The 57671-nt window shown below is 43.4% G+C and carries 49 protein-coding genes (1 of these 49 running past the window's edge); 24 read left to right on the top strand and 25 right to left on the bottom strand.

Annotated elements, in window-relative coordinates; translation table 11 throughout:
* From tatC to JFC08_RS05365, 5 genes are all read right to left on the bottom strand, one after another.
* A protein-coding gene (tatC, locus tag JFC08_RS05385) for a twin-arginine translocase subunit TatC (protein WP_198330002.1) crosses the window boundary here: on the bottom strand, positions 1-189 show its 5' portion. 696 nt of this gene lie to the left of the window's left edge; the window shows 189 of its 885 coding nt (coding positions 1-189); its start codon is at positions 187-189; its stop codon lies off the left edge, out of view.
* Complete coding sequence (tatB, locus tag JFC08_RS05380; protein WP_198330001.1) at positions 189-884, bottom strand: Sec-independent protein translocase protein TatB; 696 nt, start codon at positions 882-884, stop codon at positions 189-191. The genes tatC and tatB overlap by 1 nt, the downstream gene beginning before the upstream one ends.
* A gap of 41 nt (positions 885-925) precedes the next feature.
* Positions 926-1168 carry a Sec-independent protein translocase subunit TatA gene (gene tatA, locus JFC08_RS05375; RefSeq protein WP_045445916.1) on the bottom strand — a complete coding sequence of 81 codons (243 nt, stop codon included), beginning with the start codon at positions 1166-1168 and terminating at the stop codon, positions 926-928.
* A 188-nt stretch (positions 1169-1356) separates the two neighbouring features.
* Complete coding sequence (gene hisI, locus JFC08_RS05370; protein WP_198330000.1) at positions 1357-2217, bottom strand: phosphoribosyl-AMP cyclohydrolase; 861 nt, start codon at positions 2215-2217, stop codon at positions 1357-1359.
* A 113-nt stretch (positions 2218-2330) separates the two neighbouring features.
* Positions 2331-2774, bottom strand: a complete 444-nt coding sequence (locus JFC08_RS05365) for an acyl-CoA thioesterase family protein (RefSeq protein WP_198329999.1) — start codon at positions 2772-2774, stop codon at positions 2331-2333.
* A gap of 598 nt (positions 2775-3372) precedes the next feature.
* Between JFC08_RS05365 and rpmI the strand changes: the two genes are divergently transcribed.
* The 5 genes from rpmI (at position 3373) to JFC08_RS05340 (ending at position 8517) form a co-directional block, all read left to right on the top strand.
* Entirely contained in the window at positions 3373-3570 is a 198-nt protein-coding gene (gene rpmI / locus JFC08_RS05360) for a 50S ribosomal protein L35 (protein ID WP_010197866.1), read from the top strand.
* A 150-nt stretch (positions 3571-3720) separates the two neighbouring features.
* On the top strand, positions 3721-4077 hold the full coding sequence (gene rplT, locus JFC08_RS05355) for a 50S ribosomal protein L20 (protein ID WP_198329998.1): 357 nt from the start codon (positions 3721-3723) through the stop codon (positions 4075-4077).
* 352 nt (positions 4078-4429) lie between these two features.
* Positions 4430-5485 (top strand): phenylalanine--tRNA ligase subunit alpha, encoded by a 1056-nt coding sequence (pheS, locus tag JFC08_RS05350; RefSeq protein WP_083475755.1) that lies wholly within the window; start codon positions 4430-4432, stop codon positions 5483-5485.
* 71 nt (positions 5486-5556) lie between these two features.
* Entirely contained in the window at positions 5557-7971 is a 2415-nt protein-coding gene (gene pheT / locus JFC08_RS05345) for a phenylalanine--tRNA ligase subunit beta (protein ID WP_198329997.1), read from the top strand.
* Between the two features lie 246 nt (positions 7972-8217).
* The gene (locus JFC08_RS05340; protein ID WP_045445928.1) at positions 8218-8517 is read left to right on the top strand and encodes an integration host factor subunit alpha; all 300 of its coding nucleotides are present in this window, start codon (positions 8218-8220) and stop codon (positions 8515-8517) included.
* 233 nt (positions 8518-8750) lie between these two features.
* Here JFC08_RS05340 and JFC08_RS05335 read toward each other — a convergent pair whose 3' ends face one another.
* The gene (locus tag JFC08_RS05335; protein WP_198329996.1) at positions 8751-9107 is read right to left on the bottom strand and encodes a hypothetical protein; all 357 of its coding nucleotides are present in this window, start codon (positions 9105-9107) and stop codon (positions 8751-8753) included.
* Positions 9108-9628: 521 nt separating this feature from the next.
* Here JFC08_RS05335 and ypfJ point away from each other — a divergent pair.
* Entirely contained in the window at positions 9629-10519 is an 891-nt protein-coding gene (gene ypfJ, locus JFC08_RS05330) for a KPN_02809 family neutral zinc metallopeptidase (protein WP_198329995.1), read from the top strand.
* Positions 10520-10706: 187 nt separating this feature from the next.
* Here ypfJ and JFC08_RS05325 read toward each other — a convergent pair whose 3' ends face one another.
* The 3 genes from JFC08_RS05325 to trxA all read right to left on the bottom strand — a co-directional run bounded on the left by JFC08_RS05325 (position 10707) and on the right by trxA (position 13648).
* Positions 10707-10946: a hypothetical protein gene (locus JFC08_RS05325; protein ID WP_055125335.1), complete on the bottom strand. Its 240-nt coding sequence runs from the start codon at positions 10944-10946 to the stop codon at positions 10707-10709.
* 580 nt (positions 10947-11526) lie between these two features.
* Positions 11527-12795 (bottom strand): transcription termination factor Rho, encoded by a 1269-nt coding sequence (rho, locus tag JFC08_RS05320; RefSeq protein WP_055125334.1) that lies wholly within the window; start codon positions 12793-12795, stop codon positions 11527-11529.
* A gap of 526 nt (positions 12796-13321) precedes the next feature.
* Positions 13322-13648, bottom strand: coding sequence for a thioredoxin (gene trxA, locus JFC08_RS05315; RefSeq protein ID WP_055125333.1), 327 nt, complete (start codon positions 13646-13648; stop codon positions 13322-13324).
* 369 nt (positions 13649-14017) lie between these two features.
* Here trxA and JFC08_RS05310 point away from each other — a divergent pair, with 369 nt between their 5' ends.
* Together JFC08_RS05310 and JFC08_RS05305 are read left to right on the top strand one after the other, a co-directional pair.
* A complete protein-coding gene (locus tag JFC08_RS05310; protein ID WP_198329994.1) occupies positions 14018-14731 on the top strand; it encodes an RluA family pseudouridine synthase in 714 nt (237 codons plus the stop codon).
* A 53-nt stretch (positions 14732-14784) separates the two neighbouring features.
* Positions 14785-16410, top strand: coding sequence for a flavin-containing monooxygenase (locus tag JFC08_RS05305; protein WP_198329993.1), 1626 nt, complete (start codon positions 14785-14787; stop codon positions 16408-16410).
* 47 nt (positions 16411-16457) lie between these two features.
* Here the strand turns inward: JFC08_RS05305 and JFC08_RS05300 are convergent, their stop codons facing one another.
* The 3 genes from JFC08_RS05300 to JFC08_RS05290 form a co-directional block, all read right to left on the bottom strand.
* Positions 16458-17399 (bottom strand): D-2-hydroxyacid dehydrogenase, encoded by a 942-nt coding sequence (locus JFC08_RS05300; protein ID WP_198329992.1) that lies wholly within the window; start codon positions 17397-17399, stop codon positions 16458-16460.
* A 186-nt stretch (positions 17400-17585) separates the two neighbouring features.
* Positions 17586-18542, bottom strand: coding sequence for a response regulator (locus JFC08_RS05295; RefSeq protein ID WP_045445938.1), 957 nt, complete (start codon positions 18540-18542; stop codon positions 17586-17588).
* Positions 18543-18621: 79 nt separating this feature from the next.
* Positions 18622-20934, bottom strand: coding sequence for a sensor histidine kinase (locus JFC08_RS05290; RefSeq protein ID WP_198329991.1), 2313 nt, complete (start codon positions 20932-20934; stop codon positions 18622-18624).
* A 656-nt stretch (positions 20935-21590) separates the two neighbouring features.
* Between JFC08_RS05290 and rapA the strand changes: the two genes are divergently transcribed.
* Together rapA and JFC08_RS05280 are read left to right on the top strand one after the other, a co-directional pair.
* The gene (gene rapA, locus JFC08_RS05285; protein WP_198329990.1) at positions 21591-24479 is read left to right on the top strand and encodes an RNA polymerase-associated protein RapA; all 2889 of its coding nucleotides are present in this window, start codon (positions 21591-21593) and stop codon (positions 24477-24479) included.
* 496 nt (positions 24480-24975) lie between these two features.
* Positions 24976-25878 carry an acyl-CoA thioesterase gene (locus JFC08_RS05280; protein WP_045452453.1) on the top strand — a complete coding sequence of 301 codons (903 nt, stop codon included), beginning with the start codon at positions 24976-24978 and terminating at the stop codon, positions 25876-25878.
* Positions 25879-25940: 62 nt separating this feature from the next.
* Here JFC08_RS05280 and mutY read toward each other — a convergent pair whose 3' ends face one another.
* Positions 25941-27173 carry an A/G-specific adenine glycosylase gene (mutY, locus tag JFC08_RS05275; RefSeq protein WP_198329989.1) on the bottom strand — a complete coding sequence of 411 codons (1233 nt, stop codon included), beginning with the start codon at positions 27171-27173 and terminating at the stop codon, positions 25941-25943.
* 188 nt (positions 27174-27361) lie between these two features.
* Here mutY and JFC08_RS05270 point away from each other — a divergent pair, with 188 nt between their 5' ends.
* Both JFC08_RS05270 and JFC08_RS05265 read left to right on the top strand, forming a co-directional pair.
* On the top strand, positions 27362-28486 hold the full coding sequence (locus tag JFC08_RS05270; RefSeq protein WP_198329988.1) for a hypothetical protein: 1125 nt from the start codon (positions 27362-27364) through the stop codon (positions 28484-28486).
* Positions 28487-28492: 6 nt separating this feature from the next.
* Entirely contained in the window at positions 28493-28888 is a 396-nt protein-coding gene (locus tag JFC08_RS05265; protein ID WP_198329987.1) for a hypothetical protein, read from the top strand.
* A 21-nt stretch (positions 28889-28909) separates the two neighbouring features.
* Here JFC08_RS05265 and ylqF read toward each other — a convergent pair whose 3' ends face one another.
* From ylqF to JFC08_RS05240, 5 genes are all read right to left on the bottom strand, one after another.
* Positions 28910-29866, bottom strand: a complete 957-nt coding sequence (gene ylqF / locus JFC08_RS05260; protein ID WP_045452455.1) for a ribosome biogenesis GTPase YlqF — start codon at positions 29864-29866, stop codon at positions 28910-28912.
* A gap of 136 nt (positions 29867-30002) precedes the next feature.
* Positions 30003-33041, bottom strand: coding sequence for a DUF2339 domain-containing protein (locus JFC08_RS05255; protein ID WP_198329986.1), 3039 nt, complete (start codon positions 33039-33041; stop codon positions 30003-30005).
* A gap of 155 nt (positions 33042-33196) precedes the next feature.
* Positions 33197-33667 (bottom strand): hypothetical protein, encoded by a 471-nt coding sequence (locus JFC08_RS05250; RefSeq protein WP_198329985.1) that lies wholly within the window; start codon positions 33665-33667, stop codon positions 33197-33199.
* A gap of 135 nt (positions 33668-33802) precedes the next feature.
* On the bottom strand, positions 33803-34594 hold the full coding sequence (locus JFC08_RS05245; RefSeq protein ID WP_198329984.1) for an SDR family NAD(P)-dependent oxidoreductase: 792 nt from the start codon (positions 34592-34594) through the stop codon (positions 33803-33805).
* Positions 34595-34868: 274 nt separating this feature from the next.
* Complete coding sequence (locus JFC08_RS05240) at positions 34869-35609, bottom strand: dienelactone hydrolase family protein (protein ID WP_198329983.1); 741 nt, start codon at positions 35607-35609, stop codon at positions 34869-34871.
* Positions 35610-35924: 315 nt separating this feature from the next.
* Here JFC08_RS05240 and JFC08_RS05235 point away from each other — a divergent pair, with 315 nt between their 5' ends.
* Positions 35925-36398, top strand: a complete 474-nt coding sequence (locus JFC08_RS05235; protein WP_227678987.1) for a YcgN family cysteine cluster protein — start codon at positions 35925-35927, stop codon at positions 36396-36398.
* 70 nt (positions 36399-36468) lie between these two features.
* Here JFC08_RS05235 and JFC08_RS05230 read toward each other — a convergent pair whose 3' ends face one another.
* The gene (locus JFC08_RS05230) at positions 36469-37830 is read right to left on the bottom strand and encodes an Lnb N-terminal periplasmic domain-containing protein (RefSeq protein WP_198329981.1); all 1362 of its coding nucleotides are present in this window, start codon (positions 37828-37830) and stop codon (positions 36469-36471) included.
* Between the two features lie 262 nt (positions 37831-38092).
* Between JFC08_RS05230 and JFC08_RS05225 the strand changes: the two genes are divergently transcribed.
* The 5 genes from JFC08_RS05225 to JFC08_RS05205 all read left to right on the top strand — a co-directional run bounded on the left by JFC08_RS05225 (position 38093) and on the right by JFC08_RS05205 (position 45548).
* Positions 38093-38992 (top strand): CBS domain-containing protein, encoded by a 900-nt coding sequence (locus tag JFC08_RS05225; RefSeq protein WP_045445952.1) that lies wholly within the window; start codon positions 38093-38095, stop codon positions 38990-38992.
* Positions 38993-39236: 244 nt separating this feature from the next.
* Positions 39237-40820 carry an apolipoprotein N-acyltransferase gene (gene lnt / locus JFC08_RS05220; RefSeq protein ID WP_198329980.1) on the top strand — a complete coding sequence of 528 codons (1584 nt, stop codon included), beginning with the start codon at positions 39237-39239 and terminating at the stop codon, positions 40818-40820.
* A gap of 180 nt (positions 40821-41000) precedes the next feature.
* Entirely contained in the window at positions 41001-41438 is a 438-nt protein-coding gene (locus JFC08_RS05215) for a hypothetical protein (protein WP_060491940.1), read from the top strand.
* A 333-nt stretch (positions 41439-41771) separates the two neighbouring features.
* Positions 41772-43334: a peptide MFS transporter gene (locus JFC08_RS05210; RefSeq protein WP_198329979.1), complete on the top strand. Its 1563-nt coding sequence runs from the start codon at positions 41772-41774 to the stop codon at positions 43332-43334.
* 396 nt (positions 43335-43730) lie between these two features.
* The gene (locus JFC08_RS05205) at positions 43731-45548 is read left to right on the top strand and encodes an aminopeptidase P family protein (RefSeq protein WP_198329978.1); all 1818 of its coding nucleotides are present in this window, start codon (positions 43731-43733) and stop codon (positions 45546-45548) included.
* A gap of 123 nt (positions 45549-45671) precedes the next feature.
* Here the strand turns inward: JFC08_RS05205 and JFC08_RS05200 are convergent, their stop codons facing one another.
* The 3 genes from JFC08_RS05200 to JFC08_RS05190 form a co-directional block, all read right to left on the bottom strand.
* On the bottom strand, positions 45672-46544 hold the full coding sequence (locus JFC08_RS05200) for a cell envelope integrity TolA family protein (protein WP_198329977.1): 873 nt from the start codon (positions 46542-46544) through the stop codon (positions 45672-45674).
* Between the two features lie 115 nt (positions 46545-46659).
* Positions 46660-48039 carry a beta-ketoacyl-ACP synthase II gene (fabF, locus tag JFC08_RS05195; RefSeq protein ID WP_198329976.1) on the bottom strand — a complete coding sequence of 460 codons (1380 nt, stop codon included), beginning with the start codon at positions 48037-48039 and terminating at the stop codon, positions 46660-46662.
* A 96-nt stretch (positions 48040-48135) separates the two neighbouring features.
* Complete coding sequence (locus tag JFC08_RS05190; protein ID WP_198329975.1) at positions 48136-49488, bottom strand: anhydro-N-acetylmuramic acid kinase; 1353 nt, start codon at positions 49486-49488, stop codon at positions 48136-48138.
* Between the two features lie 230 nt (positions 49489-49718).
* Here JFC08_RS05190 and tyrS point away from each other — a divergent pair, with 230 nt between their 5' ends.
* The 4 genes from tyrS to JFC08_RS05170 all read left to right on the top strand — a co-directional run bounded on the left by tyrS (position 49719) and on the right by JFC08_RS05170 (position 52940).
* The gene (gene tyrS, locus JFC08_RS05185) at positions 49719-50930 is read left to right on the top strand and encodes a tyrosine--tRNA ligase (protein WP_198329974.1); all 1212 of its coding nucleotides are present in this window, start codon (positions 49719-49721) and stop codon (positions 50928-50930) included.
* Between the two features lie 94 nt (positions 50931-51024).
* Complete coding sequence (locus JFC08_RS05180; protein WP_198329973.1) at positions 51025-52152, top strand: ImmA/IrrE family metallo-endopeptidase; 1128 nt, start codon at positions 51025-51027, stop codon at positions 52150-52152.
* Complete coding sequence (locus tag JFC08_RS05175) at positions 52152-52697, top strand: DUF4411 family protein (protein ID WP_198329972.1); 546 nt, start codon at positions 52152-52154, stop codon at positions 52695-52697. The genes JFC08_RS05180 and JFC08_RS05175 overlap by 1 nt, the downstream gene beginning before the upstream one ends.
* Before the next feature lie 15 nt (positions 52698-52712).
* Positions 52713-52940 (top strand): DUF1653 domain-containing protein, encoded by a 228-nt coding sequence (locus JFC08_RS05170; RefSeq protein ID WP_198329971.1) that lies wholly within the window; start codon positions 52713-52715, stop codon positions 52938-52940.
* A 77-nt stretch (positions 52941-53017) separates the two neighbouring features.
* On the opposite strand, the gene JFC08_RS05165 is transcribed toward JFC08_RS05170, so the two are convergent.
* A complete protein-coding gene (locus tag JFC08_RS05165) occupies positions 53018-53974 on the bottom strand; it encodes an alpha/beta fold hydrolase (protein ID WP_198329970.1) in 957 nt (318 codons plus the stop codon).
* Positions 53975-54209: 235 nt separating this feature from the next.
* Between JFC08_RS05165 and JFC08_RS05160 the strand changes: the two genes are divergently transcribed.
* Entirely contained in the window at positions 54210-54866 is a 657-nt protein-coding gene (locus tag JFC08_RS05160; RefSeq protein WP_198329969.1) for a hypothetical protein, read from the top strand.
* 24 nt (positions 54867-54890) lie between these two features.
* Here the strand turns inward: JFC08_RS05160 and JFC08_RS05155 are convergent, their stop codons facing one another.
* Entirely contained in the window at positions 54891-55643 is a 753-nt protein-coding gene (locus JFC08_RS05155) for an SDR family NAD(P)-dependent oxidoreductase (RefSeq protein ID WP_198329968.1), read from the bottom strand.
* 81 nt (positions 55644-55724) lie between these two features.
* Positions 55725-56372, bottom strand: a complete 648-nt coding sequence (upp, locus tag JFC08_RS05150) for a uracil phosphoribosyltransferase (RefSeq protein ID WP_045445969.1) — start codon at positions 56370-56372, stop codon at positions 55725-55727.
* 403 nt (positions 56373-56775) lie between these two features.
* Here upp and JFC08_RS05145 point away from each other — a divergent pair, with 403 nt between their 5' ends.
* A complete protein-coding gene (locus JFC08_RS05145; protein WP_420825208.1) occupies positions 56776-57342 on the top strand; it encodes a DNA glycosylase in 567 nt (188 codons plus the stop codon).
* Positions 57343-57671: the final 329 nt, after the last annotated feature.

The raw sequence follows: 57671 nt of genomic DNA, 5'->3' as shown, positions 1-57671 counted from the left end.
TATCTTTATGAGATGTCTACGCAGCTCAATCAAATGCTCAGTAATCGGCATATCGCCAAGTGAACTTAAGATATCGCCAGAGTCCTCAGTATTGCTATCGACATTACCATCAATGGTAGCTGTTGAGGTCTCGATATCTGAATCCGCGACTTTTTCTTGACGGCTTTTTTTACGTTTAAATAAGCCCACTAATGACTCTCCTGCTCATGAACAGAAGCCTGTTTAGGTAAAGGACTGTCTATATGGCTGTTTAGTAAGATATCGGCTTTATAATTTGGTAAGTAGGGCGGTTGCGGCAAACGACGCGCTTTATCATAAGCACCAAGACGAAACCACATATTTTCCCACGGTCTAGTTGTGATGGTTTGAGACACTGGATTGGCGTTATCACTACAGTCAGTTTTTAGACTATCATTATCGCCTTGTGCCGATGACTGCTCAGGGCTTTCTGGTTTCTCAGCCTGTCTATTACTGTCATAGGCGTAGTCAAACGCTTTTGGCTGCACTGGTCGATTATCATCATTCTCACTACTGGCTTGACTACTTTGTCTAGGCGTATTGTCATCGCCTGAATCACGCGATGCTTTTAAATGCTGGTTTTGCGAGGATTCAAACTCTTGCATACTGCCGCGCATCTCCGCCATCTCACGCCTCATATCTGCTTCAGTCTGGCGAATTTTGGCAAGCTCTTTTTGCATAAGCTGGCGGGTCTCTGCCAAATCAAGTTCAGCTTCGATTTCAGATTGCAGGGTGGATACCGTGCGGCGAATTTTGGCATACCACTGCCCAGCGGTACGCGCTGCCTGTGGCAGTTTTTCTGGGCCCAAGACGATTAGGGCGATAACACCAAAGAGGAGTAGTTCAGAAAAGCCGATATCAAACATAATGTTCCAATGTCACTGTCTAAAAGGTCACTGTCTAGAGGCTATACATTATGCGTGTCATCAACCTTGGTGGTTGTTGGGCGCTCTTCAGTGTGTGCATTGCCATCATGATCGAGCACCACATGCTTTTTAGCATGCTCAGTATTTTCGTCTTTGACCGCTTCTTTGAAACCTTTGACTGCGCCGCCCAAATCTTTGCCAGCATTTCTAAGCTTTGAGGTGCCAAATACGACCACCACTACCACCAATAAAATCAGCCAATGCGTAATAGAAAAACTACCCATAAAGGTATCCTTGTGTCTTGATTTTCAGTCTTTGTATGCCTACTTTGGGTGTATCGAAGATTGTTATACTCAATAAACAGCCTCGGCATACAATGCGAAGTAAAACAGAGCTATATTATAACCTGCACTTGTGACAAAAAGGTGAAATCAACAATAATCAAACAGGGCAGTCGCTAAGCTTATAGAAACTATCGCGCCGCCTTTTCATCGATACCTGATAGACCAAAACGTCGACCTAGCTCGTTTAATACCGCATCCGACTCAATATCGAACCACGCCAGTCCTACTAATGTATGAAACCAGACATCGGCCACCTCATAGATGAGCTCATGACGAGCGTCATCATATTGCGCTTTATTGCTATTTTCGTCGCAATTGGCAAAATCTTTGGCGGCAATGATACTTTCAGTACTCTCTTCGCCAACTTTCTCTAGGATTTTATTTAAACCCTTTGCGTATAAGCTTGCCACGTACGAGCTATCAGCATCTGCTTGTTTACGCTCTGCCAATACACCGTCAAGCTGCTGCAAAATAGAGCGATTAGTAGTGTCGTTGTCATGGTGACTGTGACTGTGATTGGCATCTGAAGGGATTACATCGTTAGCCTGCGTCTCGTTAGTTTTAGGAATGGATTTTGCTGCATCGCTTGAATGATAAATATCAGCAGGGTCTTTTAATACCTTATCGACGGTTTGCCATTCAGGCGTTTGGCCCGACAAATCTAAACGCTGATAGAAACAAGACTCGCGACCAGTATGGCAAGCGATACCGCCAGCCTGAGTGACACTAAGTACAATCACGTCTGCATCACAGTCCAAGCGAATATCATGTACGGTCTGAGTATGACCCGATGACTCGCCCTTATGCCACAATTTGGCACGTGAGCGCGAAAAATAAACCGCTGTCTGCGTTTGCGCGGTTAACTGTAGTGCTTCGGCATTCATCCAAGCCATCATCAAAATACGCCCAGACTTATGATCTTGAGCAATTGCAGGAATCAAACCATCATCATTAAATTTTATGGCAGCCAGCCAAGCAGGTAAAGTCATAATATATCTGTCTTCTTGTTTATATAGAAATCAAAGGGGAATAAATGAATCGTAACGGATTCTATTTATGGTCTGAATAAAAAAGCAGTTGGCGTTAGGGCATGTCCTCAATATCAAATCCTGTAGAGATGTGGGTACAGCGCTTCTTTCATAATTTTATCAAGCGCAATGGATTTATTGAGGCGAAAGTCATAATTGACAAAATGCTGCCGCGCCTTGGCTACTGTTTCTCCAGTATGCATACGGGTAATTTTTATCACTATAGTGCCACCATTATCGTATAACGGTTCAACGCCTACTTCAAATAATAGCTCTTCACGCGCCCGTATGCGACTGACAATAATTAGTTGTAACTCATCGATAATTAAACCGTGATAATCTGCATCGATCTCTTTAATACCTTTAGAGTAAAAAAATCTCTGCCGCGCCTCACATAGCAATGCCGTCAATGATTCGAGCGTCAGGTACTGAGCCATATCAAGCTCAATATGACGCACACGCATCACTGTTTCAAAGACAAATATGTCGTTATCAAAGTCTAATTCTTGTTTTGACACGTTATCTCCTAGATTGATTGCAGGCTATGAGTGCTGCTAATCATGGTGTAGGTTGGTAGCGTCATCATCGTACGATAGGCGCTCGATAAGTGTTATAAATAACTTTGTATTATTAGCGCTCAGCTTATACTAAGGTTCAGTCTCTACTTAAGCACAGCTTAAGCTGACATTCAATCTATTTGGCGGTAAATCCGCAGTTTTATGAGTGTTTTGACTAAAATCTTTATAAATGGGCTCATACTCATTATCCATTGTCATGCCTACTAGGGCGTGTCCTCATTTTAAAAATGATGATAAGAATGATATAAATTGCCGTCAAAAAGGGAAAATAGCGCAAATAATATCGAGATATTGATAAGCTATTTGACGTAGCTTGGCAAAATCTAACCGTTTTTAGTCCATTTATTTGCTTTCGTTCAGATTGAGGACACGCCCTAGGCGAGGCGTAAAAGTTTCCTTGGCAAAACAGTGCATTATCTGCTAAAATACCGCCTCCCACCTCGAGGCAAATAGAGGTTTAGTGGGTGTTTTTACAGCCACTATTCGTTATTAACTATTTGACGACCAGGTTCTATCAAAGACAAAGAGGCAAATCATCATGAAAGTTAAGATGAAAACCAGAAGCGGTGCAGCTAAACGCTTCAAAAAAACAGCGAACGGCTTCAAGCGTAAGCAAGCAAACAAAAGCCATATCTTGACCAAGAAATCAGCTAAGCGTATTCGCCAGTTGCGCGGTCTAAAGATGGTGGACAAGTCTGACGAAGCAGCAGTTCGTCGCATGTGCCCATACATCTAGTAGGCTATCGTCATTTATCTTTAATGAAGCGTTGTTTAATTTATAGCGACTGAATTAAAAATATCTGACTTTGCAATCTGATAGCGATGTCTACTATTCGATGACATCGTGATTCGTTTAATAATGATTAAAGAAATCTTGGAGTAATTTATGGCCCGTGTAAAACGTGGTGTACAGGCGAATCGTCGTCACAAAAAAATCCTAAAACGCGCAAAAGGCTACTACGGTGCCCGTTCACGTGTTTACCGCGTAGCGGTACAAGCAGTGACCAAAGCTGGTCAATATGCTTATCGTGACCGTCGCAACAAAAAACGTACCTTCCGTCGTCTTTGGATTGCACGTATCAATGCTGGTGCACGCTTAAACGGCTTAAGCTACAGCCGCTTTATCAATGGCATGAAATTGGCTAACATCACTGTCGATCGTCGCGTACTTGCTGACATCGCTATGCATGATGCAGCGACTTTCGCAGCGTTGGTCGAAAAAGCAAAAGCGGCATTAGCATAAATATTAACCTTCCTTTAGGGTTGCTGCTTGTTTAGTCAGAATTTACAAGTAGTTATCTATATGGACAGGGATAATATTGATTAATAGTATGATATTAATAAAAGCTACCGCTGGTCGGTGGCTTTTTTTATATCACATTATCTTAATACTTCATGTCACAGCCTTGTTTTAGCACCAACGCTAAATATGCTTTGTTGAGATAGCTTTTATTATCGTCTAAATATTCAAGCCATTCATATCACTGGTATTATTTTTGAATGACTGGGTAAATGGTTTGCAATATTTGGTCAAATCCCTACAATTACCAATCACTATTATTAATAGTCCGTTTAAATCAGGAAGAATGCATCTTATGACTACCCCTGCTGCTACCACCGATTTGTCGGCGCTACCGACCTTGTCCACAGAGCTAAGCGAGTTGAATGAAGCTCAGCTAAATGAGTTGGCCAGTGCCGCTGTAGCCTTGGTTCTACAAGTAACCGATGTGCGTGCGTTGCAAGATTTGCGTGTGCAATTGACCGGTAAAAAGAGCCCATTAACTGGCTGGTCAAAGCAGATGGGTAAACTCAGCAGCGACGATAAAAAAACCTACGGCGGCTGGTTACACCAAGTTCGTAGCCGTATTCAAGATGCGTTGACAGAGCAGCAGCAGCAGCTAGAAGTGGCTGCACTAAATGCCAAGCTTGCAAGCGAAAGTATTGATATTACCTTGCCTGCTCGCGGTGGGCAAAAAGGTCATTTGCATCCTGTGACCATGATTACCCAGCGTATGCAGCAGTATTTTATACAAGCAGGTTTCAACGTTGCTACTGGTCCTGAAGTCGAAAGCGACTATTATAACTTTGAGGCGCTTAATATTCCGTCGCATCATCCAGCACGCGCGATGCACGATACCTTCTATTTTGATGCGCATTATCTACTGCGTACGCATACCAGCCCCGTGCAGATTCGCACCATGGAAAAGAATGAACCGCCTATTCGTATTATTTGCCCAGGTCGCGTTTATCGCAATGACTCGGATCAAACGCATTCGCCGATGTTCCATCAGCTAGAAGGTTTAATGGTCACTGAGTCGAGCACTTTTGCCGAGCTAAAAGGCTTGATTAGTGAGTTCTTGGAAGCATTCTTTGCCAAAGAGCTGACCGTCCGTTTCCGTCCATCATTTTTCCCCTTTACCGAGCCGTCAGCTGAAGTGGATATCCTCGATGACAATGGTAAATGGCTTGAGGTTATGGGCTGCGGTATGGTACACCCACAAGTACTGACCAACTGCGGTATTGATGCCGAAAAATATACTGGCTTTGCTTTTGGAATGGGGATTGAGCGCTTCGCGATGTTATATTACGGCATCGATGATTTGCGTTTATTTTTCCAAAATGACGTACGCTTTTTAAAGCAGTTTGGCTAGATTTTATTATTTAATAATACCTCTACCTTTACTCCAAAACCTTTATTATAAAATTCTGATCTGAGATATTTATGAAAATTAGCGAACAGTGGCTACGTCAATGGGTAAACCCCAACAATACTAGTGAGCAATTGGCCGAACAACTCACGATGGCAGGACTTGAGATTGATGATCGCTATGCGGTTGCCCGTGCCTTCAGTGGTGTGGTCGTCGGTGAAGTCATCAGCGTCGAGCAGCATCCAGATGCCGATAAACTGCGCGTTACGCAGGTTAATATTGGTGCAGCTGAACCGTTACAAATCGTCTGCGGCGCACCCAATGTCACCGTTGGTATGAAAGCACCCGTTGCGACCGTTGGTGCCATTTTGCCTTCTGATAATGGTGCAGGTTTTGAAATTAGAAACGGTAACCTACGCGGTGTCGACTCTAACGGTATGCTTTGCGGCGCGTCTGAAATTGATTTAACCGATAGCATCGATGGTCTGCTTGAATTGCCAGCTGATGCACCGATTGGTATGGATATTCGTGAGTATTTAGGTTTAGACAATCAGATATTAGATATCTCTATCACCCCAAATCGCGGTGACTGTTTTAGTGTACGCGGTATTGCACGCGAAATATCAGTTATCAATGATTTGCCAATGCAGCTGCCTGATATTCCTGCCAACGTAGCAGCTACTGAAAACGCTGCTGGTACTGCTACGCCAGCGGTAACGGTTAGTGCAATTGAAGCGTGCCCGCGCTATTTACTACAGTCAATCAGCAATATTGATCGTAGCATCGACACCCCAAAGTGGATGCAAGATGCGCTGGTTCAGTCAGGACTACGCTCGCACAACTTTTTGGTTGATGTGACCAACTATGTATTGATGGAGTTGGGTCAACCGCTACATGCTTTTGATGCCGATACTATCGAGGGCGATATCGTGGTGCGTTTGGCACAGCCTGAAGAAACGATTGTCTTATTAAATGAGCAAACCATTATTCTAACGGGTGATGAATTAGTCATTGCTGATGATAAAGGCGCACTTGCGCTCGCGGGTATCATGGGCGGTCAACGCAGTAGTGTTACTGATAGCACCACCAATATCGTCTTAGAAAGTGCTTTCTTTAACCAGCTTGCTATTGCTGCACGTGCACGCCGTTTTGGTCTGCATACTGATGCCTCACAACGCTTTGAGCGTGGGGTAGACTTTGAGTTACCAGAGCTAGCATTGGCACGCGCTGTTGATTTGATTAGTAGCGTTACTGGTGGGCAAGCCGGACAAATAGTAAAAGCAGAAAGCAGTGAGCATTTACCAGCTCGCGCACCGATTACTTTACCAATTGCTAAAGTTCGTGATGTCATCGGTATTGAGATTGAGCCAGCAGTCATGGTTCGTATCTTAACCCAATTGGGCTTTGAGGTAGCGCAGCAAGCCGATAGCCTGATTTGCACGCCGCCATCGTATCGCTTTGACATGAGTATCAAAGAAGACCTCATCGAAGAAATTGCGCGTATCTATGGCTATGACAATATTCCAAGCGTGTTGCCGCATTTGCAAGTCAGCATGGATTATGACGATACCGCAGACTTGACTCACGAGATGAAGCTGGCACTAGTCGATAATGGCTATATGGAAGCCATTAGCTTTAGCTTTAGTGACGCAAAAATAGAAGCCTTGCTCGATGATAAAGCCCTAGGAGAAGTGTTGGCACTGGCCAATCCTATCTCTAGTGACTTAGCCGTGATGCGCCGTACTTTGTTATCAAGCTTATTGCCTTGCGTGCAGTACAATCTCAATCGTCAGCAGCCACGCGTTCGTTTCTTTGAAACAGGGCTTAGCTTTGTTGGTCAAAGTATTAGTGAGTTGGTACAAACGCCAAGTATTGCGTTAGTAGCAGTTGGCGATGTCTGGGACGAGCAAGCGTATCAAAACCGTGCGTTAGACTTTTATGATCTTAAGCATGATATTGAGCAGTTATTACCTGCACAAATGGATAGCGCCCGTATTCGCTATGAGCGCAGTGAGCTTGCTTTCTTGCATCCGGGTCAAAGCGCTAAGCTCTATATTGATGATGAATATGTCGGTTGGTTGGGTCAGTTGCATCCTAACACGGCTAAGCAGTTAGATTTGCCAGCTACGTGGGTTGCTCAATTATCACTTGCGCCATTACTGACCCTTGCTCGTGAGCAACATACCATCACCACCCCAAGCAAATTTCCACAAGTACGCCGTGATATTGCCATTTTAGTAGACAGTGAGATCAGTTTACAGACATTAGAGTCGACGATACGCGCGGCAGCTGGTGAACTATTGGCTGATCTGTGGTTGTTTGATGTGTATCAAGGCGACAACGTGCCAGCTGGTCAGCGCTCATTGGCTTTTGCGCTAATATGGAAAGACAATGCACAAACGCTATCTGATGACGCCATTAAAACCGCGACTGACAAAGTGGTACAAGCACTAACTGAGCAACATGCTGCAAAGTTGCGTGACAGCTAACATATAGCTCTTATCATAGATATGCTCTGTAGCCTCACTCTTAAAGAGGCTATAGGGCATTGCTATTTATAAGAATTATGATTTTATAAAATTTTTTTCATAAAAATAGTTAAGTGGTTATTAATAAAGGATTTTAAAGCAGTCTTTGTTAAAAAGAGGTTAGAAAACCTTTATAATAGCTAGCATTAACCCTCATACCGCTAAACCATGATATTCGACATCACGACATAGCATAGGAGTCGTACTGTGAGCACCTTAACCAAATCTGACATGATTGAGCATTTGATGAGTCATCTTGACCTAACACGCCAAGAAGGCCGCTGTTTGGTAGAGAATTTCTTTGATGAATTGTCAGAGAGTTTAATTGATGGCAAAGAGGTCAAGCTTTCAGGCTTTGGCAACTTCGAGCTTAAAGATAAAAATAGCCGTCCAGGTCGCAACCCTAAGACAGGAGAGCCAGTCGCCGTATCAGCACGCCGTGTGGTGACTTTCAAGACAGGGCAAAAATTCCGTCAACAAGTTGATGAGCGTCTATTTGACGAGTAGCAGTAACTGTCAATCGTATAAAACTGAACATATAAATATATCATGACTTCATGATGGTTGTTAAAGTTACGCTTTATTATTAATGTGAGATGGTTGATCTACACTTGAAAGCGCCATTAAATATCATATTTAGCTATGAATAACCATGAACGATTGCAAATGACACGCATAAAAAAAGAGAGCTTAGGCTCTCTTTTTTTTACTACAGTATTTCTATCATATAAACGATAAAATTACTGAGCTGGTTCTTCAATAACTACAACTTCGTCAGCTGCGTCTACAGCTGGAGTTTCGCTAGCTACGTCAACGCTAGTAGTAGTACCGTCTACAGGTACTTCAGCATCGATTTCGTCAGTAGCAGTAGCAACTTGAGCATCAGTGATGTCAGCTTCAGCTTCAGCAACAGCAGCGTCAGCATCAGCAGTTACTTCGCCTTCAGCAGCAGCTTCGTTTAGCTCTTTTGATGCATCCTGCACTTCTTCTTGTGCGTCAGATAAATCTTCAGCAGCGTTTTCTTTGTTGCTGTCACAGGCAGTAAGGCCCATAGTTGCAGTCATGATACCAGCTAGAGCAAGTAATTTTAAGTTCATAAGGTTTTCTCCGGGAAAATGAAATGATCAGTAGCAGCAAAAAAGGTTGAAAGCTGAGATTTCTCAGAATTCAACTAGTCTTAGTTACAGCTACTCAGCTTTCACGCATTCTATAGGATTTCTATATAAATAGAAATAGGCTGTACAATTAAGTAACAATAAAATTGTAAATAGTGTTTTACATCACTTATTCGTTATAATTTTTAATACAACGAGCCAAATTAATAGACGTATAATCAATGACATCAACCTATTCTGATGACCTTTTCGATGTCTTGATTTCTACTAGACTTTATAAGCATCTATTGTATCTATTAGGGGTTTAATAGTCATTAAATGTCTTGATTAGTGCAATATCAAGAGCCTAGTAAAGTAGCATTCGTCAAAAGTACTTTGAGATTACTTACTTGTTAGAAATCGGATTTGGTCAAAAAAATAAAGAATTGAGTCAAAATTACACTATATAAAAAATCATCAATACGAGTAGCAATATATATATCGTATATTTGAGGAATGAAACAATGAAATGGCAAGGTAGACGCGGCAGTTCCAATGTGCGCACCAGTAGTGGTGGCGGCAAAATGATAGGCGGTGGTATCGGTGGAATTATTATTGCTGGCATTTTATGGCTGGTATTTGGGGTAAACCCAATGACCGCTTTACAGACGGGTCAAGTAGTAGCAGGCGGTGGCAATAGCAGTGCCGCTACCGAACCTGCGACAAGTAACGATCGAGATACGCAGTTTGTCAAAGTAGTCTTGGCTGATACTGAAGAAGTTTGGCATCAAATATTTAAAGAAGCAGGCAGCACCTATCAGGAGCCATCATTGACTCTCTTCAATGGTCAAGTTAGCTCAGCCTGCGGCAGTGCTAGCTCCGCGACGGGCCCATTTTATTGCCCAGGCGATCAGACTGTCTATCTAGACAAATCTTTCTTTGTAGAAATGCGCCAAAATCTCGGTATCACGGGTGATAAGCAAGGCTCTGGCGACCAAGATAATCAAGGTAAAGCGGGTGATTTTGCACAAGCTTATGTTATTGCACATGAAGTTGGTCATCACGTACAGACTTTATTAGGTATCAGTCAGCAAGTTAATGAAGCCAGCCGTCAAGTCACTCGTGCACAAGCCAATAAGCTATCAGTACTACAAGAACTGCAGGCTGATTGTTTTGCTGGGGTTTGGGCACAACGTAACCAAGAGCGTGTACAGTTTTTGGAGGCAGGTGATATCGATGAGGCCATCAATGCCGCTGGTCAAATCGGTGATGATCGTTTAGCGCGCGCTAGCGGTGGAGCAGTCGTACCTGATAATTTCACTCATGGCACCAGTCAGCAGCGTGTTCAGTGGTTCACTCGTGGTTTGGAAAGTGGCAACGTGCAGTCTTGTGATACTTTTAGCGGGGCATTATAGTCAGTATCGCTATGATATTTTAGCGTAGTAACTATCGCCTAAAAAAGGCGATCCAACAAAAAGCCTGCAATATCGATTGCAGGCTTTTTGTATTTTAGAGCGTCTTAGACATATTCAATAGATTTAAAATACACACAGTTGAAATGCTTAAAAACGGCCTTGATAGCACCAAATAATCATTTAGCGATTATCTGCTGTTATTAAGAATGTAAGCACCAGCGCCACCTACTGCAGCACCACCAAGTGCGCCACGAGCGATGTCTTTGCTATCGCCGCCACTTCTAATAAGTGCACCAGCAGCAGCGCCGGCAGCAGCACCTTTAGCGGTATTGCTCAAGCCACTATTGTATCCATTAGTTGCACAGCCACCCATGATAAGGGCAGAGCTAGTAAGGGCAGTCATTGCGATAGTTTTAGCAAATTTCATAGTATCACCGGTTAGGTTATCAAGTTAGTTTATCAAAATCAAAATACGATATTTTTATTACCACTAATTTTAATACCGATAGTAAGCTGTATTAAAATATTTGGGCAAGTATCTTAGAATAATCTATTGTGCTACCGCAAGACATACAAAGGTCTGCATTAGTAAGGATTACATCAAGGATGTTAAATATCTCGAAAATTATACTGCTATTAACACGTGATAGCAGAGTATATCTATACTGGCTCCTATACTAACCCATATAATAATTTCTAGGCGTAGTAAAAGCGCTAAGCTTTGCAAATAGCCTGTAAAGGATGTTTCTCCACTGTATCGTTGGTAGGGGTTTTGCTTAGGGTTATTGTATTTGTATTGATAGTAAGCTAACTGTTTTTGAAAATAGTACTTTTGGCGTTTAATAGTGAGGTATTAAGGTCTGTTCTCATTTTTATTGCCATTTTTGAATTCAGGACATGCCTGAATATATATAAAATGAATACAAAACAAAAAGACCGCACGAGTGCGGTCTTTTCTACTTAAGTGGCTTATCTATTGAGTATGGCAAAGCAGCACGGATCTATCATTAGTTCTGTGATTTGCGTTTCATCTGCTCAAAGAATTCATCATTGGTTTTCGCTTCTTTTAAGCGATCCAACAAGAACTCAGTGGCTTGTACACCATCCATCGGCTGTAATAGCTTGCGTAAAATCCAAACCTTGCGCAGTTTATCTTCATCAAGCAGACGCTCTTCACGGCGTGTACCAGATTTTTTGATATTAATCGCAGGGAAGACACGTTTTTCAGCCAAATCACGCTCAAGCGTAATCTCTTGGTTACCAGTACCTTTGAATTCTTCAAAGATAACGCTGTCCATTTTACTACCCGTATCGATAAGGGCACTGGCAATAATGGTCAAACTGCCACCTTCTTCAACATTACGAGCAGCACCGAAGAAGCGTTTTGGGCGTTCTAACGCATTGGCATCCAAACCACCCGTCAATACTTTACCTGACGATGGTATGACCGTGTTATAAGCACGCGCCAAACGAGTAATCGAATCCAGTAAAATAACCACGTCTTGTTTGTGCTCGACCAAACGTTTGGCTTTTTCGATAACCATTTCAGCGACTTGTACATGACGCTGTGGCGGCTCATCAAAGGTAGAGGCAACCACTTCACCGCGTACCGTACGTACCATTTCGGTGACTTCTTCTGGACGCTCATCAATCAATAGGACAATTAAGTAGCATTCAGGGTTATTACGAGTAATCGACTGAGCGATGGTCTGTAGCAGCATCGTTTTACCCGCTTTTGGCGGTGCGACGATGATAGAACGCTGACCTTTACCAATCGGCGCGATTAGATCGATAATACGACCCGTAAGATCTTCAGTAGTGCCGTTACCAAGCTCGAGTTTTAAATGCTCAGTTGGGAATAGAGGTGTCAGGTTTTCGAAGATAAGCTTATGACGTGAGCGATCTGGGGTATCAAAGTTGATTTCGCCAACTTTTAATAACGCAAAATAACGTTCAGAATCTTTTGGTGGACGAATCGTACCAGCGATACTATCACCCGTCTTGAGACTAAAGCGGCGAATTTGGCTAGGGCTGACATAAATGTCATCAGGACCGGCTAAGTATGAGCCTTCTGATGAGCGTAAAAAGCCAAAACCATCCGGAAGAACCTCAAGTACGCCGTCACCATAAATGGCTTCACCGTTCCGCGCATGGGTTTTTAGGATAGCAAAGATAATGTCTTGTTTACGGCTACGCGCCATATTATCAAGACCCATTTCTTTGGCGATAGCCAATAGCTCAGCGATTGATTTTTTCTTTAATTCAGTAAGATTCATAGATAGGTCATTAGCAATTGATCAGATGAGAGATGCCATTAGCAGCACAAGTCACGACAGTGATTAAAACAACGATAGTATGGTGATAGAGGGTGCGTGCACAGAGCTGGATTTATGTAGTTTGGATATTACGTGTCAGCTTATATACGAATTGCAATCGTTTATGCAAGGTAATAAGAAATAAGGATAAAGAAGTCTACATAAGAGTCTGCGTCAAAAACTCAATATCAGTAATTGTGTTTAGTCATTTCGTTCAGCAATGGTGTTTATAACGACGATTGTGTTTTTGTTGATAAACACGAGGAGAATAGCGATAAGACAGTTAGGAAAACCGTTAGTTTTCTGTTGTCAGCAGACTATACGGTCTTCACAATAGCATTGTCAATAAATTTTGCCAAAAAAGTCGTCTAATTGAGTTTTTTGCATAAAAAACAAGCAAAAAAGCCACTATCTACGTTAGATAATGACTTTTTCGACGGTGTTGCTGTCTCTTTAGAATGCTTATGCAAAACGAGCAAGTCTCGACTTAGAGATGCTTGTCTAACACTTTTGCCAATTCAGCTTTTGGCTGTAGACCCATCACTGAGTCAACTTTTTCGCCATCTTTAAAGACAAATAGCGTTGGGATATTACGGATACCAAAACGGCTGGCTGCTTGTGGGTTGCTATCCACATCAACTTTGACGATTTTAACTTTGTCTTGGTACTCAGTGGCTAGATCTTCTAAAATAGGGGCGATTGCTTTACAAGGACCACACCATGCTGCCCAGAAGTCTACCAACACTGGCACATCTGATTGCAATACGTCTTTGTCAAAGTCGGCATCGGTAGTATGTAAAATAAGGTCTGACATAATTTATCTCTCTTGTTTTATTATTTCTATCGCCATCCATCAACTAATATATTTGTTGCATAATAGAATGATGAGTGACCAAAGAAGCGTTTAGAAGTGGTTAAAATGTGCCATTATATTAACATGTTTGCTCAGGGTTAACAGATGCAGGCTGGTTAAATTGTTTAACAATTACGATTAGCACAATAAATCGACACATAACGACACAGGCATGGTGTTATCTGTCACTTGATAATCCCGTCTGTGTCTTTTGCTCAAAAATAAGCGGTTTATAACACTATATCTATACTCTAATATCTACCACTTAAGACAGCTTTCATATGCAAGCTCATTAATCATTCAAGCCCCTTTATATAAGTGCCCATTTTTATGCCTTTTACTGCTGAAGAAGTCAACGCCCTCAATGCTCAAGAAAACGCCTATCCGCTTGAGTTTTTTCAAGCATTTGCGCAACAGATTACTGTCTACGAAGATGATGATATTTGGGTGGTTGATAAGCCTGTAGGTCTGTTGAGTGTCGATGGCAAAACGCTCAAGGTCAGTTTGCTGGCGAGACTTGAGCGTGCCAATCCCGCAGTCAAGCTGATTCATCGTCTGGATATGGATACCTCAGGGCTGCTCATTTTTGCCAAGAATGCTGCCGCGCAAACCCATATTAGTAAGCAATTCATTGAACGTTTGCCACAAAAAAAATATCAGGCACGCGTCTTTGGAGAGTGGGAGCGTGTCGGCGCAACGGGTGAGATATCCATACCAGTGCGCTATGAGCCAGAGACGAAACCGCGCCATATTATCGATCCTAGCTGGTCAAAGCATGCCTTAACTTTATATGAAGTCATCAGCCATGAGCAATGCAACGGTCAGACAGTCACGCGCGTAATGCTAAAGCCTGTCACCGGTCGTAGTCATCAGCTGCGCGTCCATATGGTGCATGTGGGTCATGTGATGATTGGCGATCCTATTTATGCAGAAGGTACAGCTTTAGCGATTGCGCCAAGGCTTAATCTCCATGCTCAGCAATTGCGTCTCAAGCATCCTACGCTTGGTGCGTGGATGGATTGGGAAAGCCCAAGCCCTTTTTAAATGGATTTATGTCAAATTTTTTAAACCCATCATGCAAAAACAAGGAACGTATTATGCTTGATATGACGGCAGCCAAACAGGCAGTTAAGAAACGCTTCAAACCTCAAGCGGCACTCTCAGACACACCAGTGGATTATGAAGTACTGATTATCGGTGCAGGAATTACTGGTATTGGTATGGCGTGCCGATTGCAGCAGCAAAAACACAAAGGACTGTTTGGTCATAAAAATCCAGGTAAGCAGAAACGCAAATCATCAAAGCAACAACAGAAAAGTGCACAGCGGTTTTTGGTATTAGAAAAACGAGCAGATTTGGGTGGTACATGGGATTTATTCACCTATCCAGGCATCCGCTCTGACTCTGATGCCTTGACGTTTGGCTACAGTTTCAGACCATGGCTAAATCACAGGATTTTGGCAAAAGGCGGTGATATTAAAAACTATATTGCTGATACGGCGCGTGAGTTTGGTATCAGCGAACATATTCGCTATCAGCACGAGGTGCAGCAGTTGTCTTGGTCAGGTAGCCATCAACAATGGACGGCGATGGTAAAAAATCATGCCAGCGGTGAGGTGTTTACGGTAACGGCAAAGTTCGTCGTTGGCGCCACGGGTTACTATGATTATGAACAAGGTTATCGTCCTTCTTTTAATAAAGAAGCAGATTTTCAAGGTGAGATCATTCATCCGCAGCATTGGCAAAATGTGGATTATGACGATAAGAAGGTAGTTATTATCGGTAGCGGTGCCACAGCGATGACATTGCTGCCAGCTTTGGTGGATGAAAAAGGTGGGCAATGCGCGCGTCACGTCACTATGTTACAGCGTTCTCCCACGTATGTGGCAAGTGTACCGGGCGATGATTATACGCTTGATTGGCTAGCAGGTAAATTTTCACCGTTGTCGAAAGAGCAGGCTTATACGGTGCTGCGTACTCGTAATGTATTGATTCAACAAGGTACTTATCGAGCGGCTATATTGGCACCCAAGCTTATGAAAGCGTTATTAAAACGCGGTGTCAAAACAGAGCTAAAAGGTAGCGGTATCGATGTGGCGCATTTTGTACCGAACTATAATCCTTGGGATCAGCGGATATGTGCGGTGCCAGACAGTGATTTATTCAAAGCATTGCATGGCAAACGCGCCAGCGTCGTCACCGATCAAATCAGCCATTTTACCAAGACAGGCATTATGCTTGATTCTGGCAAGCATCTCGATGCTGATATCATCGTCACAGCGACAGGATTAAAGCTACAAATGCTCGGCGGTGCCAAAGTATATATTGACGGGCAGGCGATAGATATTGGTTCGCGCATGACTTATAAAGCGGTCATGATTGAAGATATACCAAATATGGTGGCGCTATTTGGCTATACCAACGCCTCATGGACGCTAAAAATCGATTTGGCGTGTCAGTATGTGATGCGACTGCTGGGATATATGCATCAGCATCGCTATCAAGTGGTATTGCCACAAGCACAGACTAAAGATGCCAAAGCGCTTACGCAGACAGATACGGTGATGGGCGCGCTATCCTCAGGATATGTCAAGCGCGCTCAACACGAGCTACCCAAGCAAGGCGATATATATCCTTGGCGGGTGACAAACAACTATCTCAGCGACCGCATCATGCTCAAACATCGCAAAATAAAAGATGATTGGTTACGTTTTAGTCGTTAAGGTCGCTTGGTTACAGTCATTTGCTAAATGTTTTTTAATGGCTATTTTTAATGGCTATTAATAAAATCAGTAACTTGTTTGCTTAAGATCTGCCACAAGGTTTGTTGTGCACTTTTGCTGCCCCACGCATTATGCGGGCTAAATATAACGCGCGGATGCTTGGCAATGGTCAATAAAGGGTCGTCAGCGGTGATAGGCTCTTGCTCAAAAACGTCGCTGGCGTAGCCGATGATTTGCTCATTGTTAATGGCATCAGTCAGCGCTTGGCTATCCACGATGCCACCACGAGCGACATTGACGATGAGCGGCTGTTTGACCATTTTTGCTAAAGTATCTGCATTAATCAGGTGCTGAGTTTTCTCGTTTAATGGGCAATGCAAGCTCAGTACATCAGACTGTGCCAGTACGTCGTCAAACGCAGTATAGTCGTCATTGCGCGGTGCGCGTCCTTGCTGCTCCGCCCACAATACTGTCATTCCAAAGGCACGAGCAATATCGGTCACGCGTTTGCCAATAGTGCCAACGCCAATAATACCTAGTGTTTTATCTTCCAAATCTATCAGCGGAATATCCAGTAGGCAAAAATTACCGTTTGCCTGCCATGTGCCATCAGCGACTTTTTGATGATAATAAATACCCGCGCGCATGGCGTTGAGCATGAGCATAAAGGTATGTTCGGGCACACTTTTGACTGCATAACCTGCGACGTTATAAAGCGCCACATGGTGCTCAACACAAGCGTCTTGATCGACGTTGTTCATACCAGTAGCGGTCAGTTGAATGAGCTTGAGCTTGGGCAATTTACTTATCACTTCAGCGCTGATTTGCACTTTATTGGTAATAATGATGTCGGCGTCTTTGCAGCGCTCTATAATAACAGCAGCATCTTTTGGGGTATCATCATAAGTGAGGTAGTCGCTGATGCCTGCTGGAGCTGGCAAGTCGATGCCATCAGAAAAAGTGCCTTTATCTAAAAAAACCGCGCGCATGGTTATTCCTTATTAAATAGTTATTTTAAAATGATTTTAATAATGATCGACTTAATGTAGCACGTTGGTGATTTTAGTCAAAAAGGTCGTTAAAAAGTCCAAAACAAAAAACCTCTACTTCAATATTGAAATAGAGGTTTTGTTGATTGAGACGGTAGTCTTTTGTGCTTATTCGGTTTTATGGACTTATAAAGAGAAACGCTTACGCAATTTGCCAATAAGGCTACGTACGCGACTGCTTAAATCAATACGAACGTCGTTTTCAGGGTCATGCTCGACTTCATAGCGTTTGACCAAGTCAGGGCTAGCTTTCAGTTTCGCATGATGCTGAAAAGCACGGTTGACGCTAATTTCAAGCAGGCTGGCGCGCATCGGTTTCGGTAAGCAGCGATAAACCTGACCTTTATTAATCAAATCAATCAGCAAGCCAGCATCTTGAAATTCAGTCTGTACCAAAACCACCAAATGCGGCGCATCTTGTTTTAAGGTAAAGATAATCGGCGCGATATTCTCACCGCTGACATTGATATCGGTGATACAAACACCGATATCTTCATTCGCCAAATAATCGTACGCTTCTTCTAAACTCTCAGCGTGCAGTACTTTATAACTGTGAGAAAATTGCTTACGTATTTGCTCAATCAACTCATTGGTTTCATCGATCACTAGCAGCGTTTGCTTATTACCTGAACTGTCGAATTGGTCGGCATCTTCGTCTGGATTATAGGTCAAGGCGATTTCGGTTGCACGTCCGACCACGGTGATCAGCTCTTCAGATTTACAAGGCTTAGTCAAATAACGATAAATCTCACCATCGTTAATAGAGCCAATAATCGCGTTTAAATCGGCATAGCCCGTCAATAAAATACGCATGGTGGACGGTGAGACATCTTTTACTTCGCGTAAGATATCCACACCGACTCGCTCAGGCATCCGCTGGTCACTGACCGCCACGTGTACATGGTTGTTCTTGATATAGTCAATATACTCAGTCGGGTCGGTGGTGATAAAGACGTCATGGGTCTTACGAAACAGCAGTTTCATAGACCGTAAAATGCGTTGTTCATCGTCGATAAATGCCAACTTCGGCTTTGACTCAGCGCTGGTTTCAACTGTGGTTAAGTCATTTTCTAATTCATTCATGATGATATCCTTATGATGATGAATAATAGTCGTTAAATATCTAAATATGTTCTACGTAACAGGGCAGCTGACCCAGCGCTTACGCGACTAGGTTTTGCTCTGTTAAGTTATTATTAATCGGCAGTATTAACGTAAATGTGGTGCCAACGCCTTCGGTCGATACGACTTTGATATCGCCATTATGTTGCTCCATAATTTGCTGGCTGATTGCCATACCAAGACCAGTGCCTTCGCCTGCGCCTTTGGTCGTAAAGAACGGCTCAAAGATTTGATTGAGAACTTCTGGACTCATGCCTTTACCGTTGTCGATGACATCAATATAAACATGGTGATCATCGGCACGGGTGCGTACTTCGATCTTGCCATCAGGTTTTTCTCCCATGGCTTGCGCGGCATTGTTCAGTAGATTGACCAAGACTTGGTTGATTTGCGACGGTGAGCATTTCACTTCAGGCGTGGGCGCAAAATTAGTCACAATCTCTTGATGTCTAATGGAGTTGCCAGCGATTTTAAGCGAGGCTTCGATACATTCGCGCACATCGATGGTTTTCACTTTTGACTCATCAAGACGGGCAAAGTTACGTAGATTTAGTACCATTTCAGTGATTTGCTCGACGCCAAATAACGAATCTTTAATCAGCTCTTTTAATTCAGCTGATAGGTCATCTTCTTGGATTTCATCAGAAGCACGGATAATATCTGCTAGTAGCTTGTCAATTTTGCCATCAGTCGCCGCATCAGTTTTAACGCTTTTTAATCCTTGTACCAATTCAATCAGCTCTTCGTATTGCTCAGTTAACTGACCGATAATCTCCAAGTTGTTTTGCACGTATGATAAAGGTGTGTTCACTTCATGAGCAACGCCTGCCACCATTTGTCCCAACGTTGCCATTTTTTCTGAACGAATCAATTGTAGCTGCGAATTTTTCAGCTCTTTTAGCGTTTCTTGTAGCTCAGCAGTACGTTCTTCGACTTTAATCTCTAGCTGTTGGTTAATGTTGGCAAGCTTACCTTCGTTAGACTGGATTCGGTCTAGTAGGTCATTAATAGAGCCATTCACCAGTCCAATCTCGTTGCGACCTTCTGCGAATTTAACCTCGCTCAGCTTATTGTATTGCTTATTATTAATTAAGTTTTCCGCTTCAGAGATTTTATCAGTGGTTTCTTTCAAGGGTTTGAATGCTAAGAAGGTCAGCATGAAGTAAATGACGCCAGCCGTAATCAATAGTGCTAATGCAATCCAGTTAACCAAGTTTTCACTGAGATTATCAGCAATGGCGTTAATTTCAGCATCAGGTTGGACAACGATCAGCTTCCAATAAGTCTCAGGAATCTCGAAAACATAGGCTTGACTGCCGTTATAGTAACTGTCTTTTGTCAACTCAAAGCTCTGTAATAAGCGGCTGTCCATGGCGTTTTGCTTGTTTTCACCATTATTCAGGTAAGCGGCGTAGTTCACCAAATAATAACCCTTTGCCGTACCAGTTTCAGCTTTATCAAGCGTGGTTAGTACCTGTTGGACTTGCGGTGAGACGCTGGCGGCGACTTGTTCGATGATCTCATTACGTTGGACATCTAAGAACTCAAGCACGGGTTGCCAAGCAGGGTCTGAGTTGATGACTTGTTTGATATCAAGCGGCGTACCCGTTTTCTCATCAATATAGCTTAAGCGTTCAGGGTTAGACGAGGCGATCACCTTGTCACTATTATCCAAGAGTAGAATGTAGCCTGAGCCTGAGCTTTCGCTTAACTTGACGATGTTTTCTTGTAGCTGATTCAGCGTAAAGTTAACCGTACTGGCACCCCAAAACTGATTGTCACGCTCGATTGCCACACCGCAGCTCATCGCCAGCTCGCCTTTGGTTTGGCTGGCGCGCACATGGTTCCAAATACAGCTCTCAGGTTTGAGCAGTTTTAAGACGCTAAACCAATCTTCTTGATAATAAGGATTGGTAGGATTTGGATCGCTCAACACCGCTTGATAATTGCCGTTTTGACGCACCATCAAAAATGGATGGGTCGCGGTATTTGCACCAAGGGCACCTTTTTCAGGCCAAATGCCACCACTACCCAAAAGATTATAATCACGCTTATCAAAGGCATTGGCAGTACTGGTTTGTAAAATTGCTTCTTCTGTGGGCAAGGTTTGCGCGCTTTGCTGTAGTAGTAAGGCACTACGCATCACCCGATTGATATCGGCTGAAATACTATTTACCGCGGTATTGCCACGTTCAGCCACCAATTTTGCAGATTCAAGGCGGATTTTCTCATAGCCCTCTTTATCAACAACATAAACGACGACCGCCAGTACGACCGTAAAAGCAATAAATAAAATAGTGGTTACTTGGGTACTGACTTGATTAAAAAAGCCAACTTTTTTGGAGGCACTCATGATGGTGATAGTCCTTGGATAATAGTGACCACGAAGAAGAGTGCCAATGCTAGGTATTGGTGGCAATCAATTAGGTGGTAATGCGTAATCTTAATTAAAATGTTCTGTACATAATGGCAAAAAAATTAAAAGTACTACTTTACTCTTATAACTTAACCGACTTAACTATTGATGGTTTTATAACTTAAAGGACTATAAAAGGCCATGCTGTGCCCATAAATCCTTAAGGATAATCAATCATGAATACTAGGCGGCAAAAGAGTATGTGTAGACGTGCGTTTGAATAATTCAGGTAAGAAAGAAGAAATGTTCTATTGCATTTCTTAACAATACAGAATCAATTTTATAATGACAATATTTTTTCTTTACTTGCGAGTCGTTATCTTATTGTTTTATATGACCAACTTATGCTTGGCGTTGATATAATCTTGCAATAATCTGCTCTTGAAAAGTCAACTTAGCGCACTCATCTAGCTGCTAACGTTATATAATGGTCGGCTTTATCTTGCGACCTAGCTAATGAGCTGACGCTGCCGGTATGGCCGGCGACCTCTCAGACTATTAAGTAATGACATCGCGCTAGTGATTCACGCTAGCAACTCTCATTATGAGCTATCTATTTTTTCCTATTATCTGAGTACAAAAGACATCGCCCTATGACTATCTCTATCGCTTCATTGCACAATACTGAATTTGCCGTTGGTCAACGTTATTTATCTGATACGGAGTCCGAGCTGGGCTTGGGTGTGGTCATCGATGTAGATGACCGATGTGTGCACATTCTATTTCCACAAAGTGAAGAGACGCGCGTCTACGCCAAAAACTCCGCGCCATTATCACGCGTGGTGTTTAAAGTCGGCGATAGTATTTCTGATCAAGCGGGTAAGAGCTATACCGTAACCGCGGTCGAAGAAGTGATGGGTGTACTCAAATACAGTGTCGATGAGCATGAACGAGGGATAATGGAAACCCGTTTGGCTGCCAATATCACGCTTGCTAAGCCGCTTGAACGTCTGCTGGCTGGTCGTATTGAGCGTGGCGATTGGTATGAGCTGCGTCAAGATATCTTGCGTATGCAATCGGCGCTAGCGGGTCATCCGCTTAAAGGCTTGATGGGTGCGCGTGTCGATATCATTGAGCATCAGCTCTATATCGCTCATGAAGTTGGCAAACGTATCGCACCGCGTGTGTTGCTTGCTGACGAAGTTGGTTTGGGCAAAACCATCGAAGCGGGTTTGATTATTCATCAGCAGCTGTTAACAGGAAAAGCTGAGCGTGTACTCATTCTTGTACCAGATAGTTTGCAATATCAGTGGATGATTGAGCTGCGTCGTCGTTTTAATCTAAATTTTGCCTTATTTGATTTGGTACGTGCAGCAGCCATTAAAGAACACGATCCTGAGCAAAACGTCTTTGCCACTGAGCAATGTATCATCGCCGGTATGGATTTATTACTCGATCACCCTGATTTGTACGACCAAGCGATGGATGCAGGGTTTGATTTATTGGTGGTCGATGAGGCGCATCACCTGCATTGGGATGAGGCGCAAGGCGGCAATGATAAATATGACTTGATTGCTGACTTTGCCGAAGAAACACCAGGGGTCATGCTATTGACAGCAACGCCAGAGCAGCTTGGGGCACAAAGTCACTTTGCTCGTTTGCGTTTGCTTGATCCGGATCGCTTTGATGATTTGGATGAGTTTATTGATGGTCAAGAAGCCTTTGCTGAAACGGCTGCTGTCGCTGGTGTATTGATAGAAGATAAGCCATTAAGCGACAGTCAAATTGCCGCTTTAAGCAGCTTGTTAGACATCAGTCTTGATGAGTTGGCAACGATTAATGATGACGAAAAATTGCGTACTTATGCGCTTAATGAATTACTTGACCGTCATGGTACAGGTCGTATTCTATTCCGTAATACCCGTGAAAGTGTGAAAGGGTTCTATGGTCGTAGCAGCCAGCCGTATCCACTGGCATTACCTGCCGCATGGAAAGACAGCTATCAAACCAATGGTAAATTGCGTGAGCAGCTATGGGGCGAAGAAAACCAACCTGATGGTGGCTGGCTAGAAGATGACCCACGTGTGCCTTGGTTGATTGATATTTTGCGCGGCGAGCTTAAGCACAAAAAAGTGCTGTTGATTGCCCGTAGTGGCGCGACGGTTGAGAGCTTAGAGGCGGTATTACGCTTACATGCTGGTATTAAAACGGCTATCTTTACTGAGCAGATGACCTTACTTGAGCGTGACCAAGCAGCAGCGTTCTTTGCTGATAGCGAAGGCGCACAGATATTGTTGTGCTCGGAGATTGGCTCGGAAGGTCGTAACTTCCAGTTTGCCAGCCAGCTGATATTGTGGGATTTGCCAGCCAATCCAGATACCTTAGAGCAGCGTATTGGTCGCCTAGATCGCATCGGACAAACGCAGCAAATTATGCTGCACGTGCCTTATGTACAGGGCACAGCGCAAGAGCGACTGTATCATTGGTATCACGACGCGCTGAATATGTTTAATCAAATCTCTCCAACGGCGCAGAGCGTGCAAGAGCAGTATATTCAAGAGCTAAAACCCATGCTTGAAGGCGCGGATACTGACGAGAACCGTGCGATACTACAAGATATCATCGAAGAAGCGAAACAGACGCGATTGGGGTTAGAGGCACAGCTACAAGCGGGTCGTGATCGCCTATTAGAATACAACTCGTGTCGCCCACGTGTTGCCAAACGTATCGCTGACGCCATGCGCGATTTTGATGGTCATAATCTACTGCCGCAGTTTATTGAGCGCTTTTTTGCCTCAGCCAATATCGATCACAATATCCAGCGCGATGGCTCGTGGGTGATTGCTCCGATTGACAGCACTGAAATTAGTGATTATATCGATGGTCTGCCACTCGGTGACGAAGACGGTATGACGTTGACATTCGAGCGTGAGCAAGCACTACAGCGTGAAGATATCGAATTTATCACTCACGAACATCCATTGATGCGCGCGATTTATGAGTTGGCGAGTACCAGCACCTTTGGTAATACCACGGTGGCGATGCTAAAAAGTTCTGCTGTACCACAAGGTATGGTGCTGCTCGAAGTGAATTTCCGCGTTGAAGCCATTGCGCCAAGGTTGCTCAATTTACCAGCGACGCTGACCACGCAAAATATCCGCGTGTTTATCAGTGAGCAAGGCAGTGATCTGTCCTCGCGTATCAGTGCGGAGATGATTATGCCGCATATTGAGCGTCTGGATAAAAACCGCGCCCGCCAAGTCATTAAAGTACGCGGTGATGTGATTGAGCAGCGTTATTATGAAGCGGAAGAGATTGCCCGTCAGCAGCTTGCTGAGATTGGCGAACAAGCCAGTGCCCGTTTTAGCCAGCAGTGGTCACGTGAAATCAAACGCCTAAAGCATCTACAAACGATTAATCCTAACGTACGTCCTGCCGAGATTGAGCGCTTGGAGCAGCTAAAAGCCCAAGGTGAGCAAGCACTAGGTAGTCTGTTATTAGTTCCAGACTCCATCCGTGTGTTAGTGGCAGTGAAGCCATAAATGTAAATGATCAAAAGAACGAGATGTTTAATAGCATCTCGTTCTTTTATGATTAATATCGTTTATATTAGGACGCGCCCTAAGGCATGTTAAGCAAAAATATCAACATGATATTGCCAAGTGAGCGTCGCTCTCTAGTCAAAGCCATCGATATTGAGTAAGATGTTTATCTTTTCGATTTATAGCCCGTTTGCTATAAAAGGGTGACCGCGTCTCGTGCGAAATATCACATATACCTTTGTACTCGATTGCTTTGTACTTCTTTTAAGCTGAAACAACGATATAATAAATGCTGGTGATAGCGCTGCTATGACCGTGTTTTTTGCGCTAAAATTTTCGTGTTAAATCTCTCTTGTGCATTTTCAGCAAGTGATTTCATATTATTTTACATTCAAATGCAAAGTGTCTTTTGTCTTTCGCGATATCATATCGATATCTTTAGGTGCGTATTTTTAGATGCTTAGCGTTTTTGATAAAAATAAGGAAACATATCGTCATGTCCGATTATTCGCAATTGATTGATGAGCTGCTAGCTACTGTAGCGCTTATTGAAGTGACCCCCGATGTCTTTGAGGGTAAGAGCCATGACTATGTTGGCAGTCGTATTTTTGGTGGACAAGTGCTCGCCCAAGCCATCATGGCGGCGGCGCATACACTGGACAAAGACAAGCCCTGTCATTCACTGCACGGCTATTTTTTGCGCGGTGGTGATATCACGCAGCCAGTGATTTATCAGGTGCGCCGCTTGCGTGACGGTCGTAGTCTGTCTGCGCGTGAAGTGACGGCGATTCAGTATAAAGAAGTGCGTGGTAAAGCGCCCATTGAGCAAGTAATATTTTCAATGATAGCCTCGTTTTCGCCGATGGAAGAGGGTTTAGAGTATCAAGAAGACATGCCTGTCTATCCGCCACCAGAGGATTTACTGGCTGAGCAAGATTTAAAGGAAGAGTATGTCGGAAAAGTACCAGACGCACTCAAAGCTCGCTTTATGCGCCGTCGCCATGTCGAAATTAAACCCGTTAAACCGCGTGATCCGATTCATCCAGAGCCAATGAAACCGAAGCAGGCGAACTGGTTGCGTATCCGCGAATTGGGCAATCAACCTGTTGCGATTCAACAAGCGCTATTGGCATTTTCGTCCGATTTTTATCTGGTTGGTACAGGGCTGATGTCGCACGGTGTTAGCTTTATGACCAGCGGCTTGCAAGCGGCTAGTATTGACCACTCGATGCATTTCCATCGTAATTTTGATCTAAACGGTTGGATGCTATACGACATGTGGAGTGATACCACGTCTAATGCCAAGGGCTTAAACCATGGGCAGTTTTGGCAAGATGGTAAGCTGGTTGCTACGGTACAACAAGAAGGCCTGATGCGTTTGCGAGTGCCGAAGTCTTAGCGCTAACCGTACTACGATGACTAAAGAAAAAGCGACTCACTATTGATAATGAGTCGCTTTTTTTATTCTAAAATCTTAACCATTGCTCGTGGCAATCCAAGCGTTGCCTGAGCATCAACAGCATTTAGCCAATTAATATTAATTTGTGCTGCTTCTAAAGCTTCGGTTATTTCGGTAATTTGCTGAGCATTTAAAATCAGCGATTGCGGTGTCAAATACCAATGAAAATGTGTCAGTGAATGTTTAATAGGAGCATCGTCTAATAAAGTTTTACTGACTGCTTTTGCTGTCAATTTATGCTTATCTAACCACTCATTGATAATTTGCTCGGCAGTAGTAAATTCTGCTTCGTATACTTTTTCATTACTGGTCACTTTTAATACTGTATCGTCAATTTCAGTCGTTTTTTCTGCGGCAGTTTTAGTATTCATTTTGCCTGCGGTTTTTTCTATAAACTGTAAAGGCAAACTCCACAACCCACCCCAAATGCCATTGTCAGGGCGTTGTAGCCACAGTATTTTGCCATCAATAGCTTCAATCAATAACGCATTGCTAAACTTGCTGGGTTTGGGCTGCTTTTTTGCTTTGACTGGATAATCCGTTTCGCGTCCCTCAGCATGTGCCAAGCAATCCTCTTGAAGGGGGCATAATAGGCAGGCAGGTTTGCTACGCGTGCATAACGTCGCGCCCATATCCATCATCGCTTGTGCAAACAGTCCTGAGTTCTCTCTAGGCGTTAGACGTTCTGCCAATGCCCACAGCTCTTTAGTGGTGGCAGATTTAGTAATATCACCATCGATAGCCGCCCAGCGTGTGAGAACGCGTTTGACATTACCATCACAGATGACGCCATAACGATGTAACCCCATTGCCATAATCGCGCCAGCGGTCGATGGGCCAACGCCAGAGATGGCTTCCCAACCTGCTAGTGTTTGTGGAAAGTCGCTCGTCTCATCAATCACTGCAACCAATTGCTTTGCGCCTTTATGCAGATTACGCGCCCGCGCATAGTAGCCAAGCCCCGCCCAGTGTTCTGCCACCATGTCCCATTCTGCTGCGGCCAAGTCTTGCACCGTCGGAAAGCTATCCATAAAACGGGCAAAGTAGAGCAGCACAGTGGTTACTTGCGTTTGCTGGAGCATGACTTCTGATAGCCAAACGATATAAGGATTGGGTATGTCAGCTTGGTGTTGTTGCCAAGGTAAATCGTGGCGACCGTTTTCAGCGAACCAGTCAAGGAGGCGGGAGGCGAAGGAGTTTAAAGATGAATCAGGTTGAGAGAATAAAGTAGGCAAGAATAATCCTTGTCAATTAATAAGAAATATCAGACTATAAAAGGTTATCTTTGTTTATGGGGTGATGCAGGTCGCTATGCAATGGTCTGTTATTTTTATGGAAGAATATAGTTTAACTATTCATTGTTGGTTTAATAATAAATATAAGTAGAACCATTGTTTTCATTAATAGTTTAGGAGAGAGTATATTGTCAGCACAAACCTTTTTCGTTTGGGATATCCATCAAATTACTTGTACACCAAGTAAAGATAGCTCATGGGAACAAGCAACGCACGATTTTGAAGCTTTGCGCCAGCAGCCAGTGGATGATATTAGTCCAAACATTATTGAGCTGGCAGATCTTCTCGTGAACGAGGCCAGAACCTCGGATTATTCAGAAGTCTTTTATGAAGCCTACGTAAATACAAATTTAGAGATGAAAACACATCCTAAGACCGCTTGCGTCGCCATACCCACACCTGAAGCACTGCACGGTGAAGCACTAGATGTTATCGCCCCTTTATGTGAAGAATTAGGGCTAGTGTTTTATGACACGCGGGGTATGGCCGCCTATCCAGATGGTACGATCTATCCGCCTAACATCGCAAGAGGCATGGCACTGCTAAAAGAAAAGCGGGCGCTGGCAAAACAGTCCGCTGATATTTATAAGCCAGAGGCACAGGTTCCTAGAGATAGAGAGGACTTTGAAAAAATACTGCACCCATTCATGCATGATTGTTTAGAACGTTATGGTTATCAGCGTAGCCAAGTAACAAGCGCTAACGTTATTGACTCTCTTGAAGTCGATGGTTGTACCAAGCCCATGCCTTATGGTCATGTGCGGCTAACTGGAGGAGCAGAAGGTAAGAACGGCTATTTTATATTAAAGATTCATGCGTATTTTGTATCACCAGCTTTTGAAGAGATTTACGATAAAGTATCGCTGCCAACTGAGCTTACTCGACAATCTCCTTATTTAAAGCTAGATTATATGAATGTATGTTATAGCAGCTTTTCAGATAAGCAAAAACAGATTCCTGAATTTATCAATACTGAGTTTGTCAGTAAACTGGATGAAGTAGATCAGATAGACAGCTACAATCAGCTTTTTTTGTTACTACATAATAAGATTGCAAAAGGGCATAGCCATGGTGAAAGTGCGGATATACAACTTATTTTAGCCAAACTTGCAGGTCGAGAGGACTTTGATGAGTTGGTTACCCAGTATCGTGATCTGATTAATAACTCACCAAACGATTATGTTAAGCATAGAATGAATGAGCGCTGGGATAGACTTTTAGAGATTTTATCTACCGTAGAGCCATTGGAGTAGCCAGCTATGCATGAATATGCTTTGTTTTATGTTTGGGATGCAAGCTTGGGTGATGGCGATGAGTATCTGCCAGACTCGTATGATAGCGCAGGTGTATTACTACCACAGCTACTAGAGGTAGAGGTCAGCGCTCATAGTGAAAACATATTAAAATTCGCCACTGAGCTACAGCAATTTGCCCATGAAGGTGATTTATCATTCGAGCTCTCATTAGCATTTGGAGCAACGGTCGCTCATGTACAGCTACAGGATACCTTTGCTGTCTCTCTACCACTGCCAGATGGTAATATGCAAGAAGCTGCTAGAGTAATTGCACCATTGGCAAAGAAACATGGGTTGGTGTTTTATTATTTGCTAGGGTTGGTTTCTTTGCCTGACGGGAAGATTTTCACTTCTACATGATTGGTTTTATGTTTATCAACCCTATTTCCGATTCTTCCGCGTTTTCAAACGACGTAAACGCTTTTCTTCTTCTTTGGCGATTCTTTTTTCTTCTGCTGCTAAGCGCTGCTCAGCGACGACGAGTTCTTCAGCTTCAGACATGGCTGGCGTCTCAAGCGTAATACGCCCAAGCTTAGCGCTACGTAACTCGTTGATCAAAATCTCAGACATGCGGTAGGTATCGACTTGATTGCCCGAACGTACACAGCCGCGATTGCGTCCAGCGACTTCAAAAAACTCCCAATCAGTCTTTGGTAGCGCTTCAATTTTATAGCGGGTTTTTAGCAGCTCAGGGTAGGCTTGCATCAAGTATTCAGCGGTATAGCTGGCGACATCAGCGAAGTCAAAAGCCGTATCACGAATACCACCCGTCGCTGCCAGACGATAGCCAGAGTTTTCGTTTTCGACTTTTGGCCATAACATACCGGGCGTGTCATAAAGCATGATGTCATCATCAAGTTTAATCAACTGCTGCGACTTAGTAACTGCTGGCTCATCGCCAGTTCTTGCTACGGCGCGTCCAGCCAAGGTATTAATCAACGTCGATTTACCGACGTTTGGTATGCCCATAATCATGGCTTTGATTTGGCGACCCGTACCCACTTTATTGGGCACGAGCTGTTTACAGATGGCGATGATACGTTTGACATCATTGGCTTTATCAGTATCGCAAGCAATGGCTTTCACACCGCTTTGCTGCTCAAGATAGTCCATCCACGCTTGGGTCAATTCAGGATCAGCAAGGTCGGCTTTGTTCAGGATTTTGATGACGGGTTTTTCGCCGCGCAATGCCGCGACCATTGGGTTTTCACTACTATATGGGATACGCGCATCGATCACCTCGATGACCAAATCCATCTGCGGCATGATTTCTTTGATTTCGTTACGGGCTTTGTTCATGTGCCCAGGGAACCACTGAATACTTGCTCTCTTATCCATCTGCTTTCATAACCTTTTATAAAAAATGCGCAAAGTAAGACGATCGTCATTTACTTTTCATGGTGTCCAGTTTACTACAGAACCACCTTGCTCACGCTACAATTTCGCCCAACCAGATGCGCGGTTATTCTTGAGCTTAATTTTCTATTTCATCGCGGGCAGGAGGTAACGGTGCAAGATAACCAATTAATAGTATTAAACTGCCTGCGCCAAGGAAAGATATCACCCGCCAAATCGCTTCGGTCTGTGACAAATCAACTATTACCAGTTTAATTACGACGACGCCTAACAGCCCAATCCCCATAAACCAAAGCGTCCGCTGCCAATAGCGACTGGCGACGATGGTGGCGACTAAAGCCAAGAGCGTCCATAAAATGGTCAACCCTGTCTGCACTTGCTCGCTATTCCATGCGCCGCCCTGAGCGCTGTCCCACAACGGTTTACCGATAAAGGCATGTAGCGTTCTGACCAACATACTGGATATCAGCCAAAAGCTAATAAGTCCCAACATAACCAATAAATAATCGGCGGTAAATATACGCTTAGTTTGGGGGGCTGCACTCGATTCGATACGACTCTCATCGCGGCGATGTTGGCTCATATAATATAGACTAAAACCAACCAATAGCGTCAGCAATGAGGTAATGTCGTATAAATTCAGTAGTGGGAAGTAGGACAGTCCCCAAATTACACCATCATATGACCAGTTGGTCATGATGACCCAACTTAAAGCAATGGGCGCAAAGATAGCCGCGCAGCTCAATAGCGCTTGTTGCCAATCAAACCAGTACAGTGGGCTTTGCTTGAATGCCTTGTTTGTACGCGTATTTTGCTTACGATAGCTGGCATAACGATGACAGCGCCATAATCCAGCCAATATTAAAATGGCTGGCATCAAGACAGCCATCACCCCAGCGGAATCTGCGAGTCCATAGTGGGCAGCGGCAGTAATGATTAGAATGCTAGCTCCTAGCCAGCTTGCGCCATCATAGCGTGACAGCTCGGAATGGTTGTACCACGTCTTTAACCACAACTGTCCGATAATCAACCAACCAATGATTAGACCAGTCAATAGTAGCCAATCTGCTGTCTGCCATGATAAATGAAACTCGAATTTTTGCGGTAACTGTAGGACGAGCATGAGATAAAAGACGATCGATAAGCCGTGGCTAAGTTGTCTGATTTCTATCCACAAGCGATAACGATTGATTGTCCAATATATGGCAAGGCTAACCAGTGCTGCGAGTGCAATCATGGTCGTCGTTGCCAGTGTCCAACTGGCAAACCACTGGTTAAAATCAAGCAGCAGCACTTGTAGTAGCCACGCTATAGCCGTAAAGGTTAAAAACCTTATGAGTATAGGACTGTGCCAAACAAGATTAAATACTGTGCTGTGGCTGTTGATTGAGGTTAGCCATTGCTGGGCGGCATGAGTGCTAATACCTAATGCGTTGGCATAGGTTGCTATCGCATCTGGCGTGGCGTTTTGCTCTTGAGAATATGTTGAATGATTATCTAAGCTATCATTTAAGTCTTCGTTCAAACTATCATTTAGCATAGCTGGCGAGTTGTTCGTGCGTAAAATAAATACAGTGGCTAAATAAGTCATAGCGGAAATGGTTAATGCCAATGTCGGATAATCTTGAATGGCGAAGACGACTTTTACCATCAGCATACCTATACTGATTAGCTGCAATAACAAACCAAATAGCACTGACCATGCGCGTAGTGAGCGCCGTCCAAACCACACCAGTGCCAACCCTTGTACTGACCAGCCAAAAGCAATCCATTCAGCATCTAATGCTAAAGGGATTACCAGCGCCAAAAAACCAAATCCTAAAGCCAGCATGCCCTCGGTGATTAAGGCGTAACGCTGGCTACGCTGCACAAACAACCAGCCGAGTCCTAAATAAACAGTGGCTAAAATAGCACTAGCGATGGTTAAAGCGTTAGGAATGTCATCTAATAATGCCGCAAATAAACCAAAGGCTAATATCGGCACTGAAAACAGCAAGCCAGTATCAAGAGGGAATACATAGCTATTATTTCTTGCGTGAACGCTATCTAAATGCTTTACGTTGTCTGCGCTATCTGTCTGGATGATGTCTGTTTCATTAAGAGTATTGTAGGCAATGATTTGTTGAGCATAGCGAATGACGACAAACAGATATAGCAGTAAATGTAAGGTGACCAGTAGGACTAAAGACCAGCGCTGCGCCTCAATGACTGTGCTCAAATTTTCACTGATGCCCCAGTAGTAAGCCAATCCAAAGGTCACAGTGACACCGAATAAATTCAGTATTTTCCATGGGCGGTAATGCGCGATAATCGCAATCGTCACGTTCAATAGCAGATAGTAACTAAACAATATCACCAAACTGCCCGTGTCTTCACTGGTCAAAATAGGCGCAAAAAAACCACCCGATAATGCCAACAACGCCAGCGGAAAAGCGTTTTGACGCACGGCGAGTGCAATGGTAATCGCAGATAATAGCCCAAGCCCAACAAAGCTCGGTATGCTCGGAATGATTTGATAAACGCTATAGGCAAAAAAGGTCGTTAAATAGGCAATCGCTAAGCCTGTGCCTTGTAGGGTGATGCCATAAGCAAAGCGATTTTTTGCCAATTTTAGACCTAATGCTGCTAGACCTAAACCGAGGATGCCTATCGCTAAAAGCTTGGACGCTATCGACACTTCGATATAGTCGCTTAACAAGCGAAGTAGTAGCACTACACCGATAAGTAGGACGATCACGCCAACGCGTACGACTAGATTACCGCCAAAAAACCAATTTTTGATAGAGTGAATCAGCGAAGTGACGATAGGCAGTGAGCGCTCATCCGGCTCTATGGGCGATGGTTTTTTTGGAGAAGGGGCTGGTTTCGGGTGAATCGTAGCAGTAGGTAAAGGAGGTGCTGAGTCAAATAGCTCCTCGATAATAGGTTGGGGCGAGTGAGTATCAGCTATCGTTTGAGCCATTGGCTCAGTATGAACGTCTACGTCATTATCGGCGTTATTATTCATAGAGCTGACACGGTGTTGCTGCGCTTGTAACTCATCTTGCAGTTGCGTGATGTCTCGTTGAAGCTGATCAACGCGTCGCTTTAGTTTATTGTAAAAAACGATAATCACTACTAGACAAACAAGCAATACAAATCCGCTGATATCAGACATAGCGCTACCACACCGTTACTCAATATTTGATGGCTTGATGATGACTCGATTTCAAAGCAAACACAAGCAAAGCGCTCATCAAAATAAACGGGTTAGCCCAAGATTATTCGTTCACTATCATTGAGCTGATCTTAATGCTTTATAAACTAAGATATTTATGCGGCATATAATTTATGTCGTTCTGATAATGTACATCCACGCAAGGTTAGATAATTCACCATACCTGAGACGATACCTGCAATAACACCGATAATAATTAAAGCTGAAATCAAAGATACTTCGACTGTACCTGCGTATTTTTGCCACAGTACAGCAAGAGAGGTCAATACCCCAAAGGTAAAAAATCCATGCTTTATCGTCAACCAAAAAGCGGTTGGGAAGAAGGCTACTTTTTTTTCTTTGATACCAAAATAAGCCACCATAGTTAAAATCATGGCTAACGTAATCGATAAGGTAACGGAGGTACCGAGCACCGTGTCTTCATTATTGGTAATAGAGTCAACAGATATCGCGATTGATGAGTATGTTTTTAAGAAGAAATATTGTATCCCGCCGTTAATGAAAGCATTGATTACGCCAGTAAGCATAGCGCCTTTTAGCAATTTTGCGTTTAATGTTGTTGTCATGGTTTATTTTCCAAGTCCAAAATAGGTTTATGCATAAAAAATACTGAGTAGATAAAACTCTACCCAGTATGGTCAATGCTTAACATGCCCTAATATTTATCGTTTATAAATTTATGATTAAAATGATGGCTGAGTTTATGAAGTTGGCATTTTGCTTTTGTAAACACCGCCGCCATTGACTGTCAGTTCAGCACCAGTAATCCAAGATGCTGCATCACTTAACAAAAACGCCATCGCTTGAGCGATATCTGCTGGCACGCCACGTCGTTTTAGGACGATACCTTTGACCACATTATCGATCATCTCTTGGGTATAACCGGCTTCTTCAGAGGAAGCACCATTATCTACTGTACCGATGATTAGTGAATTAAAGCGCACTTCAGGACCTGATGCGACCGCCATACTTTTCACCATATTTAGCAAGCCCGCTTTAGCTGTGCTGTATTCGATAAATTCTGGCGATGGTGTATTGCCAACCATGGATCCAGAAAATACCACAGAGGCGTTTTCTTCTTGTTTTAAATACGGCATACATAAACGAGTCAAATGATAAGATCCCAAGGTGTTGAGCTTATACGCATTGACCATTTTTTCGGTGGTAGATTCCCACAAAGGCGTATTTGCACCCCAACCGACGTTATTGACTACTGCAGAAATCTTACCGAATTTTGCAATAGTTGCATCGACCAAGGCTGCAATTTGTGTCTCGTCAGTAAAGTCGGTTTTCAGGCCTAAGGTTGCATTGCCTGTTTCTTTTTCGATATCAGCGGCAATTTGCTTCACTTTATCTTCATTTAAATCAGCGAGGACAATGTTGCCTCCTAATGAGCTTAAAAACCGTGCCGCCTCGCTACCAATAGCGCCTGCTGCACCACTGATAATGATGGTTTTATGATGAAAGTCGAATAGTTGTTGGATGGTTTTCATGGTTTTACCTTATTATTAGTGAGTGATTAGTGAGCTATCAGCAAGTGGTGTGACCGATTATATGAATCACGACTGTGCAATAATCATGTTAGCGCCTTAAATCCTTACCAATAGTAAGCCTTTGTAAGTGTGTAATGATCAATATGGATTTGTTTACGATAAAAAAAGCAGAGTGCGGCGGGCGCACTCTGCTATATATTGCGTTAATAGATAGGGGTTAATAAATAGTGTGTTAATAACCTGAAAACAGCTATTGATATGCCTGATTCAAAGATTATTTGCCTAAGTTATTTTCCATAAATTCAAGCATGTTTTCCCAGCTTTGCTTGGCAGCGGCTTCGTTGTAGCCAAGATCAACATCATTTTTAGCAGCGCGCTCATCGGCATGTGGGTTGGTAAAGCCATGTTTAGCGTTGTCATAAACATCGATAATATAGTCAACGCCAGCAGCATCTAGTTCTGATTTTAGACCTTCTATTGCTTCCATTGATACCATTGAATCATCACGACCGTGAGCAACCAATACGTTAGCGGTGAAGTTTTTATCCGCTGGCTGTTTTGGTGTTGGGTTGCCATGGAAAGTGGCGACCGCTTTTAATGGCATGCCTTCGCGAGCCATATCAAGCACGACCTTACCACCAAAGCAAAAGCCAATCGCTGCTAGATTGTCACCATCAACGGCTAACTGGTCGCTAAAGTCATTAAGAATCAAACGGCAGCGCGACATCAGCATATCTTGATCTTCTAATACTTGCTCCATCCACATATTCGCTTGCGCGGCATCGGTGGTCAGCTTGCCTTCACCGTAGACGTCCATTGCGACGGCGGCATAACCTGCTTCTGCCAAGCGCTCGACCACTGATTTTGGGTGATCAACGATACCCCACCATTCTGGCGCTACTAAAATTCCCGCAACAGGATGGTCGTCAGATGCATTTTCTGGCAATGCCATATAGCTGATAAGCTGGACACCGTTTTCGGTGGTACTGATCAATTCAAAAGTCTTAATTGACATATTATTATCCTTTTTTATGTGAGGAGTTGTACGTTATAAAGGTGATTTGTCTGTGTTTTTGCGACATCGTTTTTCTTACTTTTACCACCTTAACGCTCAACCTAGGCAAAAACAGCTATAATACTGTAACGCTCTTTATCAAAATGCTACGGCACCTTTATGACACTAAACTTGTTAAACAACTGTGCAGCCCATCTAGACTCTGACGCAACGTTGCCGCTAAAAGTCATGGAAAAATCAGCTGTGAGCTTATTTCCTGACAGTGGTAATGAAAGCAACAGCAATAGCGACCATGACAGTAAGCTCAATGACACATTGCGTCCGAATTTTTGGTCGCGCTTTGCATTGTCAGAACTCAATCATAGCGAATGGGAAGCGTTGTGTGATGGCTGTGGCAGCTGCTGCTTGATTAAGTATATTGACGAAGATGAGAATGGCGATGTGGATGAAGAGTTGGTCGAGTATACCGATGTGACTTGCCAGCTAATGGACTGTACGACGGGTTATTGTCAGCACTATGACACGCGTCAAGAGCATGTACCAGACTGTATTCAGCTGACCATGGACAATCTTCCGCAGATGATGTGGTTGCCTTCGCACTGCGCCTATAAGCGTTTGTATAAAGGACAAAATTTGCCAAGTTGGCATTTGTTATTGACCCAAGATGCAGTGGTAACGCAGCAACAAATGCGTGCTGCCAATGTTGGCGTGGCTGGGCGCTGTGTTTCTGAGACTGGTATGTCTGATGAAGCGATGGAGGAGCGGGTGATCAGCTGGGTTAAGCCTTGATAATACTGAGAGTTACTGACATTAGTGACGTTGGTATTATTGCAGGATAAAAGTATAGTGCTACTTGATGTTAATAAGAAACCTGAGCCGCAGATTTGGCTTTTGCCTCAGCATCTTCTTGCGTGTCAGCCAATGGCGGGATAGGAATGTCCTGACGAATTTGTTCAGAAAACTCGCGGCTGTTTTCGTTGCTATTAACGCCAGACTCTAGATTGATTTGATTATTGAATCCTTTAACCTTTGAGTTGATATGGGTACGGTCATACCATGTATCCATTGACCAAGGCTGTCCAGTCTTTTCTGGATTAGCGTCAAGCATACCGACATCATATAGATAATTTGGCAGCCAGCCAGAGACCCAAATACGATAATCCCACGGCAGGCGATCGCCACTGACGATACGCGCCATATAAAAAATGATATTGGTGCAATTACTGAGTAATGTGTTGTACCAAGCAGGCTTGGCATTCAATTCATCGGCAGCGGTTAAGTAAGATTCAAATAGTGACTTGACCTCGTGCTGCTGCAAGTTGCTAACGGGAAATAGATAAACTTGCTCGCCACGCGCATTCGTTCGGGTATAAATAATATCGCGCTCTTCTGCGGCAATCAGGCTCAGCTCATAGCGTCTAAAGAACCCTGCCAATGCCGAAAACGATTCGCCTTCTTCTTTACGAATCTCAAACGAGAAAGCAAGCGGTCTATCATCTTCAAAACGGAAACTAACCAACGTATGGGCAATCAGTGGTCCCATCCAGTAAGAATTGGTGACATCGACGCCAGATAGTTTGGACATATCAATGGTACGTGTGTCCCAGCGTTCGGTCGCCTCTGTGTCGGTATGCCAATCAAAGTTACGTACATTGGTTAGGGTCACTAAATCAGGATTGGTTGCATCGCGCTCATAAGAGACCCTTTCACTTACCTCAGCCATCCAGTCGCGCTCTTGTTGGGGTTCAATAGAAAAAAACCAGCCAACGCCTACCAACCAAATAGTGCCATATAAAGCGGTTAACCATTTATTTGCTGACTTACTACTTATGGTTGCTTCGTTGCTCCATGTTTTACTGCTGCGTTGTTTATGGTCAAAGCGCTGAGCTATTTTCGGGCAATAGCGAACGCTCAGTAAGGCTGTCAGTACACCAACAATGAAAATTGCGGTTAACCAAGTGATGGCAGAGCTTGCCCCAAACTGATACCAAATCGCCAGCAATAACCAGACGGCTGACAGTAGCAAGGTAATAGTGATGAAAAACTGTACAAGATAATATCGCCATGTAGGTGTCGGTTGGCGACCATTCGCAGTGTTGTTTTTTAAGCCGTGTCTATCCGAACCATGATTATTTGGCTCAAGCGTGTCCAAGCCGTTATCTGAACGATGGCTATGTGAGTGCGGCGTGAGCAGGCGAGAGAAAAGGGAACGTAGCGACATAGGGTGTGCTTTGGTGTGTGAAGGCTTTGACCATAGCAAAGTTTATAACGTACTGACAATACAATTTGAGTGAATTTATCGTTGAATGTCGGTGAGCCTTGCGCTAAAGTGAAGCATACTTTGATATGCTCTATTTATAATTTAATAATCAAAGATCTGTTTTATTTGCTGTATTCATCCCCATCTACGTCTGTTATTACGTATTATTGTTTTTACGTATTATTTTAATTGTTATTAACTAAAGAGGTTAAATCACATCACCATGTCTGACGACACTCCCAGCCCGAGTAGTTGGTCGATGCGCGGCTTAAAACGCTGGCTATCGACCGCCCCCGAAACCCGTGACGAATTGATTCGTCTGGTACAAGACTCGCGCCAGTTCTTAGAGCCTGATACCGTCGATATGTTAGAAGGCGTGCTGGATCTGCCTGCGACACAAGTGCGCGAAATTATGACTCCGCGTCCGCAAGTGGTTGGGCTGCACGAAAGCACCAGTCTCGCTGAGGTGATGGATATCATCCTTGAGACCACCCATTCGCGTTATCCTGTCTTTGACAGTCAAGATGATGATGCCGTCATTGGCATTTTATTGGCAAAAGATTTGATTCCTATTCTTGTGCATATGGTGCGCGATCAAGAAGATAAAATCGATAGCAAACGTTTGAGAGATCTGGTACGTCAGCCGCTATATATTAGTGAGACGGCACGTTCTGATACCTTGTTACGCTCATTGCAGCGTACCCAAGTACATATGGCGATTGTCGTCGACGAATTCGGCAACTTTGGCGGTGTCGTTACCATGGAAGACTTGCTTGAAGAGATCGTCGGCGACATCGTTGATGAGCATGATGACTTCGATGAAGACAGTGATATCAATAACATCGTCGCTGATCCTGAAAAGCCAAATACGTGGCGTGTGCAAGCGTCTACCGTGATTGAAGACTGTAATGATGAGCTTGGCAGTCATTTTGATGATACGGATGTCGACACCATGGGTGGTCTAGTCATGCAGGCGCTCGGTTATGTAGGTGATTTGGAAGGTGAAAGCGTGGTGATAGATGATTGGAAAATCACTATTACTGATGTTGAAGGGCGTTTTATCCAAAATCTTGAGCTCACCAAAATCAATCCTGATCAGCAAATATTGATAGGCAGTCATTGATGTGTCGATAGCGACCTAAACATTGTTTGATGTACTCAAAAAAACACGATTGCGGTCGTGTTTTTTTTGTGTTTGCTATTGGGTATTTGCTACGCAATGTTACCTATTAATGGGTTGAGACTGGTATCATGGGCGGGTTTAACTTTTAGATACTGTACAAAACACAATACGGTCTGCTTCAGCTTGGTTTTCATCTGAATGTTGACGCTTAAAATTTTGAAAAATATGGTTTTGGATAACTGCTATGCGCCTGTCTACTGTTGATTTACAAAAACGCCTGAACCCTGATAAGCCCAAGGGTTTGCCTATAGCGCTGACGGTATTGATTGCGTTGTTGGCAGGGTCGGTGTTTATATTTGCACTTGCGCCTTATGGCATTTGGCCACTGGCGCTAGTGTCGCCTGCTATTTTATACGCCTTACTGATGCCTGATATGAGTGGCAAGCGTGCTTTTCTTATCGGTCAGGCTTACGGTACGGGGCTTTGGTGCGTTGGTGCATTTTGGTTATACACCTCTATTCATGTTTATGGCGATACGCCAGCATGGCTTGCGCTGATTATGATTGCGCTGATGGGGTTAGGCATGGGGTTATTCCATGGCTTTTTGGCGTTGGTTTTCAACCGTATGGTCGGTCGTCAGCCATTATCGTTTGCGGCGCTATGGATACTCCAAGAGTGGCTGAAAACGTGGCTGTTCACTGGATTTCCGTGGTTGTTTGTTGGTTATGCCTTTACGGAGCAGTATTGGTTATCGTCATTAGCACCAGTCGCTGGCGTCTTTGCAGTGTCTTTTGTGGCGGTATTATTGGCAGCCAGTTTGGTTGAGCTATTGCGTCGCCGTGGCGGATATATGATTCCGTCGATAGCATTGTTGGTAATTAGCAGCGCGTTATGGTTGATGAATCCGCAATGGACGAAACCAAAAGGCACGCCTGATTTGTCCGTGTCCTTAATCCAAGGTAATATTCCACAAGATTTAAAATGGCTCACCGAATATCAAATAGAAACCCTGAAAATTTATGCAACTCTGACCAGTACTGAGTGGGATCGCGATATCGTCTTATGGCCAGAATCCTCGATTCCTATGTTTCAAGATGAAGCGATTGGTTTTATCAGTGAAATGGTTAAAATGGCCAAAGAAACAGATACCACGTGGGTAACAGGTATTCCTTATAGAGATTTAGAAAACTTTGACCCAAAAACGGATAAATATCCGCCATTTTATAATAGCGTGGTTGCGCTAGGTAGTGACGCTGAGGGCATGTATAAAAAGCAGCGCCTGGTACCATTTGGTGAATATATTCCCTTCGAAGGCATGTTAGATATCTTGCCAAACCTTGCTGGTAGTCAAGAAATCATGAGCTATAGTCGTGGTAGTGACAACCAATCACCGCTGCGTGTACGTGGTCATAATTTGGGCTCAGCAGTCTGTTATGAAGTGGCTTACCCTGATACCACTCGTAAAAACGCGATTGGCACGGACTTCTTATTGACCATCTCAAACGATGCTTGGTTTGGTACGTCGGCAGGTCCATTGCAACATCTGCAAATGGTGCAGATGCGCGCGCTAGAGAATGGGCGTTGGTTTATGCGTGCGACCAATACGGGCGTGACCGCGATCATCGATCATAAAGGTCGTATCGTCGAGCGTGCACCGCAGTTTGAGCGCACCGTATTGCGCGGTGATGTTCAGGCGCGGGTTGGTAATACACCTTTTATGAGCTTCGGTAATTATCCGATTCTCTTTATCATTACGCTGTTACTTGTCTTGAGCTACTTTGGTAAGCGTGGGATGCCGCAACCGCGTTTGGGTAAGTCGCTAAAATAACTGGCTATTATTACAAGTCATAATGAATCGCTAGAATGGGTTATGAGAATTAACCACAAAAGCGAGTGGCAAAGTTTGTTGATAATAAATCCTTTAAATACTTAAGGGTTTTAACAAATCGGTACGAATTGCGATATAATAGACCAATATTTTAAATATTTTGTGCAAGGTGGATAAGGTATGTCAGAACATATTGTCGAAAACAACCCTAAGAAAGAGTTCTTATTTGCTTTAGGCGGTGTTGCCTTATTTTTAGGTATCGTCTTACTTATTGGTATTTCTGGATTTTTGCGTCCAGCAGGCGAGCACATTACTGCTGAGACAACCGAAACGTCAGCGGCGGCTGATGAAGCAGAAGCGATTGCTGCTGAAGACACTGCGCCAGCTGAAACAGCACCTGTAGCCGCGGATGCTACAGCGACTGATACTGCTGCAGATGCAAGCGTCACCCCAGCGACCGATACTGATAGCGCTGTGGTTACCGCAGAAGCTGGTACTGCAACTGCTTCTGGTACAGTTAGTCAAACTGCGGTTGCAGATGCTGATCTAACGGCTGAGCAAGCAGACGGTGATTTGGAAGCGGGTGATACCACTGATGAAGCGGTAGCCGCACAGTAATATACGTAAGTCGATGCTACCTTTTTAAAGTACGGCTCGACAAACCGCTTCGCTTAAAGTCTAAGTATTTTTGCTTAAAACCTAAGTATTATGGCAATATTATTGTAATACCATAAGCACAACAGCGTCGTCATCACTGCCATTGATGCTAAAAATAAAAGCCCGCTTTCAGCCAATGATAGCGGGCTTTTTTGTGGGTGTTTGTGTAATTATTGACCAATTATTTCTTTACTTGATTATATCTAGGTGAAACAATGATGCGCCTATATGACCGCTTGTCGGGATAATTATATGTCTGGTCGTTAATACAGTGGTCTTTAAAGGAATAAAGTTATGAGTACAGAATCAAAGTCAGAGGTTAGTGCTACTGAATTGGCAGCACTAGATAATGGATTTATGGGGCACCCTAAGCCGCTCCGTCCATTGTTTTTCACAGAAATGTGGGAGCGATTCTCTTATTATAGTATCCGTCCACTATTAGTATTATTTATGGTAGCGACCGTCGGTAGTGGCGGTTTTGGTTTCGATGAGGTCACAGCTTCTGCTATCTATGGTATTTTTGCTGGTTCGTTATATTTAGCGGCAGTACCGGGTGGCTGGTTGGCTGATAATTGGCTCGGTCAAGAGCGTGCACTCTGGTGGGGTAGTATTATTATCGCCCTAGGTCATTTGTGTATCGCACTATCCGCTATGTTTGGGATGACGCTGTTTTTTGTGGGTTTGATGTGTATCGTTCTCGGTTCAGGCTTATTTAAAACCTGTATCTCCGTGATGGTCGGAACGTTGTACCCCAAAGGCGATGCACGCCGTGATAGTGGCTTCACTCTATTTTATATGGGTATCAATATTGGTGCGCTACTGGCTGCCCTTATCGTTGGCGTATTTAAAGAAAAAGGTATGTGGCATGTAGGCTTTGGTGTCGGTGGTCTTGGCATGTTAGCTTCACTATTGATTTATCGTTTTTCAGCTAAAAAAACCTTAAATCGTTATGCTCGTGCCAAAAACATTACGCCTGAATGGGAACAAACGACTGGACGTTTCAAAAATGTAGGTCGCTGGGTTGGCGGGTTTCTCGCGCTACTTGCTGCCATTACTGTCTTAGTGTCGACTGGTATTATGCCATTTAACCCTGAAATGGTTGCTCAGTATATGACTTACCTCATTGCAGCAGTCGTCATACTATACTTTGCTGTCATGTTTATCTCACCGCGATTGGACAAAACTGACAAGCTGCGTTTGTTAATTTGTTTTATCTTAATCATCGGCTCGACGCTATTTTGGTCAAGCTTTGAGCAGCAGCCAACCTCTTTTAACCTGTTCGCTGATCGCTATACAGACCTGAATGTTTTAGGCTTTGAAGTGCCTAGTATTTGGTTCCAGTCGCTTAATCCCTTATTTATTTTAATATTAGCACCGATCATCAGCATTGTCTGGGTCAAGCTTGCCAATCGAGGTCTTGAGCCAAATAGTATGGTAAAGTTTGCGCTTGGTATGTTGTTTGCCGCTGCAGGCTTTGCTTTGATGATATTTGCCTCAAAAAGCATTTTGACTAGCGATGGTGGATTGGCTTCACCTTTATGGTTAGTGGGTAGTTTATTATTACTGACTCTCGGTGAGTTGGCGCTCAGTCCTGTTGGTCTGTCTGCAATGACTAAGCTTGCGCCAAAAGGCATGCAAGGTCAGATGATGGGGCTTTTCTTTGCTTCTCTCGCTTTAGGTAATTTGGTTGCTGCGTTCTTTGGTGGTCAAGTATCAGCGGATAAGATCGAAGGGTTGCCGGGCTTATTTACGATGATGACGATCTTTTTGGTGGTCACAGCCGTTGTCTTATTGGCATTAGCCAAACCGATCAATAATATGCTGCAAAAAAGCGAGCGTGCAGATAAGCTGAGCTAATTCAGACACACGATTAACGTGATTTAGTATCAATAGCAATACCAGCAAAAATGTTAGATGGCGAGACGTGTTACCATATCGGTAGCACGTTTTATGGTGACACTTAGTAAGTTATTGCCCCCACGCTATTGAAAGTCCGCTTTCCGCCCAAACATTTAATGATGCTCTGCTGTAATGCTCCTAAAAATATTTAGCCTTATCTATCTGGTCATTGACAACATTTTAATTTTTAAGACATTGAGCGGCTTACGCAGGTTTAGATGCTGAGCATTCAATGAATGATGAATAACTAACGCTTAAAACAGTTTACTCGCTCAAATAAGACGACTATCCATAGTCGCCTCACAATATGATTTTTCCAAATCTTATTTTTTAAAATCAATAAGGACACCTTTTATGAATAAACAAAGCATCCACGATCGTATTGACAGCCTACGTCAGGCGTTGGTAGCACAAGATCTGACCGCGATTATCGTACCGTCTGCTGATCCGCATTTATCTGAGTATCTGCCAGAATATTGGCAAGCGCGCTTATGGTTATCAGGATTCACAGGCTCAGTTGGGACGCTCGTTGTTACCGCTGATTTTGCTGGATTATGGACGGACAGCCGCTATTGGGTACATGCCGCTGACCAATTAGAAGGTACTGGTATTAGCTTAGAGAAGCTTGCACCGGGTCAGCCAAATCATATTGATTGGCTCGCCGAGCATTTGGCTGAGGGGGATAGCGTGGCAGTCGACGGCAATGTATTGTCTATCTCTGAGCAAGATAGATTGTTGAATGCCTTTGATGCCAATGATATTACGTTAATCACTGAGCGTGACGTATTGACAGAAATATGGAGCGATCGTCCAGCGCTACCAACCGCCAGTCTATATCAACACGATGCGCAGTTTGTCGCGCAGTCTGCTACCTCAAAACTTGCCGCTGTACGCGCAGGTATGGCTGAGGCAGGCGCAACCCATCACTTGCTTTCAAGCCTAGACGATATTGCTTGGTTGACCAATTTACGCGGTGCTGATGTTGACTATAACCCTGTGTTTTTGGCACATATGCTCATTAGCGAACATGACGCGACATTGTTTATCGATAATAATAAAGTCAGTAGCGAGATAGCACAAATCTTAAAAGACAGCGGTATCACCCTTGCTGATTATGATGCTGTGCAAGATGCGTTGGGCACATTGACTGCTGATGACTTATTGCTATTAGACCCAAGTAAAGTGGCAGTGGGTACGTTATCTAAAATGGGCGATGGCATAGGTTTTATTGAGCAAATGGCGCCAAGTACTTTGCTAAAATCGGTTAAATCTGACGCTGATATCGACCATGTGCGTGAAGCCATGCGTCAAGATGGCGCGGCATTAAGTGAGTTTTTTGCCGCATTTGAGCAGCGTTTAGCAAACGGTGAGCGTTTAAGCGAGCTGGACGTTGATAGTATGCTCATCGAAGTGCGCAGTCAGCAGCCACATTATGTATCGCCAAGTTTCCCGACTATCGCAGGCTTTAATGAAAATGGTGCGCTGCCGCATTATCGCGCAACGCCTGAGAAATTTAGCTACTTAGATGTCAATGAAGGTGAAGGTGGTTTATTACTCATTGATTCAGGCGCTCAGTATCAAAACGGCACCACAGACATCACTCGTGTGGTCGGTATTGGACAGGTAAGCAGCGAACACAAACGTGACTTTACCACCGTACTCAAAGCCCATATTGCCTTAGCAAAAGCGCATTTCCCTGATGGTATCGCTTCACCACTCATCGATGCGATATGCCGTTCACCATTATGGCAGGCACAGATGGACTATGGTCACGGTACTGGTCATGGCGTTGGTTATTTCTTGAACGTCCATGAAGGTCCACAAGTGATTGCTTATAGTGCCAGCATGCCGAAAGAGCGTGCGATGAAAGAGGGCATGATCTCAAGTAATGAGCCAGGTCTATATCGTGAAGGCAAATACGGTATCCGTATTGAGAACCTGATGGTTAATAAACGTGTTGCCCAACCAGTAGAGACGGAATTTGGCGATTTTCTTAATTTTGAGACCGTTACCTACTGCCCAATTGACACCCGTTTAATTGAGTCATCATTATTGACTCAAATCGAAATTGATTGGTTGAATAATTATCATAGCCAAGTCTATGCAGAGCTAAAAGACCGCGTTGAAGGTGCGGCACTTGACTGGCTGACTGAGCGGACTAAGGCTATCTAAAGTAAACGCTCATATCGACGAATCTAAAATGAAAAAACCCCCGTAAAGTTTACGGGGGTTTTTTAGTACTAGGAATTTTTACTGAGGATTTATTGCTAAAAAGTGATGCGTAGGACGCAGCGTTTAGCTTGGTTTAGACTCTTTGTCAGTTCTTGCTTCATCTTCGCTTAGATTTTGAGTCACTTCAGCACGTAACCAAGATTTTAAATTCTCAGACATCAGCATCATTTGCTCACTGAGATAGTCATCAATTTGCATTTCCAACTCACGGATCATCTCTTGATGCGTGGTACTCAGTTTCGCATCTTTCAGTGCCAGTTTGATGGCGGCGCTGGCTTTGTCGTTGACCGCTTTTATGCTGTGGTCGTCATTGATATGCTTGTCATGAGCGACATTAGTATCTTCACTGATGGTTTTGTTCTCAGAGCTGGTAACAAAGTTATCATCAGCATTAGATTGCGTCGCAGCCGATTTTTCAACATTTTGATTTTTTTCAACCGTGTTATCAATGCTGAGCGATTCTGAATCGCTTGTATCATTGGTGTTCATAGCGATCGTTTTATCAGCAATATTCTTCTTCTCAGCGGCTATTTGCTCAGTTTTCTGTTGTTCTTTTTGCGCGGTATCTGCTACTTCACGAAGTTTGGCTGCTTCTTTTAACTTAGTATTTTCTTTAAGTGTGGCATCCTCTGCCGCTTTTACTTTTTGTTGTTCTTCTCGCTGCTGTTTTTCAGCAGTCGCTTGCTCTTCGGCCTTTTTGTCAGTAATGGCTTTAGCGATGGCTTGCTCCGCTTCATGGTTTTCGTAGAGCTCATCGATGTGGGTATCCAAATCATGAGTATTAAAGACAAAGCTTTCAAATGGGGTATCGTTTTGCAGTAAGGTGGTGATGTCTTTTAGCTCTTGGGTAATTGCTGCGCGAATAGGCTCAGGCGCACACGTCCAGCGCTGGTAAAACTGATGGGAAAATGAGTAGCTTGACATGGTATCGTCCATAAATGTTCCAAAAATTACCCCTTATCATACGCAAATACGATAAGGGGCTGCAAGTGGACAAACGTAGCAAATCTGACACCAAGGTTACAACGATCGATATGGTGAGTTTTATACCTTAATGATTCACGGGCCAGCGCGCAAATACTAACGAGCCATTGGTACCACCAAAGCCAAAGCTATTGGATACGGCATACTGTAGGTTTTCAACTTTGCGCGATTGATTGGCGACATAGTCGAGGTTACAGTTGTCTTCCACATTGTCCAAATTAATGGTGGGTGGCACATGCTGATGCTGTAGGGCAAGGACGGTAAATATGGCTTCAACAGCACCCGCGGCACCAAGCAAATGACCCGTCATCGATTTGGTTGAGCTGACCAAAATGCGGTCTTTAACTGGGGCAAAAACAGTTTCAATAGCAATCGATTCAGCGACATCACCCGCAGGGGTGCTGGTGCCATGAGCGTTGACATAACCAACACTCGATGGCTCAATACCTGCATCATTTAGGGCATTACGCATCGCTCGTGCCGCACCGCTGCCATCTTCAGGCGGTGCTGTGATGTGACTGGCATCATCACTCATCCCAAAGCCGACCAGTTCAGCGAGTATGGTTGCACCGCGTCCTTTGGCATGAGCAAGGCTTTCTAGTACCACCATACCCGCGCCATCACCGAGCACAAAGCCATCACGGTCTTTGTCAAAGGGACGCGAGGCTTTGGTCGGCTCGTCATTGCGAGTTGAGAGGGCATGCATGGCACCAAAACCTGATATGCCAAGTGGGCTTGATCCTTTTTCACTACCACCTGCTAGCATGACATCGGCGTCACCATAAGCAATCAAACGTGCAGCGAGCCCCATCGCATGGGTAGCGGTGGTACAAGCCGTCGATGTCGCAAGGTTGGGACCTTTTAAGGTATGTTTAATCGCCACTAAGCCTGCTGCCATATTCACAATAGAGCCAGGAATGATAAAGGGCGAAACTTTCATAGCGCCTTTTTCTCGTAGCGTATCGCGACTGTTTTCAATGGTTTGGATACCACCAATACCTGAGCCTAAAATAATGCCGAATCGCTCTTGATCGACATTTTGCACAGGTGCATCAGCAGCACTTACTTCATCGATAAAACCAGCGTTCTGTAATGCCATACTAGAGGCGGCAATACCATAATGAATAAATTCATCATAGCGTCGCGCGTCTTTGGCGTTCATATATTGCTTGGCATCGAAATCCTTGACCACGCCAGCAATTTGAGCGCGATAGCCAGTAGCATCAAAATGTGTAATTGGCGCGATGCCGCTATCACCATTGAGCAGCTTAGTCCATGAGCTATCGACGTCGAGTCCCAAAGGTGTCAACGCACCCATACCTGTAATTACGACGCGCAAGTCATCGCTACGCTCATAGTGCGGTGGTTTCTGACGCGGTTGATGCTCTGCTGTTGCGCTAGCATCATTGGTAGCTTGATCAGTGAGTGAACTGCTGTGTTGGCTCATGCGATATATCCTATACTTACGAGTCCTAAGAGGAGGGTATTTCAGAAATCATTATAAAACACATAAGTGCACGTGTGTAAACTAAAATTTGACCAGTCAGGCGAAACAAACCTGACCCAAAACCACGCCTTTACTGGCGCCAGTGACCGCTGGCAAATTACCCGTTTCACCTATTAGTGTTTGCCGTGCGAGCCACGCAAAGGCGACGGCTTCGATCCACGCTGGATTCAGTCCTAAGCTTGCGGTGGTCTCTACTGTGCAATGGGGCAGATGCGCTTGCAAGCGAGTCATCAAATAATCGTTTAATGCACCGCCACCACAGACGTAAACCGAGCTATTTTCATGAGCATTAATAAACATATTAATTTGCATACTGGCACTCATCGCTGTCAGTTCAGTGAGCGTTGCCTGCACATCCGCTGACGAATAGCGAATATGGGCAGATGCCTGATCGAACTTTTGCAGCTCATCCTGTAGCCAAGCTAGGTTAAAATCTTCGCGCCCTGTACTTTTAGGATAGCTTTTATGAAAAAAAGGATGTTCCAAAAGCTGATTAAGTAGCGGCTCAACCACTTGTCCAGACTGCGCCCAAGTGCCGCCAGCATCATAATCTTTATCAGTATGTAATGCCGTCCACGCATCCAACAATAAATTGGCAGGACCCGTGTCATAACCAATCACAGGACTATCGTTTGCTGGCAAGACAGTGATATTGGCAATACCGCCTAAATTTAATAACACCCGCGTGCTATCAGGCGTGGCAAATAACGCTTGATGAAAAGCTGGAACCAATGGCGCTCCTTGACCACCAACCGCCATATCGCGGCGGCGAAAATCGCTGACGACGCTAATGCCAGTACGATCAGCAATGATATTGGCATCGAGCAATTGCAAGCTAAAGCCCATTTGTGGACGATGACGCACGGTTTGACCGTGACAGCCAATTGCCAGCACCGACTCTACATCGGTATTGGACTGCTGTAATAAATTATTGACCACGTCGCTGGCAAATTCAGCGTATTCCTTACTGGCCCAGCCGAACCAGTCTAATTCGCTGTTTGGTTCACCCACTGTTGGTACCAATTCTTGCACACCATTAGGCTGACATAAAGCCAATAACACTTCACGCAGGCGCGGCGGGAAATCCTGACTACGAGTTGCTAATAGTCGCATGGGTTGTTGAGTATTTCCTTCACCACCGAATTGACAAAGCACGGCGTCCATACCATCTAAGCTGGTGCCAGACATCATGCCGATATATAAGCCATCATCGAAGTTTTCAAACACCGTTTGCTCAAGCGCATCGGTCAAGGTGGCATAATTTAAGTCGTCAATATGCGCTAAGCTATTTTCTAGACCATTAGCCAAAGTGTTATCTAAATTATTATCATAATTTATACTCGAATGAGTATTAGCATTGGTATCAGCAATCGATGTAGGGTTGGTCATGGCAATTTACCTTAAAAAACGCTAGTATATCTGTCAAATTCTAACATCTTTTACCGGCTACGAAACTTTAATCCCATTCCCAAAAACCAGAGTAGTGATAAATGAGTTCAAGTACTACATTTAATAGATAGTAGACTAAACGAGTTTGACGCTGCTAATCGTATTTTTTTGGCTTGGTATAAATAGCCCAAACGCTTTACCCTTTAAATAAAGACAATAAAGAGAGCATCATGACCACTCAAACTTATACCCTAGAAGAACAACTTGCCTTAATCCAACGCGGTACGCAAGAAATCCTATCTGAAGAGGATTTGGTTAAGAAGTTAAAACTGAATCGTCCGCTACGTATCAAAGCAGGCTTTGATCCCACCGCGCCTGACCTACATTTGGGTCATACCGTGTTGATTAATAAGCTGAAGCATTTTCAAGATTTGGGTCATGAGATTTATTTTCTAATCGGTGACTATACCGCCAAGATTGGTGATCCTTCTGGCAAAAACAGCACGCGTCCGCCATTGACCGATGAGCAAATCAAAGTCAACGCGCAGACTTATGCGGAACAAGTCTTTAAGATTTTGGATAAAGAAAAAACCAAGATTGTCTTTAACTCTGAATGGTTCAAGGATATGTCAGCGGGCGATATGATTCAGCTTTCTAGCCAGTTGACCGTCTCACGCATGCTTGAGCGCGATGATTTCTCTAAACGCTACGCGGCGCAAACGCCAATTGCCATCCATGAGTTTTTATACCCGTTGGTGCAAGGTTATGACTCTATCGCACTAAAAGCCGACGTCGAGCTTGGCGGTACCGATCAAACTTTTAACATCCTGATGGGACGCACCCTGCAAGGTCGTTACGGTCAAGAGCCGCAAGTTTGTATCACGGTGCCAATCTTAGAAGGACTAGACGGTGTTAATAAAATGTCTAAGTCACTTGGCAACTATGTCGGCATTTACGATGCGCCGGGCACCATGTACCAAAAACTGCTGTCGATGCCAGATACTTTAATCCGTCGTTACTTTGAATTTTTAAGCTTTAAGCCGATGGAAGAAGTTGAGGCGTTAATGGCTGAGATGGAAAACGGTCGCAACCCACAAGAAATCAAACGTATTCTTGCTGAAGAATTAATTGAGCGTTTCCATGATGCCGATGCGGCTGCTAATGCGCACAAATCAGCGGGTAACGTACTTGCTGATGGTGAATTGCCAGTCGATTTACCAGAAGTGACGTTAGAGTTAGAAGGGCAGGACGCATTATTTATCACGCAGATATTAAATCAAGCAGAGCTTGCCAAAAACAGCTCATCTGCTAAAGATATGATTAAACGCGGCGCGGTAAAAGTAGATGGCGAAGTGGTTGATGCGGGCTTTAGCTTAACTTCTGGTCAGACAGTCGTTATCCAAGCAGGCAAAAAGGCTTATGCGAAAGTGACAGTGGGATAGGTTAAAGACAATTCTTTTATAAAGTTTAATTTAAAATAGGGCTATAATATTAATTATAGCCTTGTTTAACTCTAAAAGGATATTCTAGGAAGTTATGACAAATCGTCAATTAGTGAGACATTCTCCAATAGCATTGAGTCATTACCGACAACAGATGTCGCTATCTGTAGATTTGCTTGCCAAAAAAACCTCCATTCCTTCTAAAAAAATTGAAAGTGCTGAGGTCGAAAATAATGTTTTCACAATTAAACAGCTCAATAAATTAGCTGACATACTTCTAGTACCAGTTTCTTATTTAACTTTTGATTCAGTCATTAGTCGTGAATTACCTAAAGTCATTGATTTTAGAAATAAGTATGAAGATATATCAGGAGAAGATGAAGAGCAAAGTTATCAATTCCAAAAAGTAGCTCAGGAAGCATATATCGACAGAGACAATCTATTAAGTATTTATGAGTCTTTAGATGAAAATATAAGTACTTTTGGTTTAAATCTCTTAGGAAGTAATGCACAGCACGATGCACAATTAATCATAGATTTCTTAAATTTAGAGGAAGAAAATCTTTTAGAGTCAGGCTCTGATTATTATAAGTCTTGGCGTACTATAGTGGAAAAAAATGATGTAATTGTTTTAGAGAAATCAAATCCTTCTTTAAGCTCAGAAGGTATGTCTTTGTACTATGATAAATTACCTATCATAGTGATTTTAACTACGGGACAGTCACCCGCACGTCGACTTTTTACTCTAATACACGAACTGGTACATTTAGGTTTGAAGCAAAGTGCTTTGGACGGCAACTTGATATATTCTAACTATACTGAAGAGGTTTATTGTAATGAGGTTGCAGGATATGTTTTAGTCCCTAGTTCAATTGTCTATAAATATTACTCTTCGAACTTATCTCTAAGTGAGAACATACTAGCAATTCGAAAAGTTACTAAGGCTAGTCGACCAGCTGTTGCTATTCAGCTTAAACAATTAGGTTTAGTAAAACAAATAGAGCTTGAAGACTACCTAAAAAGCCTTCAAGTTGAAAACTCTGGAGGTTTTGGGGTTAAGAAGAGACACACCACATATAATCATTTTGGTAAAGTCTATTTACAGCAAGTATTTTCAGCTATTTGGAAAGAAGAGCTAACTATTAATTCTGCAATGGACTTGCTGAGAATTCCTAATCGTATTGAGGATTTGAAGTACTTAGAAGATAAGGCGTTTTCTTGATGATAAGAGTCTGTTTAGATACTAATGCTATTATTGATATTTGCTATCGATATTATCCTATTGAAATATTTAAAACAATTTGGGATTCGCTTTTAAACTCGATATCTGCTGGACTTATTAAATTTGTCGTTTCTGAAGATATTAGACAGGAAATTTACGGTCGAGTAGGGCTTTTCGATGGGTATTCACCTATAGTTTTGGATGATTTTTTCAAATCATTCAACATTGAAGTAATAAGAAAGACGACATATCAAACTCAACTTTTATCTCTACAAAATCAAATGATTGAAGAATTACCATTCTTTCAGAACATGAAGGTAGAGAGGCGTTTAAAGAAGGTTAATGGGATTAGTAATGATCTATCTAATATAGCTGTTGCTATAAGCAAAAATGCTTGTGTTTTGACAAGTGAGCAAGGGTTTAACAAAGATATATCTAAAGAATTAGTAGGTGACATAAAGATACCTGATACATGTAAATATAAAAGCATAATATGTTATACATGGTTAGATTTATTTAATTACCTCGGAATCGATAAAATTTAATAAGAAAATGATTTTATGACCCAAACCATCCCCCAAGGTATTTACCGCCATTATAAAGGCAGCCTTTACCAAGTATTGCATACCGCTCAGCATTCAGAAACGGAAGAATCACTAGTTGTTTACCGCTGCCTATACGGTGAGTATGGCGTGTGGGTACGACCATTAGCGATGTTTACTGAAACTGTTGAAGTTGATGGTAAGGAAGTAGCTAGATTTGAGTTAGTTAAAGTATTAGCTGATTGATATCTCAAAATGTTTAAAATTTATTGCCCATATAAAAAAGCGACCCGTTAAGGTCGCTTTTTTATATGGATGAACAACTAATCCTGTAAAAACCCTTTTAATACTTTATAAAATCCAACAGGCTCATCCATTGGTACCGCATGACCTGAGCGCGGCAACACGACCTCAGTGGCATTAGGTAGCATTTGGGTGATTTTTTGCTGCCATTTAGCATCATATAGCTTTGAGCGCCCGCCAATCAGATTGACCACTGGAATGGTGACCCGCTCTAAAGCGCCGCGAAAGTCATAGGGTAATGTTAAATAAGCTTGTAAGCAGCGCATCTTATGATGCCAAATACTATGATCATAAAGCGCAAGTTTGGGGTCGTTTTTATAGGTCATCACTTGTATAAAGGCTTTTGAGCGTGTGCGATTGACGGATAATAGAGAAAACAGCCGTTCGACATCCGTTGCACGGCGTTTCAGGGCAAAAGGCAGATGGGTAAAGCTTTCGATGTCAGCATAAGGCAAAGTCTTATCAATTACCTCATGAAAGATATCGAATACTTCTTGCTGGCGCGTGCCAAACAAGCCACCTTGCCAATCAGGCTGATTATGGATAGCAGGACTTTGGTCAATATTCAAATAACGGCTGACTTTCGCGCTGCCATAACGCTCAAAATACGCCCATATTACTTGCGCACCCATCGAAATAGCGGCAACAGGCAAGGACTCTATATTGCGCGCTAAGCAAATTTGCTCAATGACGACACTGATATCATCGGCATACTGGCGCACAAAATCAAACTGGGTCAGCTTGATGTCTTTTGCCGCGCCAAATCCTCGCAGGTGCGGCAGATAAAATGCATATTTGCCAACCAAAGGAAAAATAAATGGCAAAAATTCACGTGCATCCATGCCATAAGCGTGTAGCAGCAGTACGGGTTTGCCATTGCCTATGACAGATACGGGTAGTAATGTACCGTCAGTCAAAGCGATATTAATCGTTTTTAACTGGTAGTTAGCAGGCAAGTTAATTAAATTTTTCTTCATAAGGCAGTATACCTTGTTTTCACTAAGCAATTTTATAAAGCCGATTTAGCCGAAATGCTTTATTGTGGAATTATTTATGCCACTAATGAAGGACTACTATATTAAAATAGGTAACTGACCATAGCATAAAATTTGTTAAGTGTTGAAAGCAGTTGAGCGGTAAAAGTAGCGACTTGTTATAGACTTTGACCAATCGAATCAAACGTCAGCAAGTAAAATATAAGGATATTAAGGTATGAACAAGTCGATGTTACCATTGCTCGATAGCAGCCTATATCCACAAATCTGGCAGCAGAAAAAATTTACCAATCCGCAGGCGTTACTGTTAGCAATGCTTACGGCAGATATCACGGCAGATGCCGACGCTTTCACAAAGCAGCTGTTAAAAAATGATACTTATCAAGACTGGATTAATAGCAGCGTGTTTGGCCGCTATCTGCACCGTAATTTTACGGCGTTCTCTCAGCAAGCAGAAGACAGCTTTAATGCAGATATGCCTTTGCTATTTCGTCAGGAATTAATGCGGCACGCGCAGTATTTGCCATTAGAGCAGGTATTGTTTTTTGCAGGTGATATGCCAAAAGGCGTGCGCCAGATAAAGGTTTTAAGCACAACGGTTAATCCTGCCACCGCCATCATCAATGCTCAGAAGCTAAGTGCAAAAGCTACCATCAATAATCCGACCATGATTATCAATCAGATAGTGATTACTGGTAAGCAAGTTTTAGGATTTCCGATACGCCACAATAAACGAACTAGTGAGCGCTTGCGTAATGAGGTATTGATTTTAGATTTTCAGGATTTGCGCTTGGTCAATGAAGAGAGTATCAATACCAAAAAAAGAAGCAATATAGAGGAATCTATATTGCTTCGGTCTTATGAATTACGTTAATGAGCCAAACGGTCGGTTAAGCGTTTAAGAATCTTGCTTAGCAATCGTTAGACCATTATAGGTTTGCGCAACCGGCATGACTTCTAAACGATTAACGTTAATATGGGCAGGCGATTCAATCAGCCATAATAAAATATCGCCAATATCATCGCCGGTCATGGTTTTAAAGCCATCGTAAACTTGAGCAGCTTTATCGTCATCACCATGATAGCGCACGTTTGAAAACTCAGTGCCCGCCACATTACCCGGTTCAAGGTTGGTCACGCGCACTTGCGTACCGATGAGATCCGCACGCAGGTTTAAGCTAAACTGTTTGACAAAGGCTTTGGTCGCGCCATAAACGTTACCGCCAAAGTAAGGCCAGCTACCTGCGATTGAGCCCACATTAATGATATAACCACTATCGCGTGCGACCATCGCTGGCAACACTGCATGGGTCAGCGCCATTAAACCTTTAATATTGGTATCGGTCATACGCATCCAATCATCAAGACTGGCCTTGTGCGCAGGCTCGGTGCCAAGTGCTAGCCCAGCGTTATTCACCAAGACATCGATTTGCTTGAAATCAGCCGGCAAATCCGCAATGATTTGCGGGATAGTCGCCGTGTCACTGACATCCATGACCACAGGTAAAAATGCCTCGCCCAAAGTTTCTGCTAGCGCATTAAGCTTATCAAGGCGTCTGGCACAGCCAATCACTCGATGACCATTGGCCACCAAACGCTCAGCCAGCGCTTTACCGAAACCCGCGCTTGCGCCTGTAATCAATACGTTCATCTTATATCCTTATCATTGATGTTCTGTACACATTTCAAATGGTTTTATAATGCCGGCTTGCCACGGTTTATGGGCGTTGTCTTATTTGTTAAACAACTGCTTACCAAAGATTTTATCGCCAGCATCGCCCAAACCTGGGATGATATAACCATGTTCATCTAAATGGCTGTCTAGTGCAGCGGTATAAATGGTCACGTCAGGATGTGCTTCATTGACCACACGTACGCCTTCAGGTGCCGCAACCAATACCAATGCTTTAATATTAGTACAGCCATTTTTCTTTAACATCTCGATGGTCGCGACCATTGAGCCGCCAGTGGCTAACATTGGGTCAATGATAAGGGCTGGGCGTTTGTCCATATGGCTGACAAATTTTTCAAAGAACGGCACAGGTTGTAAGGTTTCTTCATCACGTTGCAAACCGACGACAGAAATCTTAGCAGTAGGGATCAAGTCGAGCACCCCATCAAGCATGCCAATACCCGCACGTAAAATCGGTACAATCGTTGCTGTCTTACCGATGATTTGCTCACCAGTGATTTCACCACACCAGCCTTGCATTGGGAAGGTTTCGATTTCAAAATCACGGCTTGCTTCATATGCCATCAAGCGTGCAAGCTCTTTGGTCAACGTGCGAAACTTATAAGTGCTACAGTCTTTTTCGCGCATAAGGCTGAGTTTATGACGGACTAACGGGTGATCGATGACGGTGATTTTTAAGTCGCTCATAAGGTTTCTCTTGGTTTTTGGTCTGATGCGTGCGCAATTACTGCGGTTGCCATTAGTATAAAAGATACAAACACTTACTGCACTTCAACCTTATATCTGTCTCACAAATAGTAAGCTTGCTACTTTGATAATAAAGTAAGCTAAATATATTTATGGCAGGGTTGGTTTTATTTAAGCCGACTATGTTTGACTATAATAGCACCCTAATAAATGAAGCAGTGTTTAGGCTTGCTATGATAGCAAAAAAACCGCTTTTCTGATGAAGAATCTTATGACTACACAACCATATCACACCCAGAATAATACGCATCAAACCGATAACAGCTGGATATTATCTGAAGCCCAAGCAGCAGAGGTAGAAACGCATCCGTTCGCTCCCGTTTTACCACCTAATGCTACGGTAATGATGATGGGCACTTTTCCGCCGACCGCTGATAAATGGGCAATGCCATTTCACTACCCAAACTTTTACAATGACATGTGGCGTATTTATGGCAGTGTATTTTTTGACGATGTGGATTACTTTCGGGTAGGCGAAGAAAAACGCTTCGATCCTGAGCGTATTCGCGCCTTTATGTTTGAGCGCGGAATTGCTTCTTGTCCAACGGTCCATCAGGCTATTCGTGAAACGGGCAATGCCTCAGATAAGAACTTAACCGTCGTCACACCCGTTGACCTAGATAGTATATTGCCACAAGTGCCAAAGGTTGAAACCTTATTTACCACGGGCGGTAAAGCAACAGAAGTGCTGCTTGGTTTATTAGCCGAGCCACCTGCTAAATCCAAGTATCCTAAGACCAATCAAAGTATGGATTATCCTTACCAATGGCAAAACGATCACAATCGAAAAGTGGATGTAAATAATCTTACCTTATATAGGTTGCCTTCAACGTCACGCGCCTATCCTTTAGCCTTAGATAAAAAAGTCGCTGCTTATAAAGAATTCTTCAAAAAGATAGGCAAGCTGTAATGTAAAGTTGCCATTTATAGAAAGATGTAAGAAATTTTAAGGGGAAAAAGCTATCCTTGCTCAAAACCCCATATACTACTACCCGATTGAAGCAAAAGTAGCGTCGCCATTCTGCCAATTTAGTCTAATCACCAAGATTATTCAAATTAAGATAAAATAGCCCTTGACTAAAGATTCAAACCCTCTATAATACGCCCTCATCAAGACGAGCTGGAAGTTTATATGTCAATTACATATAAATAACCCAATTCACTTGAAGAAACAAAACATAAAAAAGCTTGACAATTCAAATCATTATGATAAGATAGTCGGCTCGCTAGATAGCTTGA

Origin of the sequence: Psychrobacter cibarius (genome assembly GCF_016107535.1) — a bacterium.
Taxonomy (GTDB): domain Bacteria; phylum Pseudomonadota; class Gammaproteobacteria; order Pseudomonadales; family Moraxellaceae; genus Psychrobacter; species Psychrobacter cibarius.
This window is presented reverse-complemented; position numbering and strand designations above follow the sequence as displayed.

What these genes read in the sequence shown, in the direction of transcription:
- tatB (WP_198330001.1), bottom strand. Translation starts at nt 884, where the DNA reads ATGTTTGATATCGGCTTTTCTGAACTACTCCTCTTTGGTGTTATCGCC.
- tatA (WP_045445916.1), bottom strand. Translation starts at nt 1,168, where the DNA reads ATGGGTAGTTTTTCTATTACGCATTGGCTGATTTTATTGGTGGTAGTG.
- hisI (WP_198330000.1), bottom strand. Translation starts at nt 2,217, where the DNA reads ATGACTTTACCTGCTTGGCTGGCTGCCATAAAATTTAATGATGATGGT.
- rpmI (WP_010197866.1), top strand. Translation starts at nt 3,373, where the DNA reads ATGAAAGTTAAGATGAAAACCAGAAGCGGTGCAGCTAAACGCTTCAAA.
- rplT (WP_198329998.1), top strand. Translation starts at nt 3,721, where the DNA reads ATGGCCCGTGTAAAACGTGGTGTACAGGCGAATCGTCGTCACAAAAAA.
- pheS (WP_083475755.1), top strand. Translation starts at nt 4,430, where the DNA reads ATGACTACCCCTGCTGCTACCACCGATTTGTCGGCGCTACCGACCTTG.
- pheT (WP_198329997.1), top strand. Translation starts at nt 5,557, where the DNA reads ATGAAAATTAGCGAACAGTGGCTACGTCAATGGGTAAACCCCAACAAT.
- JFC08_RS05335 (WP_198329996.1), bottom strand. Translation starts at nt 9,107, where the DNA reads ATGAACTTAAAATTACTTGCTCTAGCTGGTATCATGACTGCAACTATG.
- ypfJ (WP_198329995.1), top strand. Translation starts at nt 9,629, where the DNA reads ATGAAATGGCAAGGTAGACGCGGCAGTTCCAATGTGCGCACCAGTAGT.
- JFC08_RS05325 (WP_055125335.1), bottom strand. Translation starts at nt 10,946, where the DNA reads ATGAAATTTGCTAAAACTATCGCAATGACTGCCCTTACTAGCTCTGCC.
- rho (WP_055125334.1), bottom strand. Translation starts at nt 12,795, where the DNA reads ATGAATCTTACTGAATTAAAGAAAAAATCAATCGCTGAGCTATTGGCT.
- trxA (WP_055125333.1), bottom strand. Translation starts at nt 13,648, where the DNA reads ATGTCAGACCTTATTTTACATACTACCGATGCCGACTTTGACAAAGAC.
- JFC08_RS05310 (WP_198329994.1), top strand. Translation starts at nt 14,018, where the DNA reads ATGCCTTTTACTGCTGAAGAAGTCAACGCCCTCAATGCTCAAGAAAAC.
- JFC08_RS05305 (WP_198329993.1), top strand. Translation starts at nt 14,785, where the DNA reads ATGCTTGATATGACGGCAGCCAAACAGGCAGTTAAGAAACGCTTCAAA.
- JFC08_RS05300 (WP_198329992.1), bottom strand. Translation starts at nt 17,399, where the DNA reads ATGCGCGCGGTTTTTTTAGATAAAGGCACTTTTTCTGATGGCATCGAC.
- JFC08_RS05295 (WP_045445938.1), bottom strand. Translation starts at nt 18,542, where the DNA reads ATGAATGAATTAGAAAATGACTTAACCACAGTTGAAACCAGCGCTGAG.
- JFC08_RS05290 (WP_198329991.1), bottom strand. Translation starts at nt 20,934, where the DNA reads ATGAGTGCCTCCAAAAAAGTTGGCTTTTTTAATCAAGTCAGTACCCAA.
- rapA (WP_198329990.1), top strand. Translation starts at nt 21,591, where the DNA reads ATGACTATCTCTATCGCTTCATTGCACAATACTGAATTTGCCGTTGGT.
- JFC08_RS05280 (WP_045452453.1), top strand. Translation starts at nt 24,976, where the DNA reads ATGTCCGATTATTCGCAATTGATTGATGAGCTGCTAGCTACTGTAGCG.
- JFC08_RS05265 (WP_198329987.1), top strand. Translation starts at nt 28,493, where the DNA reads ATGCATGAATATGCTTTGTTTTATGTTTGGGATGCAAGCTTGGGTGAT.
- ylqF (WP_045452455.1), bottom strand. Translation starts at nt 29,866, where the DNA reads ATGGATAAGAGAGCAAGTATTCAGTGGTTCCCTGGGCACATGAACAAA.
- JFC08_RS05255 (WP_198329986.1), bottom strand. Translation starts at nt 33,041, where the DNA reads ATGTCTGATATCAGCGGATTTGTATTGCTTGTTTGTCTAGTAGTGATT.
- JFC08_RS05250 (WP_198329985.1), bottom strand. Translation starts at nt 33,667, where the DNA reads ATGACAACAACATTAAACGCAAAATTGCTAAAAGGCGCTATGCTTACT.
- JFC08_RS05245 (WP_198329984.1), bottom strand. Translation starts at nt 34,594, where the DNA reads ATGAAAACCATCCAACAACTATTCGACTTTCATCATAAAACCATCATT.
- JFC08_RS05240 (WP_198329983.1), bottom strand. Translation starts at nt 35,609, where the DNA reads ATGTCAATTAAGACTTTTGAATTGATCAGTACCACCGAAAACGGTGTC.
- JFC08_RS05230 (WP_198329981.1), bottom strand. Translation starts at nt 37,830, where the DNA reads ATGTCGCTACGTTCCCTTTTCTCTCGCCTGCTCACGCCGCACTCACAT.
- JFC08_RS05225 (WP_045445952.1), top strand. Translation starts at nt 38,093, where the DNA reads ATGTCTGACGACACTCCCAGCCCGAGTAGTTGGTCGATGCGCGGCTTA.
- lnt (WP_198329980.1), top strand. Translation starts at nt 39,237, where the DNA reads ATGCGCCTGTCTACTGTTGATTTACAAAAACGCCTGAACCCTGATAAG.
- JFC08_RS05215 (WP_060491940.1), top strand. Translation starts at nt 41,001, where the DNA reads ATGTCAGAACATATTGTCGAAAACAACCCTAAGAAAGAGTTCTTATTT.
- JFC08_RS05210 (WP_198329979.1), top strand. Translation starts at nt 41,772, where the DNA reads ATGAGTACAGAATCAAAGTCAGAGGTTAGTGCTACTGAATTGGCAGCA.
- JFC08_RS05205 (WP_198329978.1), top strand. Translation starts at nt 43,731, where the DNA reads ATGAATAAACAAAGCATCCACGATCGTATTGACAGCCTACGTCAGGCG.
- JFC08_RS05200 (WP_198329977.1), bottom strand. Translation starts at nt 46,544, where the DNA reads ATGGACGATACCATGTCAAGCTACTCATTTTCCCATCAGTTTTACCAG.
- fabF (WP_198329976.1), bottom strand. Translation starts at nt 48,039, where the DNA reads ATGAGCCAACACAGCAGTTCACTCACTGATCAAGCTACCAATGATGCT.
- JFC08_RS05190 (WP_198329975.1), bottom strand. Translation starts at nt 49,488, where the DNA reads ATGACCAACCCTACATCGATTGCTGATACCAATGCTAATACTCATTCG.
- tyrS (WP_198329974.1), top strand. Translation starts at nt 49,719, where the DNA reads ATGACCACTCAAACTTATACCCTAGAAGAACAACTTGCCTTAATCCAA.
- JFC08_RS05180 (WP_198329973.1), top strand. Translation starts at nt 51,025, where the DNA reads ATGACAAATCGTCAATTAGTGAGACATTCTCCAATAGCATTGAGTCAT.
- JFC08_RS05175 (WP_198329972.1), top strand. Translation starts at nt 52,152, where the DNA reads ATGATAAGAGTCTGTTTAGATACTAATGCTATTATTGATATTTGCTAT.
- JFC08_RS05170 (WP_198329971.1), top strand. Translation starts at nt 52,713, where the DNA reads ATGACCCAAACCATCCCCCAAGGTATTTACCGCCATTATAAAGGCAGC.
- JFC08_RS05165 (WP_198329970.1), bottom strand. Translation starts at nt 53,974, where the DNA reads ATGAAGAAAAATTTAATTAACTTGCCTGCTAACTACCAGTTAAAAACG.
- JFC08_RS05160 (WP_198329969.1), top strand. Translation starts at nt 54,210, where the DNA reads ATGAACAAGTCGATGTTACCATTGCTCGATAGCAGCCTATATCCACAA.
- JFC08_RS05155 (WP_198329968.1), bottom strand. Translation starts at nt 55,643, where the DNA reads ATGAACGTATTGATTACAGGCGCAAGCGCGGGTTTCGGTAAAGCGCTG.
- upp (WP_045445969.1), bottom strand. Translation starts at nt 56,372, where the DNA reads ATGAGCGACTTAAAAATCACCGTCATCGATCACCCGTTAGTCCGTCAT.
- JFC08_RS05145 (WP_420825208.1), top strand. Translation starts at nt 56,776, where the DNA reads ATGATGATGGGCACTTTTCCGCCGACCGCTGATAAATGGGCAATGCCA.